Below are 56,327 nucleotides of genomic sequence, written 5' to 3' on the forward strand. Positions count from 1 at the left end.
TCCGCAGCGCCGCCCTCGGTCTCACCGGCGCGTCGTGCCCAGAAAAGAACGTGCCCTTCCCATTCGCTTCCGCCGATGCTCAGTTCGAACCCGCGCTGATCGGAGTGGTCGGCAAGCGCCAGACCTCTGACAATCTCGTTCGTAAGTCGCGGCTCCAGATCGCTCGGGAGGGCCCAATGCGCAGTTCGCACGTGCGACAGCGTGCCGGACCTCAGCGCCTCCCACACCTCGTCCGCGCCGGCATCCAACGGCTCGCCGCTGAACTGCCGGGCCAGCAGTACGTCGCCCCGGTCTGTTCCCCGCTGGCGACCGATGATCGTGAGTTCGGCGTAACCTGGCGCGACCTTCGGAAACTGAGGAGTTTCCTCAGAGGGCGCGAGCTTCCGACAGATGTCCACGAACGGCCTGCCAGCGCCTATGGGCGGGAGCTGGCGAGGATCGCCAACCAGGATCAAACGATCAACGCCCTCGATCGCATCGATCAGCGCCGAAAGCTGATCCTCGGTGAGCATCGAACATTCGTCGACGATAACCGACCGATATCCCTTCTCTCGCGGCGCTTCGGGATTCCGGAAGTAGCGCCCACTCGCGCCGTTGTACCGCTCATAGCGTTGGAGAAATTGAGCCAGTGTCTGACCCTCCCCAAGACGTTCCGTCGCTTCCTCCAAGCGGACGCGCGCTTTGCCGGTCGGGGCCAGAAGAAGAATCCCGCCCGAGCTTATCTCTGGAAGGTCACACAACACTTTCAGAAGCGTGGTCTTGCCCGACCCTGCCGGACCGATGAGGACGGAGAAACGTCCACATGCGAGCTGCTCAAGCGCTCCCGATTTTTCCCTTCGTGCCAGTTCTTCGACCTCCGCCTCCGGTGCGGCTCCTATCGGAGGCAGCACCGCATCGACGAGCGCGCGCCATTTGTGGACAATCGAGTGGCGCTTGCCACCGACGCGTTTCCGGACCGCGTTTGTGATTACGGTCCGCGAGGTGCCATACCGCCTGAGCTTCAGCGCGAGTTCGTCATCTGAGGTTCGCGCTCTCTCCAAGGTGAGTGCGAGGTAGTCCGCGACCATGTCGATGACGTCCTCGTCGACCACGCAGAGAGGATCGAGGGGCGCTTCGATTGCTCGACTCACAATCCAGCTCCGAGGAAGAAGCGTGTGCCCCTCGTTCTGAACGGCATGCTCCAACATGTCGGTGATCAGCGCGCGGACACGACGTTTGTCGATCCCGTCGGTCATCATCGATTGAGCTGGCAGCGGTGCAACCTCGCGAATGACCTCCGCCGGGAATACGCCACGATCGACGACACCAAAGGCAATCCGTTGAGCCGCTGACTCATCCCGCTCGTAGAGCAGGTACGGATTGGCCAAGAGGTCCCCGTCGCTGGTCGCCTCAGTGAAGACGCCTCGCTGACTAGGCTGGTAAGCTCGCAGCGCCTGGTCGGCGGTCAGGCTGCAACGAGCGACAAGATCGAGCAATTGGCGGCGTGGCGATGCGAGGCTCTTCCATTTTTCGCGGTAAGTCGAGCCGAAGCCGAGCTTCTCGGCTTGCGGAAATGTAGATGGTTTCTTCACGATGCCGTCGATGAAGGCGAAGGCGTCGAACACCTCGCCTTCGCGGCTTCCGACACGCACGATCTCATGCGCGAGCAGCGATCCATGCTCCAGCCCGAAGGCGCTCAGAGCACTTCCGAGTCCCGGGTGAACGCCTCGCGCCGTCCAAAGGCGAGCAATCTCACGGTCGATCCACGCAAGCGAGCCGGAAACGTCGGTTTCGACAATCTTCGCGGTAGCTCGCAAAGCCGCGGCGCAGGAAAGCAGCGACGCTATCGCGCCATCGTGACCGAGATGCTCTGAGCCGTAGGAGAACGCGTCGAACTGGTCTTCCGGCGCGAAGGCCACGCAATCTTCGATGGGCACGCGCACGTCGGTCTGTGCAGCGGCTAACACGTCGTAATATGGCATCAGAAAGCCGTCGTCGCCCCCCGGCCGAAGGGAGTGCCTGACGCATCGCTCCCAGAGAACGCCCTTGAGGTCACCGGCCGATTCGTAGGCGTATTCAGTATGCCCTCCGACGCCGATCACCCTCGCGACGCCGACGATGACGCGGTTTGCGCTTTCCGAGAGCGGCGTCTTCTTCGCATAGAAAAAACAGAGTGATGTCTTTGGCTGGAGGGCACCGAAGAAAGTGTCCAGCATGATGAGCTGGTTCGTCTTGTCCTGAACCCAGCCCGTTTCGAACGACAGGTCCGGCTCGCGCTCGGGATCGTAGGCTAGCCGCAACGCTGTTGCCTTGCCGAGCTCACACTCGCTCTCGTCGCCCTCGACGTTTGCTTTCAACATCCATCCGAAGGGGATGCATGCTGCGGAATAGGCTTCGATCCGCAGCTTCGTCTCGCCAAAATGGCCGTGCGTCGTAGGGCTCGAAAGTTTGTAGGGGTGCTGCTTGGTCAGAACGAGGTCGTGATCGCACATGAAGCTGACGCGCTCATCGACACATGGCGGTAGCTCCGACGGCGCGAGCTCATCGAACAGCTTTCCCGCCACAGCATCCTGATTGTCGCGTTTTGCCGACGCGATGCGTCCGAGGACCAGACATGAGGTGTTCGCTGACGGGGCAGTGCAGACACGCCCATTCCAGCCACCATCATGCCAAGGCACACGTATCGTTATGTGCTGCCACGGCAGCTGTCCGGAACCTGCGATCATCTCTCCCCCTCAATAAACGTCGCCAAACCACCTTGCGGAAGCTTCTATCGATAATAGCCATTTTATCCCTCGCAAGATCCCGAGAACTATAACTCCGAATTATCTAATCAACAGGAGGAACTTGAGGGTGCAGTGCTCTCGGAGAGAGATGGATATAAATTGCCAATCTACTGGCAGGGTGAAGGCAGTGCTCGCGCAGCCAGCTATCGAAGCGTTGCCTCCAGCGCTTCTTTTCGCTCCTCCCAATCCGGCATCACCGTTCTGAGCAACTCGCGCCATCCATCACCATGATCGGGGTAGAACGCATGCGCCAGTTCATGACAGATCACGTAATCGATCAGCCGTGGGCTCGCTCTCACCAATTCAATATTTAGTACGACACGTCCACTTGGAGTATAGCTGCCCCATCTCTTCGCCATCGGACGAATGACGAGTGAAGGCCGCGTCAATCCTCTACGAACAAACGGCTTCAAAACGATGTCGAACCGTTGCCGGAACACCTCACGGGCTCTTAGACGATAAAACGCCTGAAGGAGACGCCTGCAATGTGGTGGGTCGTCCGGGGTTCTGGCCGCTATCACCATACGGCCGCCATCGATCCGCACATGAGGGTCGTCTGATTCCTCGACCGAAAGCCGATACTGCCGACCAAGCAGAAGATGGGTCTCACCCGAAATGTACCGACGTTCCGGCGTAACCTTGGGTCTTTGGGCAATGGTATCGATCTGAGCGAATATCCAACCGCCTTTCCGGTGCGCCCTGGTTCGAATCTCTTCAATGCCCTCGCCAACCGGGGCAAAGACAGTCACCTCTCCCGTCGGGCGAACATCGATGCGCAGTGCCCGCCTCACCGTGCGGATCAACTCCGCAGTGACCCTGCGCCCTCCCCAACATATCTCGATTTGCTCAGCTGTCGGCAAGGCCACGGCCATCCTCACTGTGCCAGGCGCACGCGTGCCGAAGCCAGAACATCGTCGACGATACCATCAAGAACACTGGGGTCGATCAGAACGCTCCGTTCTCCCCGCAACTCCTCGAAAAAGAAATCGTCGATATCGTTTCGAATGGAGTTCTCCACATCGCGGTCATATTGCCAGCCGACTTTGCGCCGACACTGGATGATCTGACTGATCTGTAGAGCAATGTCGGCAGCCAAGTCTGGGTCATTCATGCCGACTTTTTCCAGGTTGCGCTTTGTCAATCCCCAGAACGTCTGGGCATGGCTGTCATCGCGAAGGCAGGCTGGTGTCGGATCGGCTTCATCCTGCCGCGTAAGTACGTTATCTCGCAACGCCTTTATCTTCGAGAGATAGGTCAGGTCGCTGATCCGCCCTTTGTGGAAGTCTGCGATTGTGTCGCGCACAAGTTTTGAGAACTTCTCGAAGAAGATTGGATCTTCATCCCACTTCTCTTCAATCGAACGGGTCAATTGGTGGGCGATCGTATCCGCCACAGATGCATCGCTTTCGGTTTTTTCCTCCCGTCGCTCTTTAATCGCGAGGTCGTCGAATATATTCAGCGGCTCGACCAACCTTACGACGTCGCGTGCAATGACGTGGCGATCCAGCAACTGACGAATGCGCTTTTCATAATCACGCCAGTCAACACGCTCGGCGTAACGAAGGGTGACTGCGGCACGCAGGGAGACGAACCGCCCGAGATCATCCTTCCAGCGCTTCAGCAGTTCCGGCTTTGTCGTCTCAATAAAGGCCGGAGAGGCAAGCGCCACCGTGAAAGCCCGCGAAAACGCCGATAGCCGCTCATAGAACGTGGCTCTGATTTCCTCATCCGCCAGAAGACGCGCATAGGCTTCTGCATCAAAAGTGTTCGAAACGGATTTGAACACGTCGAGCAAAGCGGCGTGCGCACCTGGCACCTTGTTTGCCTCTTCCCGAATAGCCACGACACTCCTGGCTATGTCCTCCGCGCTGAAGCCTTGCAAGGCATCGTAGCTTGAAAGCGCATCTCCGAGGTCTTTCAGGACGCCGGTGTAGTCGATGATGAAGCCAAAGGGCTTGTCCGGCGCGCCGTCTTCGTCGAATACCCGATTGACGCGGGCGATGGCCTGCAAAAGTCCATGCTCCCGCAGCCGTCGGGCCACATAGAGCACCGTGTTGCGTGGCGCGTCGAAGCCCGTCAGGAGCTTATCGACAACAATGATGATATCTGGGTCGCCGGGGCCTTTGAATTGCTCGACGATGGTTCTGTTATAGGCTTCCTCGCCCCCATGCCGCTCCATCATCTTGCGCCAGAAGGTACGCACAAGATCGTCATCAGCTTCATCGACCTCGTCTTCGCTTTCGCGCATTTCCGGCGCAGAGATCACGACTTCCGTGGTGACAACCCCAAACTCGTCGAGGAGCTTCTTGAGCTGGATGGCGGCTCGCTTCGAGGGAGCCGCAAGCTGCCCCTTTAGCCCTGTCCCCTTGAAGTTGGTGGAAAAATGCTGGCCGATATCGAAGGCGATCGACTGAAGCCTGGAATCCACGCCTTCGATCTCACGGGCGCGGCTCATCTTGCGCTTCAGATCGGCGCGTTGATCGTCGGAAAGACCGCGCGTGTGGACCTCGAACCAACGGTCGATCTGCGCGTCATCGACGTCGGTGACGACTTCCCGCCCTTCATAAAGAAGCGGAACGACGGCCTTGTCATCGACGGCATCTCGCATCGAATAGGCAGGCTGAACCAGCTCACCAAATTTGGCGAACGTGCTCTTCTCCTTCTTGGCGATCGGCGTGCCTGTGAAGGCGATGAAGCAGGCATTGGGCAGCACCTCGCGCATGCGGGCGTGCAAGCTGTCGAGATTGCCGTACTGGCTACGATGGCTCTCATCGACCAGTACAAAAATGTCGGATGACGAATCGACGATCCGCCGCTTGTTGAGTCCCGCGCGAAATTTGTGAATGAGCGTGGTGACAACCGGGGTCTTGTCTTCGATCAGAGATAGCAGGTTCTCGCCCGTCGCCGCTCTCTTCGGCTCCTGACCGGTGGCGCGGAACGTCTTGGTGATTTGGTCGTCAAGATCGGTGCGATCCGTGACGATGACGATGCGCGCCGTCGCATGTGCCATCGCGATGGACTTCGCCAGCATCACCATCGTCAGGCTCTTGCCCGACCCTTGCGTGTGCCACACGACACCACCCTGGCGGCGGCCTGCGGCGTCACGCTCCTCGATGCGTTTCATCAACGTCTCGATGGTCGCCACCTGCTGATAACGCGCCACCTTCTTGTGGGGGCCGTCGAACAGCATATAGCGGCGTATCAGCCGCATGAAGCGCTCCGGCCGGCAGAGGCCGACGATCGTCTCATCCAAAGGCGTGACGAACCGATGCTCCTCCATCAGGCCGTCATGACGCTTCATATATTGGGGCGAAATCCAGGGCCACACGCTTACCCTCGACGGTGTCGAGCGGCCGATTGACCACGTCCACCGCGAAGCCGGGCGGGTCCTCTCGTTCCTTCCACACGCTCCAGAGCTTGCGCGGCGTTCCCATGGTGCCATAGCGAGGATCATAGCTGTTGGCCGACAGCAGCAGTTGGGCGGAATAGAACAGCGCCGGCACACCTTCGCCAGCCTTCTGATTGCGGATTTGCTGGCTGACGCCCTGGTCGGCGGAAACGTGTGAGGCCTTGACCTCGATCATCCCCAAAGGAATGCCATTCACGAAAAGAACGAGATCGACACGGATGGTCGGCCCGCCCGCTTCACTGACGGTGTACTCGCTTGCCACCTGAAATGTGTTGGCGCGCCAGTCGTTCCAGTCGATAAACTTGAAGGGCCACTCACGAGACGTGGCGCCGATGGATTGTGTAAGGGCAATGCCGAGCAGCAGGTCGTCGGTCATCCGTTCGTTGGCGCGCACGACGCCCTCGGGGATGCGCTCGGCGAGTCGACGAACCGCAGCATCGATATTCGCTTCGGAGAATGGATAAGCCCGTCCATCGACATGAATGCGGTTGATCCGCGCCAGATCATCCCGGATCTGGGTTTCGAGGAACGGCAGCGTGCGCCGGCCGTCGCGCCATTGATCGGTCTCCGCCCGGGTCACGTAGCGCCAGCCGCAATTGATCAGCGTGTGCAGCGCCTGAAGCTGCGCGCTACCCGCCTCTGACGTGGTGAACTCAGGCGGTCGAGTCAATTTTATCGCCCTCCAGCGGCAAGATTGGGAGTGTGAATTGTTCCGTTTTTTCAACGCTATGAGGCGCAGAGAGCGGAAAGCATGCCGCGAAAATAGGTGTGACCCATTCAACAAAATGTTGACTTTTGGCGATTAGAGTGCATATGAACACTACGAGTTCACTGCCCATCGGCTTTGAACCTATCGAGGCTTCGGGCGCTGAGCCAGCGTAGCAAATCAGCGCCCGCAAATCTTTTTTAGAGCGCATTCAGGCAATCCTCCTTGTTCCACAAAGGGGACTGCCGGATTTTGCCAATGCTGTTGTCTGCCTCGTAGCACGTCACGAAGTTGGCCTTCAGCGTACCGTCGGCCTTCTTGCTCAGGCGGATAGCCGACTGCTGGCTGCGCCGAGCAACAAGTCGCAGAGCTGGAGAAGCGCCACTTCCGGCGATGGCAGCGACTGAACATCAGCGATGGTCGCCGACTTATTGGCATAGTCGAGGCAGCGCTTTAATACCCTGAGCCGGGTGCGGTCGCGGTTGCTCTTTAGATCGCAGAAGACGCGGTATTCGTTGAAGTCGAGAATCCAGTGGTGCAGGAGCTGGTAATAGAACTTGTAGAAGCCAAGCTCGCCATCGCCATCATGGAGCGCCAGATTGACCTGGGTTCGATCCACAGCGATGCAGCGGAAGCGCATGTCCATGCCGTAGCTCATGAACAGATCGACAAGCTCGTGATAGAAATCGGCTTTGGCCGGCGAAATCTTGGTCCACTTCGCCTCACCCCATACGCCGTGGCGTTCGCGCAGGCGCCCGATCTTCTCCTTGGCATCCTCGCGCAGCTCCGCCGGCAGCCAAAGGCTGCCGATCATCAGATAGCGGGCGCGGGGCTTGGCTGACGTGAAAAGATCGGGTTGGGCTTCGTCGCAATAGACCTCGAACTTCATGAGCGCCCTCCGACATTCAGCGGGCGCGGGCTCAAGGCTTCAGCATCGAAGCGCTCGTCTAGGCGCCACTCACCCGTCAGCAGTTTTTGCATCAGGCCGCGTTTTTGATTCTCTAGCAGCGCCCGATAAGCTTCTGTTTTGCGAAGTTCGAATGCCACAGCGTTCAGGATGGTCGCGCGCTTTTCCTGCTCAGCTAGCGGCGGCACAGGGATTTCGCTTTCAAGAAAAAGCTCACGATTGAAATTCTTTCTTACAACGCTGGCTCGCTCAGTAGAGCATGAACTTAAAATCTCTCGAAAACCCGCGGTGCGAACAAGGTGCCTAAAGTACTCTGCGGAAGCAGTTGGCTTAAATCGAAAGACTTTGTAGTCTGGAGAAATGCATACATCGTGCTTCAAATGGCTTACTGCCACTGAGCCAAGCCAGAAATTCAAGCCACTAAGAGCGAATTCGTTCGGCTTGAGCAGTATAGAGAGGCAACGCCAATGCTGAGTATCGACTGGCGTTCTCCGGCGGCATATAAATTTGCCAAGAGCATTTCCGCCGCCGGTTTCGCTTGGGAGTATCTTCGCCGCGACGACGAGTATCGTGGCGAGTTTCAGGCCATCATCGCGTCGCCTGAGCCAGACCCGGAGCGGCTGGAAGCTTTTGCGCTGCGGTGGGGGCTGCGATTTTCCGACCGATCCTGAAACCCCATCGGATCGGCAGACTCTATTCTGGAGCCCACACCTCCAGCCGCAGGCCATACGGCTCATGCCGCTGGAGCACCATGATGGTGAAACCGAACCCATCGTCACGCTTGCGCATCTCGACGGTCTCGACCTCCGCCAGGCTGAGGATGGCTGGCACGGCATCTGGCAGGCTGACGGCGTCGCGCATCAATTCTGGCTGCCCCAGGCCGCTCCCGATGCGGCGGCCTTCTATGGCACGGTCTTGCCGGCGGACGCCTTCTACGATCTCCGCTCTCATGCGGCGCGTCGATTGGTTAAAGCAGTTCAGGGCCACGGGCCGGGGCGCGATTTCCGCGCATTGCCCGCGCAACTCAGGCAATGGCACATCCTATCTCTCCGGGCCCTCGACGCTCGGCTTCGCGGCGAAAGCTATCGTACTGTCGCCGAAGTTCTGCTAGGCTTTCGCGGCAATAAGGAGGATTTTGAGCTCGATCCGCGCAAGAACAAGGCCCGCCGTCTGATCGCGCACGGCATCAAAATGATGCGCGGCGGCTATCGACTGCTACTGCACTATCCCATCAAGCTCCCCAGTCGGAGATGGCGATAGAACATCACCTCTCCACGTCTTTGCCGCAACGTTTGCACTCTCTGCCGCAGGCAACGCCCGCCGGTTATTGTTGACTCGTTTGTGGTGCGTCAGCCTCGGACTTCGCCAGTGCCACTGCAGTGTCCTGCGTGTCCTCAAGTGTTGATTGAACGTCAGGGCGTACGCCGACACCCTCCCAGTTGCTTCGCGTGACTGGATTTTCAGCCCTGCCAGTCGGCACAACGACAAAGAGATCCGATCCGAGTTCATTAAGCCCGCCCGGATTCGCACCTCCGCGGGTGGCCGTGCCGACTACGATCGCCCGCCGAAGGGCTTGCAAGTCATATGCGAATTCCTCGCCAGCCGAATAGGTCTTCGGACCGACCAGAACGTAGACCGGTTTGCCGACGTAGCGCACTGGCGTCGGCGAACTCCAGAACGATTCCGTTCTGAACGTCAACGTCCCGCGATTGCGCCAGATGAGGTCGTTGATATGGACGCGCGCACCCTGGTCGAGGAAGAAGCTCACGAGGTAGGCAACGGATGCCGGATGCCCGCCGCCATTCTCCCGCATGTCAATGATCAGCGCGGCGGTGTCTGACAAGCTGCGCATGGCCTGGTCGGCGGCCGGATTGAAAACTTCAGGCGGAACGAACCGCGTCAAATGAATATAGCCGATATTGCCGTCTAGCCGCTTCACCTCGAAACCGGCATCCTGCGGGCTCGCTGGCGTAGGCTGATTGCCGAAGGGCGAACCGAATATCACCCGCACATGACCGTCCTTCGTGATCGCCCGGAGTTGCTCCGTTAGCTGCATCGCAAACTGCGCTGGATCGGTGACGCTGCCATAGGCGTTTTCCGCCAGTGCCTTCTCCAGCGCCTCCGCCGCCTGCGCGCCCCTTTCCGGGAACACGTAGCCCTCCCGCAACTCGGCGGCGATACCACCGATCGTTTTGGCGACCGTTGCCCGATCCAAGGTTACGCTTTGCGCGGAGGCGGGAGGCACATCGGCTCGCGCCGCAAGAGTGCTTGCCGACAGTGAAATCGCCACGAGGGAGACAGTAAGGAACGATGAGTAGTTATGGGACATTCAAACTCTACCTCACGAAAAGAGCGCATGACGCGGATTAGATCAAAATAAGACCACGAATACGATTCGTGTATCGCTACTGGCAACCCTCAAGCCAAACATCCGAAAAGCCCGCAGGCACACACGCTCCGGCTGCCAGACGCTGGATACGGGCAGCGCGTTCGTCGAGCTTGGTGTCGCTTCGAACGAGATCATAAGAGGCCGGCGCTATCAGCACCGCCGCCAACCGGACAAACTCGGTTTCGGTCAGCTCGGCTGGAGGCCGCCCGTAGATCGCTGAGCTTGCCGAATGGAAGCCGACCATCCAGCCATTTGGCCCCCTGCCCATTTCCAGCGTCTCCAGCCACAGGGCAAGGATCTGCTCCTTGGAAGACGCCTCTCCAGCCCTAACGCATAACCGGTCTGGCGGATCTTGCCGATGCCGGGATGAAATTCCTCAAAGGCGAGCCGCTTGGCAGCCGATTGAGTGATGGTGGTCAGTCCAGCGCCCGGGGTGGAGAAATCAACACCGGAATGCGTTGAGAAATTCGGGTCTTCGACCGCGAGCAGAATAGCCCTATGGGCTGCCCCCAGAGAGTCGCCGCCGCGGCCTTGAGCAATCACCGCGTCGGCACGAGCGCGCAAGCCCTCGGCATCGGATAGCGCATCCCAGTATCCCTTAGCGCCATAACCGAAAAGGCCGACCAGCAAGAGAGCAAATGCAACGCCCGCATATTTAAGTATCCGCATCATTCGATCTGCATGTCCCTCAGATTGGTCTTACGTTGATTCACTCATCGAGGCTTCAGCGATTTAGATGAGTGTTTTCGCTGCTACTCGGTATTCAGAGGCTGACGCCAAAATATGAGAGACCCGGCTGCTACCGCCGCCAAGAGCCATGCCAGTAGTGTGGCGAAACCCGTGATGCCGTTCGACCCTTCGGCACCCGCAAAAAGCCATGCTCGCGCGGCATCGGCAGCAAAGGACGGCATGGGAACGCTGGCTATGGCAGCGCCAAAATAAGCTTGCAGGATCGAGCACGTTATCCCTACCAGAAATACTGGAACGACTGCCGCGATCATGCTCCGGAATATAATCGTGAGCGTCGCGGTAACTGCAGCAAGGGTCGCCAGTTCGAGAAAGGCGATTACAAACGCCGCACAGAGCACGAGGATACTGCCCGCTTGGACTGGGGTTCTATTGCTGGTGCCGCCGCCGAGAAAGCTAAGCGCAGTGTTGAGGATCATGTCTCCGACGACTGTCAGAACAAGACCGATGACCATGCACAGGAGGCAAACAGCGAGTTTTGCGGCGGGGAGAGGAATGCGCCCTGTCCGTGGCACGAGGTTACGCCAAGCCGAGAAGCGGTATTCGACGTAGAAGACAGAGGAAACACCGATCGCATAGAGAAGCTGTGCAATCGGATTGCCTGCGATGCCCAATGATTGCGCGGCTGACAGAAGCGCATCGGCTTGTACTTGCGGGAGGTTTCCTGATCGTAGGACGAAAAAACTCTCCAGCGCGATCTTAAGGCCGAGTGCGGCGGCAGGAACCGACAGGAACCCCCAGAATAGAATGCCCGGCTGTCGTAGAAGCTTCAGAAGCTCGGCCGAGAGTAGAGCGCTCATTGTGGCTCTCTCCGCGTTTCCGACAGGAAGACCGACTCCAGATCGGGAGTGATCCATTTTGCTTCGAATATCCGGATGTTCGCGTTTACAAGCGCGCGTATGAGTTCAGGTGCATCGTCGCGCCCAATTCGAACATAAACTCCACCGTCACCTGCATCGGCCCGCGATGCCAAACGCTCCAGCACGGTTTGCGGTGAATCAACGTTTATCCAAAAGCGAGCTTGGCTGTCGAGCAGGTCAGCGACTTTCCCATGCGCCGCCATTCTCCCGCTCCGCAAGATCGCGACGCGCTCGCACACGCGCTCCACCTCGTCGAGGAGATGGCTCGAAAGCAGCACGGTGATGCCGTCCCTCTGGGCTAGATCAACGATCAGCGAACGCATTTCAAGGATGCCGTCCGGATCGAGACCGTTCGTCGGCTCATCGAGAACGATAGCGTCTGGCCGGCCGACGAGCGCGCAGCCGATCCCCAGGCGTTGTTTCATCCCCAACGAGAATGCAGCTACCTTTTTGTCCGCGGCGTAGCCGATGCCAACGCGCCGCAGAATAGGCTCTACCATTGTGGCGGACTCGTTCATCCGAGCGAACATTTCCAAGTGCTCGCGTGCGGTCAGGAATGGATAGAACGCCGGGGCCTCGATCAACATGCCAAGGCGGCGTCGCGATTCCCTGCCAGCATTTTCTCCAAATATGGAAACCGAGCCGCGATCAGGGCGCACGAGGCCAGCTATGATCCGTAGCAACGTGCTCTTGCCGGCACCGTTCGGACCCAGCAGGCCGTATACGCAGCCTTGCGGAACACCAAGAGAAAGCCCATCGAGCGCCCTAAAGGCACGGCCTCCCCATCCAAATCTTTTCTCGACGCCCGAGACTGTAATGGCGTCTTCCTTATCTCCAATGCTCAATAAATGATCCCGCCTCAAGCATCTCAATCCTCGTGCCGTCAATGGCGTACGGCACGAACTCATCTTCCGGTTAGCCTATAAGTGATTGTTGGCAATCTCTTGTTCGAGAATGCGTCGATAGCCTTTGTTTGCGATCCACCGGGCGCGTTCGAGGTGGCTTTCCCAGCATCGCCTCGTCTCTGCTTCATTACGGAGGGGATCGCGGTGCAGAACGATGCGCGCGACCTCCTGCCAGTCCGCGCCGTTTCGGCTGGCATCTAACAGCCGCAAATAAGTTACGTAGTGCTGTTCGTCATAGGTCGTGATATCGGGCCCCCTGGGGGCCTCATTTTCAACATCTGGATCAAGCAGAGGCCGTTCACGCATGAATTCTGCCCTTTTTTATCGAGAACGCGGACATAATGAAGCACTTCAGGACAACCCGATGAATAGCATGGCCTGATACGAATGGGAATGATCGTTCCTAGAAGGATCGTTCCTATGCTGGTTCCTCTTTTGTCATGGATCTCAAGGAGGTCATGGCGAGGAATCTGCGTCGGATCCGCCATGATCAAAATTTGACGCAGGAAGAGCTCGCCGACCGGGCAGGCTTGAGTATGCGTTACATCGGAGCCATCGAACGTGGCGACGTGTCCGCCAGTGTCACGGTTCTTGGCCAGATCGCCGAGGCACTTGGGATCGAGCCGGGCGAATTGCTGAAGAATACCAGCGCGCCAAAGTAGTCATCTAGTCATAACATGTAGCCAGACGCCCGCCGCTTCTGCCTCCTAACAGGGATTCCAGCCTGCATGCCCCGGGGTGCCGCCTGCGCATAAGTGCAAATGCGGCACGCTACCCGCCGCCGATCCCTCGCCATGGTTCGCCGTAGCCCGCTGCCACGAAGGCAGCGCGCATCACGACGAACCAGAGGTGTCTCCATGGCCAATCCATTGGCGGGCCTGCCGCCGCGTCTCCTGCGCACGCAGGAAGCCGCCCGCTTCCTCGGCATTTCCATCCGTACCCTTGAGAAGCACCGGACCTACGGTACCCGCCCGACCTATCGAAAAATCGGCGGCCGCGTCCTCTACACGGTCCACGATCTCGAAGCCTGGACTGAAATCGGCTCCCGCAAATCTACCCGCGACATCACCGGCAGCACGGTCTTCCCCGCGCGTCCGCTGACGCCCGAAGAGCGGGGTAAGTGCTGAATGCTGCACGACGATCACAGCCCAGCGCAGCCGGCCGACACGAGCGAGCGCAATCACCTGCCCCCGTTCGTGGTCGCGACGGGTGACGCTAGACGTTGTGCGGCTTGGAGCGCTTCATCCGCTCCTTCGGGATCGACCACACCGCATTCTCGAAGTCGACCTCATCCCACACCGCGTCCTGCAACTCGCTCTTGCGGACCATCGTAAGCAGGATCAGCTTCAAGCCGAGCCGGATGGTCGGCAGCGTCGCCACATGCTCTAGCTGGCCGAGCATCACCCGAATTTCGGCGGGCGAGAGCGAGCGGTCCTTGGGAACGAACGTCGCGATCGACGCCGGACCGACCTCTTCGGCGGGGTTCGACACCTTTTCCCCGTGCAGCTTCGCGAAGGCGAAAACCAGCTTCACGATGTCGCGGACATGGACCGCCGTGGCCGGCGCTCCTCGCTTCTTCACCTTGTCGCACATTGCCCGGAGATCTTCGGGTGTGATTTCCGTCAGCAGCCGATTGCGGAACGTCGGCAGGATGTCCCGCTCGTAGATCGAGCGGCGCATCGCGCGGGTGCTTTCGGCCATCCGGTGCTCTTGCAGCCAGCGTTCGCCAAACTCGCCAAAGCTCTTTGCTTCCTTGATGCGGCGCTTCTCGCGCTGCTTCTCCTGGGCGGGTGACCGCCCTTCCTGAATCGAACGCTGTGCGTCGATCAGCTTCTCCCGCGCACGGGCCAGAGAGAGGCCCGCCGGTCCGTATCGGCCGAGGGTCAAAGTCTCGCGTCGACCGTGCATACGGTAGTCATAGCGGAACACGACGGCACCCGACGGGGTCACGACGACATACATACCGTCACGGTCAGAGACCTTATATAATTTGTCCTTTGGTTTCAGTGCCTTGATTGCCGCATCAGTAAGCATCGGACCCTCCTAGATCGTTCAAAAAACGCCAGAGAGCCTTTGAAAATACCGTCAGGCCAAAATCGACCAATCGTGATGGCAAATTATCCTTTATTCTCAATGGAATAAGGTCGAAAAAAATACCGTCACAAGCTCTCTAAGCCATGACGGTATATGCAATTCTGCGATGTCACAAGACGGCCCATACCGTCAGCTCCGCCGTCGATCGCGAGGCTTGCCCGGCGATTGACGGCGAAAGATGGCGGAGAGAAAATTGTTTATTTTCAGCGTGTTATTGAGGGAAATCGGCGGCTATCGGCGGCGTCTGGGTAGGTCCGAATTATTCCCATTCGATCGTACCCGGTGGCTTAGACGTCACGTCGTAAACCACGCGGTTGATGCCCTTGACCTCGTTGATGATGCGGGTCGCCGCACGTCCGAGGAAATTCATGTCGTAGGGATAGAAATCGGCCGTCATGCCGTCGACGGACGTGACGGCGCGCAACGCGCAGACAAAGTCATAGGTGCGGTAATCGCCCATGACACCCACGGTTTGGACCGGAAGCAACACGGCGAAGGCTTGCCAGATCGTATCGTAAAGACCGGCCTTGCGAATTTCGTCCAGATAGATCGCATCTGCCTTGCGCAGGATATCCAGCTTCTCGCGCGTCACAGCGCCAGGGCAGCGGATCGCCAGGCCCGGACCGGGGAAGGGGTGGCGGCCGATGAAGCTCTCCGGCAGGCCAAGCTCACGACCGAGCGCGCGAACTTCATCCTTGAACAATTCGCGAAGCGGCTCAACCAGCTTCATGTTCATGCGCTCTGGAAGACCGCCGACATTGTGGTGGCTCTTGATGGTAACCGAAGGGCCTCCGGAGAAGGACACGCTTTCGATAACGTCTGGGTAAAGCGTACCCTGTGCGAGGAACGAAGGAGCGCCCTTTCCGTCTGCCGCGATTTTAGCGGCTTCCGCTTCGAAAGTCTCGATGAAGAGGCGACCGATGGTCTTGCGCTTCACTTCCGGGTCAGACACGCCAGCCAGTTCCGTCAGGAACAGATCGGAGGCATCCACATGGACGAGCGGAATGTTGTAATGATCGCGGAACATGCCGACGACCTGTTCGCTCTCGGCCTGACGCATCAGGCCGTGATCGACGTAGATACACGTAAGCTGATCGCCGATTGCCTCGTGAATAAGAACGGCCGCAACCGAAGAGTCCACGCCGCCGGACAGACCGCATATAACGCGCTCAGAGCCGACCTGCTCACGAATTTTACGGATCATTTCGGCGCGATACGCGGCCATCGTCCAGTCGGACTTGAGGCCAACGATCTTGTGGACGAAGTTGGAAAGCAGCTTCGCGCCGTCTGGCGTATGCACCACTTCAGGATGGAACATGGTGGTGTAATAACGGCGCTCTTCGTTGATTGCGATGGCGAAAGGCGCGTTCTCGGAAGTCGCGGCCACTTCGAAGCCTGCTGGAAGCTGTGTCACGCGGTCGCCGTGGCTCATCCAGACGGGGTAACGTCCGCCGAGTTCCCAGAACCCGTCGAACAGAGGGCTAGCCTTTTTGATCTCGATATCGGCGCGGCCGAACTCCGCCGCATGGCCACCTTCCACCGTGCCGCCGAGCTGCGTGCAAAGGGTCTGCTGGCCATAGCAGATGCCGAGGATCGGAATACCTGTATCAAATACTGCCTGAGGCGCGCGTGGGCTGCCTTCCGCCGTTACCGATGCCGGGCCGCCGGAGAAGATCACGCCCTTCGGCTGTAATTTCTCAAAGGCTTCCGCTGCGCTCTGGAACGGGTGGATTTCGCAATAGACTCCAGCTTCACGCACACGACGCGCAATGAGCTGCGTCACCTGGCTGCCGAAATCGATGATGAGGATGCTGTCGGGATGGGCTATCTGGGTCATGGCGAGCCTTTAAAGAAATCCTGGGCTTTAGGCAACCGGGTATATGGCCTGAAAAGCCAGAAAACGGGCTCCTTTGCAAGCCTTTACACCGCAATTGCTCCATCCTTCAAAGCGTCGCACAGCCTGTCCACCGCATCTGCCAACTTCTCATCGATCACATGCAGGTACTCCGTCCAATCACCAATGTGGTGAACATCCGCTTTGCCATCGGAAATTCCTCGAAGGCCGATTACCGGTACGTCGAAACGCTGGCTCGCGCGAAGGATCGCAAATGTTTCCATCTCGACCATGTCTGCGTTGATCAAATCATACATCGCGCCGGAGACAACATTCGCGCCCGTCGAGACCCGAGCTCCGGTAACACCGGGGATGAAAAAGGGAAGGGGTATTTCCGCAGGTAGATCGAGGAACGGCGTGCGGCCTTTCTCGAAGCCGAACGCGGAAGCATCCATGTCGCGGTAGGATACGGAGATCGCCTGATAGACTTCTGCCTGTTCCAGCGTGCGAGACCCGGCGGAACCGAGCGAAACGACGAGGTTGGGCAAGCGATCAGCCGCTTTGAGTTCGCTTAACGTTACCGCAAGCGACACGGCAGCCTCAACGGGGCCAACACCTGTCATCAATGGGTTGAACCGCGCTTTCAGATGCGGTCCATACTCCGCATCCGCCGCCATTACGAAGAGAAGGCGTTTGCTTGCGACGGTTAGAATTTCAAAGCTCATTTTCGTCGAAACCTTCGCGGCCTTTGAGCACCATCATCGTGCCTGTCATCGAGGCGATCAATTTGGCGGGGCCATCGGAAATTGCATAGGCGCGGCCATCGGCAACGATGATGTTGCTGCCCGGCTTGGTAATCTCCCCACGAAACAGGAAGCGGTCGCCGCGTCCCGGCGACATAAGGTTGACCTTAAATTCTATGGTCAACAAGGAGGCTTCCGGCTCGATGATCGTGTAGGCGGCATAGGTGCAAGCGGTATCGAGGGCTGCCGCAATGACGCCAGCGTGCAATATGCCATGCTGCTGTGTGAGCTTGGGATGAAACGGCAGCTCGATTTCCACTAGACGATGTTCAATTCGTGAAATCTCAGCCTTGATCGCCTGAACGACGCCCTGACGAGAGAAGCTCTTTTCTATGCGCTGGCGATAATCGCCAGGATCGGTAAATTCCATTCCCCTGCCTTTCATTTTTATTGAAAATGACATGGGGGTTAAGAGGCCGCAAGACAAGAAGGTTTCATCAGTTGAGGTAGGCGATGCTCCCGTTCAGGAGCGTAGCGAAGGAGACCCATGCTGCATAAGGAACGAATAGCCACATCGAGACACGATCCCGCCTCGAGGTTATGACGATAAAGGCGATGATGCAAATCAGCATCGGTATGATGACGATCAATGCCGCCTCCGGGCTCTGCATTCCAAAAAAGAGCGGTGACCAGAGAAAATTCAACAGCATCTGGCTAGCCCAAAGCTGCATGCGCCCGCCCATGCGACTGCTCAGCCATGTCCGGGCACCGGCGATGGCGATCATCACATAGAGAGTTGTCCAGACAGGGCCAAAAATCCAGTTCGGCGGATTGAAAAACGGCTTGTTAAGCGATTGATACCATTCACCAGGCACAGCGTTAACGCCAATCAGAGCACCGATGGCAACGACGGCAACGATGAAAACGATATAGACGGGGGCGCGCTTCATGCCTGAACAATGCGTTGCCCGGGCGTTGGTTCCCACGCTATTTCAATAATTTAGAGGTTCAAACGAACAATATGCTGGTCCCAGCTGACGTCGCTTGTTTCTGTACCGAAATGGCCGTCGTAGGAGGAGGCCACGATGCCCTTTCTTGCGGGCGCCACGCCTGCGGCTTCGTGTAATGTCACCTCTGACAGAACCCTTCCACTGTTCTCGTCTAGCGTCACAAGCGCATTGCCATTGGGCGATGTCAAACCCACTACGCCATCACGACGGTTGACTGCAATTGCGCCGACATAGTTTGCAAGTCGCATCGTTGTTTCCTGCGCCAGATCGATGAAGCGCAAGTCTTCGCCCCTGGAGAAACTGCCGACCAGCGGCGGAAGATCGTTGCGTGGTCCTTCATACTGACAGGCGAACCAGATACGTCCGTCGCGACCGAGGTCGACGTGGCGGGTAGAAAGCTGACGCAGCTTTTCTGGAAGGCCGTGCTTCTGGAGGAGCGAGCCGGTCGTGGCATCGAGCAGGACCAGCGATGGCTCCATAGCGTCTATGTTGAGCTTGGTGCGACCGAAATCAGGATGAGTCTCTATGCCGCCATTGGCAATCACGATCAGTTGCCCGTCTTCGCTGACAGTCATGTCGTGGGTGCCGATGCCGTGTGCATCGTATTCTCCAATGCGGCGAAAGCCGTTGCGGGCATCATAAAGACCGATGACGCCGCGATTTCCATCGAAGTCGTTTTCACTGGCATAGAGTATAGAGCCATCCAAGGAAAACTGCCCGTGGCCGTAAAAGTGCCGGTTCTCCGGTGTGTGCATGACGATGGGGTGCCGCCTGTTGTGCGGATGGAAAGCCATGAAGAAGGTGCCGGGCCTGCGGGCAAAGGCAACCGTCATTCCCGTCACACTGCTCGTCGTCATGCCGTGTGCCCGCTCAGGCAACGCCAGCCGGTGGATGATCTCGCCTTCTTCGCTCACCGTGGCCACGCCGTATGAGCCATCTCGAGCGCGGAAACCGGAAGCGAAAACTGCATCCGTTCTTTCCAGCGCATGGAGTGAGCGTGGCGCAAGCGAAGCCAGAAACGGCAAGCCCGCCGCCTTTATAAAGGTGCGACGATCGATCAGAAGCCGTTTATCGCGCACCACAGATCAGTCTCCATCCGCAAAGGAAAAGCCGGAACTGAGGCCAATCGCGCCGCCATACTGATCGTTGATGCGGTAGATCAGGTCCTTGCCGTTCAGGAGAAGGTAGTCGACCTTGGCACGCTCCTTTTCGTTGGATAGCGTTTTTTCGATGTCAGGGTCGATCGTAGTCGACACACGCACCATGGATTTGGCGATGAAGTCGATAGAGCCGATAATGGAGCGCTGATCCGGCGGCAGAAGCTCGGACATATTTGCAGTGTGCAGCAGCGTTTGGATCGCAGTAACATTGGCGCCGATGCTCGTCCACGTCAGGCCGGAGCGCCAGTAGATCGCCGTGCGGGGAAATTTCGCGTTGTCCGGGCCTTTATAGAAGGTTTCGATCCGCTGGTCGCGGATCGCTTCGGAGCCATGAACGAAAATGCCGAGGAGCGCTACCAGCGCTTCGCGCTCGTCACGAAAAACAGGGTTGTTTGGCCCGGGTTCCTTCCAGTTTTTTGCCGTCCCATCCGGTGCGTTCCAGATTGTTGCGAGTTCAGTGCCGAGATTGGCGACGTTGCCCGCAATCGCAGCACCGTATCGGCAACGGAAACTGTTCTTGTCCTTCAAAACGTCTTCAGAGTCGGTGCCGTAAAGCACATATTCCAAGGCACCTAACCCTTGCGCTGCAACGCTCTTGCCCTTCAGCCCATCTGCGGTCGCCACGCTCCCGTCCTTTTCGGCGAGATAGCGCTGCACCTGTTTAAGTCCGAGGCTCTTTTTATCTGGATAGTAGAGAATTCGTTCGAAGCGGCCTTGCTCGATCACCGGTCCGGTGCGCACGATCTCGATGCGTGACCATGCGTCGACCGTCTTCTCAAAGCTCGACTTCACCGCGTTTAGGCGTTCATTCGTCGGTTCAGCGCATAGCGCCTCCATGGTGTTCTCAAGTCCCCTGGCATTATCGCGAAACGCGTCATAACCGGGGCGGATAAAGCCATCGACCGCCTTTTGCAGCACGGCTCGCACCTTGACTGGATCGAGCGGGGGCGGGGGCATCAGCTCGACATCCTGCGCGAAAGCATTACTGAGGCTCAGCAGGAATGCCAACGGCACGAGGTTTTTGAGTTTTCGCATCGCGTTTTCCATCAAAGAGACTCCAGAAATGCCAGCAAAGCCTGACGGTCGGACTTTTGCAAGGTAGCGAAGGCGTCGCGTGCTTTCTGCGATTCTCCACCATGCCAGAGAATCGCTTCAGTCAGGCTGCGTGCCCGGCCATCATGCAGATAAAAGCCGTTGCCATTCACTGCCTCGGTTAGACCAATGCCCCAGAGCGGCTGTGTACGCCATTCCTGCCCGCTTGCCTCACCCACCTGTTGCCCATCCGCCAATCCTTCACCCATGTCATGCAATAGGAAATCCGAATAGGGCCAGATCAACTGGAAAGAATGCGAGGGGTCTTTTGCATCTCGCCGCGTCACGAATTTCGGTGTGTGACAGTCGGCGCAGCCGTTCTCGTAAAATATCTTCTTGCCGCGCAGGACGGCTGGATTGCCAACGTTTCGACGTACGGGAACTGCCAGGTTTTCCGTGTAGAAGGTAACGAGATCGAGAACCGTTGAGGGAGCTTCCGTATCGCCCAGCCGTTTCTGTACGCCGTTCGGTATGGCAAGACAGTGCGGTTGTTTTTTCGTGCAGTCGCCGGAGGCGTTCGGTAACTCCGGCGTCGAAATGCCGATATCCTGTGAGAAGGCGGCGGCGGCTTGATCCCGCACGGTGGCATTTTGCGCCTTCCAGCCGAACCGGCCAAGCAAAACGCTTTCAGTCTTGTGGCCGCGCACCCAGCCAGGTTTTCCGGAAATGCCATCGCCATTGCTGTCATCAGGGTCTGCAAGCGCAAGAATGTCTTCGGCGGCAATGGCTTGTATCAGCCCGAGGCCGAGCGTTGGTTGAGCGATACGGGCGGAGAGGACGGTGTCGTGCTCCAGTGGACCGTGGTTCAGGCCGTCGATGCCGTAAGTCGGCTTGCGCAGGGTCACGACTTCTCCGTCCGAAAGCGTCACCTTCTGTTCCTGATAGGAGACCGCCAGCTTTCCCTCTGCGTCCAGCCCTGCCACTGCGAGGTTCTGAAGCTGCTGGCCGTATGTCGCATCTGGAAAATTGACGATCTTGTGCTTCCGGATCGCGGCTTCTTCATTGGATGTGCGTGCCGGGCGCGCTAGCCGCAGCACCATGGAAACCGCATCCTCTCCAGTGAGCGGTGGTCGTCCGCGCCCATCCTTGATGTGACAGGTCTGGCAGGAGCGCGCATTGTAGAATGGCCCCAGACCGTCTGATGCTTGCGTCGAGGAAGGCGATGATACCCAAAGCTTCTGGAACAGAGCGTTGCCGAGTTTGAAATCCTGCTCACGCTCGAATGACATGTTGGCGGAGGGTTGGGAGAACGGGTCCGTTGCAGACCGCGTCGTCAAGGTTCCGGCGGGCATGGCCTCGGATGGTTCCGGCTTCGTGAAATCGGTGGCGTGTTTGACAACTTCCAGAACGCGCTTGTGGTCGCTGGCAGAGAGATCGGAGCGCGTGCCGAATTCTGCGGCAGATAGATGGGTGCTGCAGGCGGCAGCTAATGACGTGATGAGGAGCAAACGCCAGCGTCTCATGAAACCTCACCGGTCCGAGCTGGCCGAGCGAACAACTCTCCTCGATCGTACCGGCCTTGAGCGGGGATCAAGCAGAAACGCGTCTGCGTGGCGGGAAAGACCTCCGCGATCAAGGGCTTCGTCACACTTGACCCCGGCTCAAGGCCTGGGTGGCGGGGTGGGTGGCGCTTCGGTGCACAATAGCTCTACCTATTCATCTGAAATCAGTTATGGGCCGCGCGTTCCACGCAGCCCAACCTCATCTCACTTGAAAACCGCATTCGGGCTATCGAGGCTGTCGGAACCCTCCAGCTGAATCTTGCCGAGGTTGAGAGCGGCAATGACGCGTTCGATTGTCTTTGTCTGGTCCAGAAGTCCATCGATGGCGGCCTGCACGGTGGCGTTGCCTTCCTTGTTGCCCTCACCGATCATCTGGTCGTAAGCCTCAACCGTCTGGGCGCGCTTTTCCATGGCGTGCATGGCATCCAGCGTCTTGTTCAGCTTGCCCTGCATTTCCGTGTCCAGCGCCTTGTCGCTCTCGGCGACCAGCTGTGAAAGGGAAGGGCCGGTCATCTTGGTGCCGTCCGCGCGGGTATATTCACCGGTATAGGCAGAGGCGATGCCGATCGCGTCGTTGAGATGCGAGTTGTAGGTGTTGTCGGAGAAGCAATCATGCTCTTCTTCGGGATCGTGCAGCAGAAGGCCGAGCTTCATGCGCTCGCCTGCAAGTTCGCCATAGGAAAGAGACCCCATGCCGGTGAGGATCGCTGTCAGACCCTTCTTCGGATCGGCTTCAACCGTGGTCGCCGCTTCTCCATCCGGTGCCCAGTTCGCGACCATCTCCTTGAGGTCCGCGACCAGCAGCGTGGACGCAGATTTCAGGTAGTCGGCGCGACGGTCGCAATTGCCGCCACTGCAGTTCTTGATGTCGTAGTCCGTGTAGGGCCGGTTTCCGGCACCCAGACCGGTGCCGTTCAGATCCTGTCCCCACAGAAGGAATTCGATGGCGTGATAGCCCGTGGTGACGTTAGCCTCCACTTCGCCTGCCTCCGCCAGACTGCGGATCAGCTCCGGCGTGATCTTGGAAGCGTCTATGTCTTCGTCGCCGACCTTGATCTTTTTGTTGGCGATAATGTTGGCGGTGTAAAGCTCGTTCTCGTCGCTTTCCGTGCCGTAAGAGCCGTCGACGTAATCAATCAGCCCCTCGTCCAGCGGCCACGCGTTAACGCCGCCTTCCCATTCATCGACGATGGGGTTGCCGAAGCGATAGACTTCGGACTGCTGGTAGGGAACACGCGCCTTGATCCATGCCTCACGCGCAGCTTTCAGGTTTGCCTCGCTGGGTGCGGCGATCAGGGCGTCGATGGCTCTGTCTAAGGCTTCCGCAGTCGTCAGCGAGTCCTGATATTTCGCGTAAGCCAGTTCAGCATAATGTTTCACCACGGCTGCCGGATCGGTCGCAGCAGCAACGGGAAGGGCGGTGAAAGCGACTGATGCGGCAAGAAGCGCGCTACTGATGCCAATGGCGGTTTTGCGAAACATGAACTCTCCTCTGCGGCCTTCCAGTAACGAGGCCGTGAAGCAGAGTTCTGAACCTTTCACAAACTTGTGTCAAACATTCTAGTTTAGAAGCTTTCCAAGTGGAATGCTTCGTTATGCGCCACGCTTCATCACGCAAAAGAAGAAACCATCCGTATCGGTTGTAGCGGGCGTCAAAGTCACCGTCTCACCGTCGCCTGAGTGCGGTTTTGCAACTTGCGCGCCGAAAATGCCGTTCCAGCGGTCCAGCGCGGAGTGGATCGAAAATTCGGGATTTTCTGCGCAGAAGCGGCGTACCTGACGCTCGTTTTCTTCCGGCAGTACGGAGCAGGTGACATAAAGCAACTCGCCGCCGGGCCGAACGAAGGTCTTTGCCTGATCCAGCGCTTCCGCCTGCTGCCCCACGCGTTCTTCGAGATTGCGCTGCGTCAGCCGCCACTTGGTGTCCGGCCGGCGGCGCCATGTGCCGGTGCCGGTGCAGGGGGCATCTACCAGCACTCGGTCGAATTTTTCGCGGAATGGATTTAGGCCCGATGCGCGGTCATGAACCTGCACATTGCGGGTGCCTGCACGTTTCAACCGTTCGATGATCGGGGCCAACCGTTTGCGGTCGGCGTCGAAGGCGTGGACCTGCCCCTTGTTGTTCATGGTCGCAGACATGGCCAGCGTCTTGCCACCGCCGCCTGCGCAATAATCGAGGATTTGCTCGCCTTCCTGCGCACCAACCAAATCGGCCACGATTTGCGAGCCTTCATCCTGCACCTCGAACCAGCCCTTCTGAAAGGAAAGCTCGGCGGTGACATTCGGCAGACGCGATGGGCCTGCACCTGCGGGAATACGAACGCCCTGACGAGCAATGCGCGTGGCTTCGGCGCCAGCGTCGTCTAATGCCCTGAGCACCTTTTCGCGGCTTGCCTTCAGCGTGTTGGCGCGAAGGTCCAGCGTCGGGCGCTCGTTGAGAGCCTGCGCCTGGGCGAGCCAGCCCTCGCCAAAAGCAGCTTCGAACGATGCCTGAACCCAGTCGGGAATGTCGCCCTGCACATGTAGAGGCGCGTTTGAAATGTCGCGGGAGGAAAAAGCCTCGATAGCGCTTTCGGAAAGAGGTGCAGGCGCAAACTTGTCGCCGTCGAATTCGGCGGTCAACTGGTCGAGGGATTTTCCCCACTGACGTAGCATCACGGCGTATCCGAGAGCGTCGGCGCTGTCGTTATCCATCATCCAGGCGTGAGAAAGTTTCATGCGAAGGGCATCGTATACGATGTTGCCGATGGCGGCCCTGTCGCCGGAACCAGCGAAACGATGCGCCAGTCCCCAGTCTTTCAGTGCATCGGCAACCGGGCGTCGACGCGCCTCGATATCTGCCAACACTTCGATTGCCCCGGCCAAACGCCCGCCTAAACGCATTGTCTACCTCATTTTCTTGGTGCCCGGTTGGTAGACGCGAATGGCGGCGAGGGCAAGGCTTTGAGAAGAATTCCCGAATAGCCTGTTAGTTGGAGGCGAGAACCTCGTAGCAGACTTTTGCAGTGCCGGAGCTGATCATTCCGACTTCCCGGGCTGCTGCCTTGGACAAATCGAGCACGCGACCCTTGATGAAAGGACCACGGTCATTGATGCGAACCACGACGGCTTTGCCTGTGCGGGAGTTCGTAACCTTGACCTTGGTGCCAAAGCGCAAGGAACGGTGCGCAGCGGTAAGTTTCGAAGGATTCATGCGCTCGCCCGAAGCAGTCTTCGAGGTCAACGCATACCATGATGCGCCGCCACAGCCATTAGCGGCATTGGCGTTAAGTGGAGCCATGAGACAACAGACGGCAATAGTTGCAGCCGCGAAAGTCTTGCGTCGGATATTCGTCAAACTGTGCTTCCCTGATACTCGGCCAAACCCCGTTTTGAATTGCAGGCCGATTAATATGCTGAGTGTAGGGCGAGCGAAAAATGGCAAAAAATGGCCAAGAGCCAATCACGAAGTGTTACATTCTGTAATATTTGTGATCAGTCTTGGGAGACCAAATTTAGATAGCCTTCGATGTATGTCGAAAAAATTTCTTTAGAATCAATCGGCAAGAAGAAATTCGTTGCGGATGGCGTCCAGATTGAATCACTTCACAAAAGCACAGTGAAATAATTTTCCAATTGCTGAAAAAAATCGCTCAATTTGCACATTAACGAAAGGTTAAAAGCGAAAAAGGCGATGAGAAACTTTCTAAAAAGGCGTCTTGGATGAATTTTTCATTTTGGCAAGATGAACATCTATTCATCTTGCCAAGCATTATCCTGCCACAGCTGGCACATCGACTTTCGGTAATCTGGAAAGCGAAAATCGAAGCCGAGATCGCGAAGTTTACGGTTCGATACGCGCTTGTTCTCCCCGTAGAAGGAGCGCGCCATGGGCGAAAGCTCGGCGGTTTCGAACGTCTGTTCCGGTGGCGCTTCATTGCCCATGATATCTGCGGCGAAAGCGACGACATCCTGCGGTGGGGCGGGTTCGTTATCGGTCACGTTGAAAATGCCACCTGCATTCCTGCTAATCAGGAAAGTCGTTGCAGCACCAATATCCTCGACGCGAATGCGGTTGAAGACCTGGTCTTTCTTGACCAGTCGCCGCGCCGTGCCTTTTTGCAGATTGATGAAGCCGTTGCGACCGGGGCCGTAAATGCCGGAAAGTCTCAGGATGCAAAGGGGAATGTCAGCTCTCGTTGCCGCTGCCATCCAGGCATTCTCGGCGTCGACCCTTTCCAGGGAGCGGTCGGAAACCGGCTTGCATGGCGTCTCCTCGTCTACCCATTGTCCATCGTGGTTGCCGTAAACGCCGACGGTGGACAGGTAGGCGGCCCATTTCAGGTTCGGCATCAGTGATGTGATATCACCCTCGCAAAGCCGCAATAGCGGATCGCCAGAAGCGCCGGGTGCGATGGATTGTACGAGATGGGTGACGGTTACCAACTCGTCCCGCAGTTCCGCAGTGAGCATCGTACCGTCGAAAATGAACGGCTGAATATCGAGTGCCTGCAGCTTCGAAACATGGTCCGCGCTGCGGGTCGTTCCGCCGATCCGCGCCATGCTGCCCTGAAGATTTTTCGCGATTGCCTTGCCGGAATAACCAGCCCCGAAAATCATCAGATGCGACATTTTATCGTCCCGCCATTTTCCATTCATCCAGCACATCCGAATCGTCTTCGGGCGCGCGAGCGGCAGCGTAAGCATTGAAGCTGGCACTGTCCATCAATCTCGATAGCGCCCATATGGCCATGCCGCGCACGTCCGGCGACGCATCTTGCGCGAGCGCCCTGCATTGATCGACAAAGCTGCTATCGCCGGAATTTCCCGCCGCAATCAAGACGTTACGGACAAACCGGTTGCGCCCGATACGTTTGACCGGAGAGCCGCTAAAGAAGCTCCGAAACGCCGCATCGTCCAAAGTCAGCAGAAAACCAATCGACGGTTCCTTTAGATCATCCCGTGCCTGAAGCTTTATTTCCGAAGCGCTTGCTGCGAACTTGTTCCAGGGGCAGGCCGCCAGACAATCGTCACATCCATAGATCCGATTGCCGATCATTGGCCGGAATTCGCGCGGGATTGGCCCCTTGTGCTCGATGGTGAGATAGGAAATGCAACGGCGCGCATCGATCTTGTAAGGCGAGGGAAACGCGCCGGTAGGGCAGGCGTCGAGACACGCCCTGCAGGAGCCGCAATTGTCGCGCTCCGCTTTGTCCAGCAGCAATTCCGCCGTGGTGAACATGCTGCCCAGAAACAGCCATGAACCATGGCTGCGGCTGACGAGATTGGTGTGCTTGCCCTGCCAACCAAGACCAGCCGCCGCCGCCAGCGGCTTTTCCATCACCGGCGCGGTATCCACGAAGACCTTGACTTCCTCGCCAGCCCGCGCGGCAAAGCGCGTTGCGATTTCTTTCAAGCGTCCTTTTATGATGTCATGATAATCGCGGTTGCGGGCATAGACGGAAATAGCTGCCTTGTCTGGCTTTTCCAGAATGCCTCGCGGGTCTTCATCCGGACCATAGTTCAGCCCGAACATGACGACGGAGCGCACATCGCTCCATAAGGTCTTCGGACTTGCACGTCGCTCCTCTGTCTCTTCCATCCAGCCCATGGTGCCATGGAAGCCATGGTCGAGGAACTCCCGCAGACGTTCGGGGGCCAGCGGAATGGCGTCGGGCGAAGTGATGCGACATAGATCGAAGCCGAGCGCGGCCGCTTCCGAGCGGACGAAGTCCGTCAGTTTGGAAAGGCGCTTCTCTTGCTTCTCCAAAGTCGTGTAGATGGTGCTTCTCCGATACGGTTAGCCGCATCGCATATATAATGACGAAACGTCGGGATCAAAAATCGAGATCGGCGTAGTGAGACGAAGGCGCAAGGCGCGGCACGCGTTCCGCAAGAAGCGGCCGGAAAGACGGACGGGACTTGACGCGCTGGTACCATTCCTTGGCGATAGGCGCTTCCAACCAGTTGATCTCACCAAGGTAATCCAGAATGGAAACGGAAGCAGCCGCGGCAAGATCGGCGTAGCTCAGACGATCGCCGGCAAGCCATGTGCGAGAACCGGCCAACCATTCAAGGTACTTCATGTGTTGGCGAATATTTGCGCGGGCCGTACGCAGCAGCTTGGAGTCGGGTGGGCCGCCGCCCTGTGCCGTCGTCATTTGCAGTTTGTAGGCGCGCTCTCGCACCAGCGGGCGGGTAATATCGGTTTCCATTTTCTGGAGAAACCACTCCGTCAGGCGGCGTATTTCAGCACGCTGGAATGGTTCTTCCGCCAGTAGCCGCCTGTCGCGTTTCAGCACACCGTGGGTTTCGTCCAGAAATTCTGCCAGCACGTAGGGCCCACACAGAGACCGCATGTTGTCATCGACATAGACGGGCAGGGTACCCGCCGGATTTAGCGCCAGAAATTCACGCCGTTTCTCCCAAGGCTGCTCCTCAACCAGATCGGCCTGAAAACCGTATTCAGCGAGGATTAGCCGAACGAAACGAGAAGCAGTCGACATGGAGGAATGGTAGAGAGTTGGCATCGGCACTCTAAATTTTATGAAATGGGGGTGGGCTGTCTACTTGTGGCTAAAAAAAGCTCAAAATGCGGCGACGCCAATATTATTAGCTATGCGGGTTTAAGACAGCTTTAACATCAGGCGTAAAACGCTTGCGGAGTGTAACTCAATAAAAAAGCGCCGTTGCAAAAGCCGACGGCGCTCTGTGAAATAGTTTCAGCGCTAGAGCGCGGTGATCCGCTCAGTTGAGGCTGATCGAGCTGGTCGCGCAAGGATCGACGCCGTAAGCTGGAGAGCAACCCGTCTTGCCAGCTGCAACCGTACCTGGAGCCATGAACGAACCTGCCAGAACAACCAAAGCCGCACACGCAAAAAAGAGTGCGATAGACCTGCCCATTTTATACTTGCCTCTCAGACGATTAGACGGAGCGATCAACGTCGCCACGCGATGATTGTTAGGTTCGGAATATGTGACGGATGTGGCGTTTACCAATAAAGCAGCTTGCTGAACACGGGGTTAATGCGAACTCTTGTCCACAGTTGCCCTTGTGCCACGCTTTCGTTGGTTGACGACGCCATGCCCCTCAATGCCCCGGCGAAACGAATAGGGCAGCGAACATTGTCGCTGCCCTATATTGGCATAACTCATCAAAATGATTTTGGTTGCATGCCCAGTCTTTAGGCAGCTTTACCCGTATGGCTGAACTGTCCATTCGTTCTATAACTGACCATGTAGGACGGCAGCACGGAGGCAACGCGCACGGGCATAATACCGATTCCCGCCAAAGTCAGGCCGGATTTTTCTGCCTCGGAAGACACGATATTGTCGTGCCTCAGCATCGAAACCTGATCCACGGTCAACGGCGGGCTGATCAGCGGAATGAGCGAGGCGATCTTGCCGATCAGCGATGCGATGCCGAATGGCAGAGTAACCAAGGGGCGCTGGCGATAGGTGGCCGTCAATACAGCCTCGAGACAGTCGCGGAAGGTCATGACGTCCTGGCCACCAAGCTCATAAGTCGCTCCCGGCTTCAGCTTGCCATCGACGCTGCGGGCGACGGCTTCGGCAACGTCTTCGACATAAACCGGCTGGAACTTCGTCTGACCGCCGCCGATCAATGGCAGAAAAGGCATGCGCTGCGCCATGCCGGCAAATTTGTTGAAGAAATCGTCTTCGGGTCCAAACACGATGGAGGGCCGCAGAATGACGGCTTCGGGCAGAACCGAGCGGATCGCCGCTTCGGCGCGACCCTTGGTTTTGATGTAGCCAATGGAAGAATTTGCATCGGCACCGATGGCGGAAATATGCGTCAACGTGGCACCGGCATTCTTTGCTGCTTCCGCAACTGCGCGCGCGCCGAATTCCTGCACGGCGTCGAAGGTGTTTCGACCGCTTTCGAACAGGATACCGACGCAGTTAACGACGTGGTCGGCATCTTCGACGGCCTTGACGATCGAGTCCTTGTAACGAAGGTTTGCCTGCGCGAAGGATATCTGCCCGACATTGCCCAATGGCTGGAGGAATCCCGCGAGATCAGGACGTCTAACGGCGACGCGGATTCGATAGCCGCGCTTTGCAAGCGTGCGTACGATATGCCGCCCGACAAAACCCGAGCCGCCGAAAACCGTGACGAGAGGGGGAAGGTTGGCCAAGGGCATGGGAGGCTCCTGCGAAGCGTTGACTATTATGTTTTTTGTCTCTTAGCTCAAAGCCGCGGGGACGGGAAGAGAGAAGAGGGGCGCTTGCCAGCAAAGGTGCTTGCAAGAGTAAAAGAAGCTTTGACGCGGATCAGACGCCCTCGACGATAACAATCTCCGAATCGGCGACTTCCTGGCGGATTTTCTCCGCGGCCTGATATTCTGACGAGTTGTAGCAATCGACCGCGTGCTGCACCGACGGAAATTCGATGACGACGTTGCGCGCCCGCGCCTTGCCCTCAAGCTCAGTCATCGCGCCGCCACGCGCGAGAAAGTTCGCTTCGAAACGTTCGAAAGCGGGCTTTGCGGTGGACACGTAGTCCTTGTAGCGTTCCGCGTCATGTACATCGACACGCGCGATCCAGTACCCTTTAGCCATCATAAACCTCCTGATTATTGGTTTGCCGGAAAACTTGCCCGGAGCATTTCCTCCAGAATGGCGCGCGCTGCGGCCTTCGGGTCGTTGGCTTTGACGATCGGGCGGGCAACGACGAGGTGGCTGGAGCCGGATTTGATGGCGTCGAATGGCGTCACGACGCGCTTCTGGTCGCCAGCATCCGCGCCGGAAGGGCGAATGCCAGGTGTGACGACAGCCATTTCCGATCCGACAATCTCACGCGCGGCGGCAGACTCTTCAGCCGAACAGACGATACCACCCATCCCGGCTGCGCGTGCCTGCTCCGCCCGTTTCAAAACCAGTGAGCGCGCATCGCCCTGATAGCCCGCGTCAATGAGGTCGGCATCGTCCATGGAGGTCAGAACAGTTACGCCCAGCAACGTCAGGCCAGAACCTTCAGCGGCTTTCACGGCAGCGCGCATCGCTTTTGGATAGGCGTGCAGGGTAAGCATCGACATGCCCATCTTGGCGATGTTTTCGACACCGGAAGCAATCGTGTTATCGATGTCGAGCAGCTTCATGTCGAGGAAGATTTTCTTACCGCTCTCCGCAAGCTCTTTCGCAAAACCGAGCCCACCCGCAAAGGCAAGCTGATAGCCTATCTTGTAGAAAAGAACATCGTCGCCCAGCGTCTGGACGATTGTGTCCGCTTCCTTAACGGTTGGAACGTCCAGCCCTACGATCAGGCGCTCGCGTGCGGTCATGGTTTCACCCCTGCCAAGTTTCCATCGGCGTCCAGTCGCATGTCACCTTCATATCCGCAAGATTAAAACGGAAAAGATTGCCGCCACCGGGCGGTTGATCGCTGGAGCGTTTAATGGTGTCGCGGGTCAGGTGGGATTTCAAAAGCGTGCCGACGGCTCCATGACCGACAAAGGCAATCGGCTGTGAAGGGTCGTGATTGGCAAGAACAGTCGTTACGGCTTTGACGATTCGTGCCTGCGCGTCTACCGCCGGTTCCCACCCCTTATAGCTGGCGTGGGGGTGAGCAAAAAACCAGTCGGCTGCCCGTTCGAACTGGTCTGGCGGTAAAAAATCGGTGGCACTGCGGTCATTCTCGTGCATGTCTTCGGCTGTTTCGACCGCGATGCCGCCAACGGATGCAAGAATGCGGGCTGTTTCCAGCGCCTTGTTCTCAGTGCTGGAAACAACACGGCGTAACTGCTTCGGCCAGCTTCGCGAAGTGGCCAGCCGTGTCCGCTGGATGCCGATATCGGACAGTCCCCATTCCGGAACAGGAATGGTGGGGTCGATGCGAACCTGCGGGTGAGTGATATAGAGCGCATACATGCGCGAAGGCTAACTCAGCTGCGGGTATAGGTCCACAGCTGCGCGGGCGGAATATTGCGCACGATGAAGTCGTAATGGCGGATATGATAAAGGTGCGGCTGCGCGACGATGGGTGAGACGGCGCCGTATGAAATCTGCATTACCGGACGTCCATGCGGAACGCGCTTCAAAAGGTCATCAAGCAGCTTGATGCGGGCGGCCATTGGAAAATTCAGCATCGGTACGGCTGAAATGACGCAGTCGAACATCTGGTCTTTCTGCTCGCCGAGCGTCTTGTCAAGATCGAAGGCATCACCATTGATGAAATTGACGCCGGGATAATTGTTCTGGAGTTGCAAGTAAAAATCGGTGGAATATTCGATGGCGGTGACATCATGAGGTTTCAGGCCGCGAGCCAGAATGGCTTTGGTAATGACGCCGGTACCAGGCCCAAGCTCCAGAACCGGGAGGCCGGAGTGCGGATTGACGATGCTGGCCATCCGTCTCGCGGTTATGCCAGAAGTGGGGACGATTGCGCCAACTTTCTTCGGCTGGCTGACCATTCCCTTGAAGAAACGTATCTCCTCATCGAACTTCTTGCCGAAGCGCTGTTTCAAACTCAATCCCATCCGATTCCCCTCTTCTCCGTTTCGTGAACATTTGTGGAAACTGTGGCGATATCTTGTCTTGATGTGACGCAAACACAAAGGAAAATGTCGCAATAGGGAAATTAAATGGGTGAAGTTGTTCCTGAAACGAAAAAAGCCAGAGACGGTGGCGTCTCTGGCTCCTCATGCGGAATATGCTATTATTCTGCTATACTCTCATTGGCATCAGCACATAGAGCGCGTCATCGCCTGCCGTGTCGCGTACCAGCGTCGGGGAGCCGGCGTCAGCGAGAAGGAAGATCGCGTCTTCTCCGGACAGTTGGGCTGTGATGTCGAGCAGATACTTGGCGTTGAAGCCGATTTCCATCGCATCGTTTTCATAGCCGACCGCGACTTCTTCCGTCGCGCTACCGGAATCCGGGTTGTTGACTGTCAGCGTCAACTGGCCATCGGTCAGCGCGAGCTTGACGGCGCGGCCGCGCTCCGAAGAAATGGTCGATACGCGGTCCACGGCCTTTGCGAAGCTCTGGCAATCGACGCGCATTTCCTTGTCGTTGCCGGTCGGGATAACGCGCTGATAATCCGGGAACGTGCCATCGATCAGCTTTGAGGTCATGACGATGTCGCCAATGGTGAGGCGAATCTTGGCGTCCGAGACTTCGATGGACACTTCCAGTTCCGGGTTGTCGACCAGCTTCTGCAACTCGCCAACGGTCTTGCGCGGAATGATGATACCGGGCATTCCTTCAGAACCGGACGGCGCGTCCACATCGGCGCGGGCCAGACGGTGACCGTCTGTGGCAACCGCACGCAGCTTGAGGTCGCCGCCGCTTTCGATGGTGTGGAAGAAAATGCCGTTGAGATAATAACGGGTTTCCTCTGTGGAAATCGCAAACTGCGTGCGGTCGATCAGCATCTTGAGATCGGTCGCCTTCAGTTTGAAGCTGTGGCTGAAGGTGCCAGCTGTCAGATCCGGAAAGTCTGTTTCCGGCAGGCACTGCAGCGAGAATTTTGAACGACCAGATGCAACGGTCATCGAGGAACCGTCCGGGTTTGTCGCCAACAGGACCTCTGAGCCATCCGGCAGCTTCCGGACGATTTCATAAAGCAGATGTGCGGGCACAGTAGTTGCACCAGCTTGCTCTACCATGGCCGGTGTTGCTTCGGTGATTTCCAGATCGAGGTCGGTCGCCTTCATGTCCAGATTGGCGCCGGATGCGCGCAGCAGGACGTTGGAAAGGATCGGAATCGTGTTGCGCCGTTCCACCACGCGATGAACGTGGTTCAGCGATTTCAGAAGGTTGGACCGCTCAAGAGTAATACGCATGGACACTACCGCTTTCAACCGTTGCAATCCGGGGGAGGCCGGATCGGCAAGATAGTTTCCCGGCAACTGCCGGATAATGGGACAGGCAAAATGGCAGAGTTATAAGGACAAATGCAAGAGGCGAGCAGCCGGTAGTTTCTCGAATCCGACCCAATACAGCTTGATCCACAGATAAGAATAAGAATGCGACCTTGTTCAGCCGGGCTGGATTGCCCATAAAGACGCGAACAAAATGACGGAAATGATGGGACCAGTCGTTGACCGATGAAATGTTGAATAGTGCAGAACAGGCCGCCACGGGCAAGACCTTTCGCGTCGCAGGCGTTGCGGTGCCTGCAAGGCCGCTGGAAAACTCGCTCTATCTGGTGGCAACGCCTATCGGTAATCTCGGCGATATCACTTTGCGCGCACTGGATACGCTCGCCGCCGCCGATGTCCTGGCATGCGAGGATACCCGCGTCACACGTATTTTGCTGGAGCGTTACGGCATTCGTAACCGCCCTTTCGCCTATCACGAACACAATGCGCAGGAAGCAGGGCCAAAGCTGATCGCAGCATTGGAGGCAGGTAAATCCGTCGCCCTTGTTTCCGATGCCGGAACGCCGCTCGTCTCCGATCCGGGTTATCGCTTAGGGCAGATGGCGCTCGAGGCAGGGTACCGGGTGGTGCCGATTCCGGGCGCATCCGCGCCACTGGCAGCGCTGGTGGGCTCCGGCATGCCGAGTGATTCTTTTCTCTTCGCAGGTTTTCTCCCCGTGAAGGATCGCGGCAAAAGGGATCGGTTGTCCGAACTCGCCAAGATTCCTGCAACGCTCATTTTTTTTGAATCTCCGCATCGCATTGGGGCATCTGTGCGGGTGGCGGCGGAAGTGCTGGGCCATGAGCGCCGTGCCGTCGTTTGCCGCGAGCTGACCAAGACGTTCGAGGAATTCCGTCGGGGCACGCTGGGCGAGTTGGCCGCTTACTACGATGAGGATCGTGTCGTCAAAGGTGAGATCGTGCTTCTGATCGAGCCGCCATCCTATGACGAAATTCCGGATATCGAAGATGTAGAGAAGCTGTTGAAGGATTTGGTTTCGACCATGCCCGCAGCGAAGGCGGCGGCGGAAGCGTCCAAATTGACCGGTTTGCCACGAAAAGAGCTTTACCAGCGGCTGCTGGATATAAAGAACGCCGATGGTGGCTGAGCGGCCGGGTAAAAGCAGGCGTCGTGCAGAAAGACGTGGCCATGCCGCCGAATATTGGGCGGCACTTTATCTCATGGTCAAAGGCTACCGGATTTTGGCGCTACGCTACCGCACGCCGTTAGGCGAAATCGATCTGATCGCCCGGCGAAAAGACGTTATTGTTTTCATCGAAGTGAAGGCTCGTCGCACTGAAACCGGTGCCGTCGATGCCGTTACCTTCGCTTCCCAGCAGCGAATTCGTGCTTCTGCCGATATGTGGTTGTCGCGACGCAGGGACGCGTCGAGATTATCTTTGCGCTTCGATATTGTGGCCGTCGTGCCCCGACGCATACCGAAACATTTCATCGACGCTTTTTGAGCAAACAGCTGAGCGCACGCATTTCGCGTGGATAATTTCTTTGATGCTCTTTATGAGATCAGACTGTAACAAATCTGACATCAAACTGTAAAAGCCGCGTCACGGAACGCGCCTATTCGCATCCTCACCCAAACACAGGGCGGTAAAGGATCGAAAAGATGATCAAGAAAATTTCCATGGCCGTGATGGCCGTCAGCGTTTCCGCAACATCTTCCATGGCGGCGACCAACATCACCTGGTGGCATGGCATGGGTGGCCGTAACGGCGAAGTCATCAACGAAGTTTCGCAGAAGTTCAACGCAGCGCAGACCAATTGCGCGCTGACACCTGTTTCCAAGGGCTCCTACGAAGAAGCGCTTGCCAGCGGTATTGCTGCTTTCCGCTCCGGCGAACAGCCGAACATTCTTCAGGTATTTGATGCCGGTGCCGCTACCATCATCAATGCCAAGGGCGCTGTCATTCCCGCTGAAGACATCATCACTAAGGCTGGTTACAAGTTCGACCGCGAAGCCTTCATTCCCGGCGTGCGCTATTTCTACGCCGCTGCCGATGGCAAGTTCGTCGGCATGCCGTTCAACTCTTCCGCCCCGATCATGTATTTCAATACGGAAGCCTTGAAGAAGGCCGGTGTTGAAGCGCCGAAGACATGGGAAGAGTTTGAAGCCGCTGCTCCGAAGCTGAAAGAAGCCGGCTTCATTCCGCTCGTTCAGTCGCAGTTGACATGGCAGTTCACCGAAAACTTCTTCTCGCGCAACAACATCCAGTTCGCCACCAACAATAACGGTTACGACAGCGTTGTTGATACGCAGTTGAAGGTCACCGACCCGAACCTCGTCATGATGTTCGAAAAGCTGAAGTCCTGGAAGGATCAGGGCTATTTCGCTTACTACGGTGCTGGCTGGAACGATAACCAGAAGCCGTTCGAAGAAAACAAGGTTGCTTTGTGGATCGGTTCTTCCGGTTCCTTCGGCGGTCTGCAAAAGACGGCGCAGATGCCTTTCTCGGCAACTTTCCTGCCATACTGGGGCTCGATCAAGGGCGCTGGCACCAACTCCTTTATCGGTGGCGCGGCTCTCTTCGCAATGTCCGGCAAGTCCGAAGCCGAAAACAAGTGCGTGGCTGACTTCTTCCAGTTCCTGACCTCACCGGAAATTCAGAAGTTCTACCACGAAGCGACCGGTTACGTTGCCATCACGCAGGCCGCTTACGAACTGGCCAAGAAGGAAGGCTTCTACGAAAAGCAGCCTGTTGCCGAAGTGGGAATCCAGCAGCTTTCGCTTCAGAGCGGCGAATGGTCCAAGGGTTATCGCCTCGGCTTCTACCCGCAGATCCGCTCCATCATGGAACGCGAGTACGGTCGCATTTTCTCCGGTGAAGTCTCCGTCAAGGATGCTTTCGACATCATCGAGAAGGAAGGCAACGAGTTGCTTGCCCGCTTCGCCAAGACCGCTGGTTGATTGATCGGCATCTGAAAAGTGGACCTCCCTTCTGACGAGGGGAGGCTTTCTCTCCTTCAGTCATTAAGGCTCTAGGCCGAAATGACGGTGAGTAGAAGCAGTGCCGTCATGCTCGCGCTTGTCCTGAGCATCTACCTACGTTGCGGCTGTTGCAACGGGCGTGGATCCTCGGGTCAAGCCCGAGGATGACGTCGAGAATGGGCGGGAGTTCCTGCCTCAATCCGAAGGCCCCTTCCTCTACGAAGGCAAGTCTACAACAAAAAAAGGTTAGCGAGCGTGGCCTATACGTCTTCACAACCGCGTCCCGTCCGCTTCCTGCCGGGCTTCATCACCAGGGCGAAAAAGCCTGTGGCAACATCAGAACCCGCCAAGCGCGTGCAGTTTTCATCGTCCCTGCTGCCCTATCTGTTCCTCGCCCCGCAGCTTCTGGTGATTTTCGTGTTTTTCTACTGGCCGTCCGTGCAGGCGGTTCAGTCGTCCTTCTATCTGGAAGACCCGTTCGGCTTTGGCTCCACCTTCGTCGGCATGTCGAATTATTCTGATGCACTGTTTAGCTCGGAATATCTCAGCATCGCCAAGTTCACCGCTGTCTTCACGGTGCTCGTCACCGTATTTTCGCTGGGTATAGGTCTTCTTCTTGCCGTGAAAGCAGATGCGATCATTCGGGGAGCGTCGGCCTACAAGACATTGCTGATCTCGGTCTACGCCATTGCTCCGCCCGTTGCGGGCCTCATCGGCATGATGTTTTTCGATCAGCACATCGGACCCTTCGTGAAGATCGCGTCCTTCTTGGGCTGGCACATGCAGGTCGGCGTCAACTATTTCGACACGGCCTTCGCGATGGTCTTTGTGTCGGTGTGGAAGCAAATTCCCTACAACTTCATCTTCTTCCTCTCCGGTCTGCAAAGCGTGCCGGTTTCGGTGCGCGAGGCTGCCTATCTCGACTGTCGCTCTGGCCTGCGCCGGTTTTGGACGGTCATCATGCCGCTGCTGGCGCCAACAGCGTTCTTTCTACTCATCATCAACATCACCTACGCCCTCTTCGATACCTTCGGAATCATCGACGTGATGGTGAAGGACAAGGCCGCCAACAACCCGATCACCCTTGTTTACAAGGTGTTTCTGGACGGTTTTCGCGGCAACGATATTGGCGGGTCTTCGGCACAGTCGGTCATTCTCATGGTCGTGGTTTTCGTGCTGACGATCATCCAGTTCCGCTTCCTCGAAAAACGCATCCATTACGGTTGAGGGATTTTCAATGTACAAAACCAAACCCCTCGACCATCTGGTGCTCATCCTTGGATCGCTGTTTCTAATGCTGCCGGTCGTCGTCGCTTTCATGACGTCAACGCACACGGCTGCCGAAATCCACATGAACGGCCTGGCCCTCGTTCCCGGCAACAATTTCGTCGGCACCTATGAGAAAGTGCTCACTCAGAAGGGTGGATTTACGGGCCAGGTCACCGGCCTCAACATGGTCATGAACTCGCTCATCCTTGGCATCGGATTTGCGGTGGGCAAGATCGTACTGTCGATGATGGCGGCCTACGCCATCGTCTATTTCCGCTTTCGCTTCGCCACGCTTGCGTTCTGGATCATCTTCACAACACTGCTTCTGCCGCTCGAAGTGCGTATCATGCCGTCCTATGAGGTTATGAGCAAACTGGGGCTCTTGAATTCTTATACCGGTCTTATCGTACCGCTTCTGGCATCAGCCACGGGCACATTCTACTTTCGGCAGTTTTTCAAATCTATCCCCGATGAGCTGCTGGAAGCAGCCCGCATCGATGGGGCAGGGCCTATCAAGTTCTTTATAGACGTCATTATTCCGCTATCGCGGACCATGATGGCCGCTATCTTCATCATCATGTTCGTCTATGGCTGGAACCAGTATCTCTGGCCCATGCTGATGACGACCGATGAGAGTTTCTTCACGTTGATGCGCGGCATCAAACAGATCCTGCAGGTCTGGGTCGGTTCGCAAATTCCCGATTACAACGAAGCTCTCGCGCTTGCAGTGCTCGCCATGCTGCCGCCGGTGATGATCGTCGTCATCTTCCAGCGCTGGTTCATCAAGGGCCTCACCGAAAGCGATAAGTAAGGACAACGACAATGGCCGAGATCGAAATCAGTCAGGTTTGCAAGGATTACACGAACGGCATCCGCGCCGTGCACGATGTGGACATCTCCATCAGGGACGGCGAATTCATCGTGCTCGTCGGCCCGTCCGGCTGTGGCAAGTCCACGCTGCTGCGCATGGTGGCGGGCTTAGAGGAAATTTCAGATGGAAAGGTCAGGATAGGTAACCGCGTCGTCAATGACGTAGAACCCGCTGACCGCGACATCGCTATGGTGTTCCAGAACTATGCCCTCTATCCACATATGTCGGTGCGCGAAAATCTGGAATACGGCCTGAAAAACCGCAAGACGCCGAAAGCGGAAATCGATGCGCGTGTGGCCGAAGCTGCCCGCATGTTGCAGCTCGAACCCTATCTGGAGCGAAAGCCGCGTGCCTTGTCCGGTGGGCAGCGCCAGCGTGTCGCTATGGGGCGTGCCATCGTGCGCAAGCCCGCTGCCTTCCTCTTTGACGAGCCGTTGTCGAACCTGGATGCCAAGCTCCGCGTCTCCATGCGTGGCGAAATCAAGCGACTGCAACGCCGTCTCGGTACGACATCGATCTATGTCACGCATGACCAGCTAGAGGCCATGACGCTGGCGGACAGGCTGGTTGTGCTGAATGCCGGCCGGATCGAGCAGATCGGCGCGCCGCTCGAGGTTTATCACAAGCCAGCCTCGACCTTTGTTGCCAGCTTCATAGGCTCTCCAGCCATGAACCTGCTGGCTGGAGAGTTGCACGTAGATCGCCTCGCCGTCGGTCCAGCGATCCTTTCTCTGAACGGCGTTGCTCCTGCATCCGGACAGGTCACGGTCGGCATGCGTCCCGAGGATTTGCGCATAGCGAAGGCGGATGAACAGAGCATCGATTTCCGGGTCGATTACATCGAAGAGCTCGGCTCCCAGCGCCTGGTGCATGGAATGATTGGCGATCAAATGCTGACCGTTTCCCTTTCTGCGGAAATTGAGGTTTCGCAGAAGCTTTCGCTCGCCATTTCGCCGGAGAAGCTGCATTTTTTCGAAAGCGACAGTGGAAAGCGTATCGAAGGTGCGGCTGGTTCTGTTCCCGTGCAGGCCGCTCAGCCGAAGGCCATGGCTCACTAAAAGGTACAAGCAAGCCATTCCATTAAAATTGATCCAATTTATGGAAGAGCTTTCTTACTCCGTTTGTGGTATGGCGTTCCCATTGCAAGGTTGGGGACGCAATATGGTTCTGAAGATGATGATCGCGAGTGCAGCCGCCATGGCCGCTCGCTCCGTGCCGCTAATGCCGCTATCGTCGAGTGGTGGAAAAACGGATGCCGTGGTGTCCGCAGCTTCTCATGCGCTGGATATGCAGTCCTCGCCAATTAACCCGGACTGGATACTTGAAGGCGATCCGCAAGCGCGCATGGCAAATCATTCCCGCAGCAATGACCGTGCTTCCTATACGGCCCTGTGGGATTGCACGGCAGGCAAGTTTCGCTGGTTCTTCGGTTGGGACGAAACTGTTCACATTCTCGAAGGCGAAGTCCATGTTACGGCTGAGGACGGCTCTATACATGTCTTGCGCGCAGGCGATGTTGCCTATTTCAAGGCGGGGACATGGGCTACCTGGCGAGTGGACCACTACGTACGAAAGGTCGCCTTCCTGCGCCGTCCATTCCCTTGGCCTATTGCCATTGCCTATCGCATCAAGAACAAACTCATCCCAGCAAAATCACCTTCTTTCTAGGTGGTGTTGACGCCTAAGGTTTTTGAGCTTGTTAAGTTTGCTGCGAGTTTGACCGGGCCCGTTAAGTCAGCCAGTGGCGCTTCATATCGACACACGAAACGCTAAAACTGTTATGTTTGTCGAAGAAACGCTCGACATCGTTACGCTCCTGTAAAGTTCGATGTTTTGGGAGCGTTGGGGGATGCTACGTTAAGTTTCTTCGGAATGACCACGTATGTTCCGGCATAGGAAACAAATGTCGCACAGATGATCAGCACCGTAGCCTCGTCGGTGCGAGCGGACCCCGGCTTTCTGGCATATACACGGCGCTTTTCATCGACATTTTAAAGACTGACAAAGTCTCCGCTAAACTCTCTATAAGATTTAACGATTCTTCGCCGGTTGAAGGTTTGGGCGAGTTGACAGTTGCTGCCTCATACCCAAACAGTAGCTTGCAACCAAGGTTCGTGCTTTTCAAACTACTCCGTTTTTACCCTGCACGATGCCTGCATTCTGCTCCCGGTAGGACCGCAGACAACCGACGACTTTATGTGGAATTCAAAAGATTTGAGGGGGAACGGCGGGGGCGAGTTCAATATGGCGGAGAGGGTGGGATTCGAACCCACGATACCCTTGCAGGTATGCCGCATTTCGAGTGCGGTGCATTCGACCACTCTGCCACCTCTCCGGCACGCTTTGCAGCGCGGGCCGTTCTTATCGGTGCGGCCCTGTTCGCGCAAGTGCAAAAATCATTTAAAGTGCAGATTGATGAGCAGTGCGCAGGGGGCTGGCAGAAATAGAGTTTTTGAAAACAGATATGTTTTGCGTTTTGGCCGGGTTCTTTGGGGAAAATGTGAATTCTAGTGCGCGGCAGGTGCGTTGCGGAAACCGATGCCTTGCACTTTTTTTCACTGGCGACGTTACTTACCGAAGCGATGTCATATAAAGCGCAGGAAATGAGTTTCGAGTGTGGGGTCAAAATTTCATTTATCAGCGATAATTATGTCAATCAGTCTCTCAGACCGAAAAGCGCTATTAAGAAAGGTATTAGAAGCGCTGCCAGTTGCGAGATAACGTCTAACTGGATTGATACACTTGAAAACTGGAGCGGGCGAAGGGATTTGAACCCTCGACCCCAACCTTGGCAAGGTTGTGCTCTACCCCTGAGCTACACCCGCTCATAATCCGCTGGTTCGGGGTAGATCGCTGAACCGCGGGTCGCTGCGTTGCGGCGACGGGCGCTATATCGCTCAACACGCCGCTAAATGCAAGAGGGGAAATGCAGTTGTTCAACATATCTTTGCAAGGGAACAATGGCTGGCTGAGGGTGTGACAGATCAACGCAGACCACCACGTTGACGGCGTTCTCAGTAATAAAATTATGGAGGTTTTTGTGCTTTGTTAAATTGGAGCGGGCGAAGGGATTTGAACCCTCGACCCCAACCTTGGCAAGGTTGTGCTCTACCCCTGAGCTACACCCGCTCATAATCCGCTGGTTCGGGGTAGATCGCTGAACCGCGGGTCGCTGCGTTGCGGCGACGGGCGCTATATCGCTCAATGGGTTTTCAAATGCAACAAGGAAATGACGAAAAACCGAAGAAAAATTTGCAGATCGCGACAAGTCTAGGAAAAGACTAGCTTTTTATGCTCTTGTATTCTGGTTTGGATTGCGAATCCCGCGCACTTTGCCTATGCAGGATAGCGAAGAAATTGAATACGGCAAAGGCGAGATATGACGACAGCAGAGCGCGCGCCCAAGACAGCGGATGATCTTTTTGCGTTTCTCGATGGCTTGGCCATAGAGCACAAGACCACCTTGCATGAGCCAGTGTTTACCGTTGCCGAGTCGGAATCGCTGCGCGACCACATTCCCGGTGGCCACACGAAGAACCTCTTCGTCAAGGACAAGAAGGATCAGTATTTCGTCCTTACAGTCGAGGAGAATGCGGTTGTCGACCTTAAGGTAGTTCACAAGGTGGTAGGAGCGACCAGCAAGTTTTCGTTCGGAAAGCCTGAAAAAATGCTCGAATATCTCGGCGTCATTCCCGGTTCAGTCACAGTTTTCGGCGCGATAAATGATCAGGATCGGCAGGTCACCTTCGTGCTCGACAGTGAGTTGATGGAGCACGATCTCATCAACGGACACCCCCTGACCAATGATGCGACCACGACGATTGGCCGTGGCGATCTCGTTCGCTTTCTGCAGGCAACCGGTCACGAACCGCTCATCTTGAAAGTCACCGAATAAACCACGATCTTTGCGTCACGGCACAAACCTGAAATTTCGATGTTGGAGAGCTAGAAAATGAGCGGCACGGACAATCCATACGGTGGCTCGATGGGCGGACAGATGACCGCTACGGCAAATTTCGGAGCCGCTGCGGCGGGCTCGGACTCTTCCCATATCAAAGACACGACCACCGCAAATTTTTCCAAAGACGTAATGGACGAATCCCGTCGTCAGCCAGTGTTGGTCGATTTTTGGGCTCCATGGTGTGGTCCTTGCAAGCAATTGACGCCTGCTCTTGAAAAAGTTGTCAACGAGGCGGGGGGGCGTGTGAAGCTGGTCAAGCTGAACATCGACGATCATCCTTCCATTCCCGGCCAGTTGGGTATTCAGTCGATTCCGGCCATCGTCGCCTTCGTGGATGGCAGGCCCGTTGATGGCTTCATGGGTGCTGTGCCTGAAAGACAGATTCGCGAGTTCATCGAAAAGGTTGCCGGACCCGCAGTCGACAACCAGCAAGCGGAAATCGAGGCGGCGATGGCGGAGGCGAAGCAGCTGTTCGAAGCCGGCGACTATCAGAATGCCGCGCAACTCTTCGATGCCGTTCTGCACGCCGATCCGCACAATGCTGCGGCAATTGCAGGTATTGCAGAATGCATGGTTGCCGTTGGTCAATATGAAGGCGCGCACGAACTCATCTCGTCGCAGCCGGAAGATGTGACGTCGGATGCAGCCGTTCAGGCGGTTTCGAAAAAACTGACTCAGTATGAGGAAGCACGGAAGCTTGGCGATCCCGCCAGCTTGCAACAGGCGCTCGCGGCCAACCCGGACGATCATGCGTCACGTCTTAATCTTGCGAAAATCCTGAATGCTCAGGGCAATCGCGATGAGGCTGCCGAACAGTTGTTGACGATCATGCGCAAGGACCGCACATTCGAAGACGATGGCGCGCGAAAACAGCTCGTCGAGTTTTTCGAAACGTGGGGCTTCAAGGATCCAGCCACGATTTCTGCGCGTAGGAAGCTCTCGTCCATATTGTTTTCCTGATGTCGTTGCCGAGTGCGCGCCAGCACCACAATTAAAGTTTATAATGGGAGCTTAAAAAGGATATCGTGGTTTGTCGCGGTGACATGCCATCAAAAGCCAGAAGCGTAATGCGCATCAGAGCGGGTGAGGAATCGATCCCATGCATATCGGAAATGCAAGATATGTGAAGAACAGCGACCTTCCAGACGCGGTACCCGTTTTTCCGCTGCCCGGTGTCCTTCTTCTTCCTGAAGGACACCTTCCCCTGAATATTTTTGAACCGCGTTACCTCGCCATGTTCGATGTAGCGCTTGCATCGCATCGGTTGATCGGAATGGTTCAACCGGCTTTGCATGCGCCGGATGCCGGCAGCGATGGCGGGCCACTCAGCCCCGTCGGCTGCATTGGTCGCATTACGTCTTTTTCCGAAACAGGAGACGGGCGTTACGTCGTGTCCTTGACTGGCGTCTGTCGATTCCGGTTGCTTGAAGAGGTTGCGGGCGGGAAGCCTTTCAGGACGTTTAAACAGGCCCCATTCATGTCTGACCTGACCGGCGAAGATGATGACGGATCCATTGATCGCGACAAACTGCTGCGTGTCTTCCGGGGGTTCCTCGACGCCAATCAACTGGAGGCGGATTGGGAAAGTGTGGAACGTGCCGGAAACAGGCTTCTGGTCAATTCTCTTTCCATGATGTCGCCGTTTGGTTCTGCCGAAAAACAAGCATTGCTGGAAGCTCCGGATCTCAAAGCGCGCGCCGACGCGCTGATCGCCATCATGGAAATCGTTCTTGCCCAAGGTGGCTCCGACAACGGAACCCTGTTGCAATGAGGCTGGCATGGACGAAAAGCTGAGCAATGTCGATCCGAAGCTCCTTGATCTTCTGGTCTGCCCCCTGACCAAAGGCCGTCTCTCTTATGACCGCGCTAATCACGAACTGATCTCGGAAGGCGCGAAACTTGCCTATCCAATCCGCGATGGCGTGCCAATTATGCTGATTTCCGAGGCTCGCAAGATCAAGACTTGATGAAGTCTGGCAAAGACCCTTCAACGCAAAAAGGGAGGCCCTCTGCAAAGAAGGCCTCCCTTTCATGATTTCAAGATTGTGCTGACTTACAGGAACTCCGGCCTGTGTGGTGTGAAGGTGTCGATGAGACGGCCCTTTTCCAGCGCCTTGACCCCGTGGACCAAGTCCGGCTTGACGATGAACGTACCGCCCTGCGCCAACTCCTGCTTCACGCCATCGATCGTCACCTCGAAACGGCCTTCGGCAACATAGCTTGCCTGAATGTGAGGGTGCGAATGGAGGGAGCCGACGGCCCCCGCTTCGAATGCGACCTCAACCATCATCAGTTCAGGCAGGTAGGCCATGATCCGGCGCGAAACGCCCGGCTCGGTCGGCGTCCAGTTGCCATCTTCGGCACCCACAAAAGCTCCGCTCTCGCTCATCTTCAACTCCTTACTTCAGGTCGTCCATGGTGACAGGGTCGACATCGGTATAATCGACATTGTCACCGGCCATGGCCCAGATGAAGGAATAGTTCGCAGTGCCTGCACCGGAATGGATCGACCAACCAGGGGAAAGAGCGGCCTCTTCGTTCTTCATGACCAGATGGCGGGTTTCGCTTGGCTCTCCGAGAAAGTGGAAGACGCGTGCGCTCTCGGGCAGATCGAAATAAAGATAGGCTTCCATTCGACGGTCATGGATGTGGCACGGCATGGTGTTCCATACAGATCCCGGTGCAAGGCTCGTCATGCCTACAACCAGCTGGCAGGTCTTTACGCCTTCCGGATGAATGAACTGGAAGATGGAGCGCTCGTTGCTGGTGGCCTGCGATCCAAGGTCGACACGCTTGGCATCGTTGATGCTGATGTGTTTTGCAGGATAGGCGGCATGCGCGGGGGCGCTGAGCAGGTAGAATTTAGCCGGAGCTTCGGAAGATGCGGACGCAAAGGATACCTTCGATCCCATTCCGGCATAAACCATGTCGCGCGTGCCAGCTTCAAACGCCGTCCCATCGACAGTGACAGTGCCTGCACCGCCAATGTTGACGACGATCAGTTCGCGGCGGTCCAGGAACGACTTGGTGCCCGTAGGCTTGATCGCTTCGAGTTCCAGCGAGCCCGAAACCGGCACGGCACCACCGACAATCATGCGGTCGTAGTTGGTGTAGTGCAGTTGAACCGTGTCGTTTACGAACAATGGAGGCAGCAGGAAGTTTTCTCTCAACTCGTCCGTACCGAATTTCGCTGCGGTTTTCGGATCGATGGCGAAGCGGTTCGTGTAGTGTGTCTGGCTCATTTCCTGCCCAATCATATTTGTATCGAAGTCATCATACATATATGACGTGACAGAAAGGTGTCAATCGACTGGTAAGGGCGATTTATGGAGTGGCCAACTGAGGTCATCCCCGCAAATTCGATAATATACTATTCACAACCTTGTCTCGGTCGTCGAATTAGGGCGAGCTTCCTTAACTTATAAGATGACTTGAGCCAGGTGCATCTCGGCGTTGACAATGACTGCAGAATAAGACCAGAGTTGCGCCGATCATTGCGTTTTGGGGGAGAGCCGATGTCCATACGCGCTGTTGTGAAAGCCTCGATTTTCATTCTTGCAGCGCTAAACGGTTCTCCGCTGGCGGCACAGGATGCTGCCCGAAAGGTCGTGACGACCCAGAACGGTGATTATTTCGGCTTTGATCTCCGCACGGAACAGAATGTTTCTCTGCAGCAATGCGAAACGATATGCATCGATGACAAGAACTGTAAGGCATTTACCTATAATCCGAAGGTGAAATGGTGTTTTCTGAAGTCCGATTACAACCAACTCAATGCTTTCCCCGGTGCTGTCGCGGGCAAGGTTGTCGAGGCGGAAGTGGAGCAGGACATTGGGGCACCCCAGCGCCTCGCCTTTGTGGACGACAGTCTCTACCAGCAGGCGCGAAGGTTGAAGTCCGCTCTTCCTGAGCCCGATGAAACGCAAGACATTCAGGTTCTTCTCTCGGCAGCACGGCGGCAGGCGGTGTCGGATATTCCGCAGGCGGTCGAAAGTTATAAGGCCGCCCTTGCTTTGAGCCCGGATGATGGAGCGCTCTGGGCGGAACTTTCATCCGTCGAGGCCCGCGTCGAAAACAATTACGAAATTCTGGGTGAATCTCCTGCCGCAGCCATCAATGCCTATCAGATGAGCCGCACCGTTAGCGCCAGAACAGAAGCCTTGAACCGGTTGGCGGAGGCTTTCTCCAAGGGGCAAAATTATCGTGCGGCGCTTAATGCCTATAAGGCCAGTCTTGCCCTTTCGGACGTAGCGGCGACCAGAGCCATTTACGAAGACCTGAAAACACGGCAAGGCTTCCGTGTCGTCAATAACACCGTCGATACCGACAGCTTGACACCCCGCGCCTGCGTTCAGTTTTCCGAACCACTGGTCAAGAATGGTGTCGATTATTCGTCCTTCATCACGCTGGATGGCGCAGCACCCAAGGCGATCGAGGCCAAAGGCAGCGAGATTTGTGTCGAAGGTCTGACGCATGGCCAGAGATACAAGATCGCTCTGCGCGCCGGCTTACCGTCTTCGGTCGAAGAACCTTTGGCGAAGCAGGTCGATCTCGATATCTATGTGCGTGACAGATCCGGCTCCGTTCGGTTCACCGGTGACAATTTTGTACTTCCGGGTACTGCACGCCGCGGCATTCCGCTCGTTTCCGTCAACATAGAGCGCGCCGATCTCAAGCTTTATCGCGTCGGCGATCGCAACATAACTTCGCTTCTGGCAAATTCGCAGTTCCTAACGCAAATGGATGGGTACAATGCTGAGCGGATCGAAAACGAGATCGGCGAACTCGTCTGGCAGGGCGGCATCGATATCCAGACCGAACTGAACAAGGATGTCGTTACCAGCTTCCCAGTGGATGAAGCACTTCCGGATCGCAAACCCGGCATCTACATGCTGACCGCAGTTCCGCCCGGCACGCCGCTGGAAAACTGGGGTTCACGAGCGACCCAATGGTTTCTCGTTTCCGACACCGGCATCACGACTTATGCCGGGACCGATGGCCTGAATGTGTTCGTACGGGCGCTGAGCAATGCCAGACCATTAAAAGGCGTTGCGTTGCAACTCCTTGCCAAGAACAATGAAGTCCTTGGCACCGCTACGACGGATGGAGATGGGCGTGCAACTTTTTCCGCAGGCCTGATGCGAGGCTCTGCGGGCCAGTCTCCCGCCATCATAACCGCCCGTAACGGCGATAGCGACTATGTCTTCCTTGATATGACGAGGGCCGGTTTCGATCTTTCCGACCGTGGCGTGACCGGTCGCCCCGCGCCGGGCGCCATCGACGTGTTCAGCTGGACCGAACGCGGCATTTATCGCGCTGGTGAAACCGTTCACACTGCGGCACTTGCGCGCAATATCGAGGGCAACGCCATCGAAAACCTGCCGCTTACCTTCATCTTCTCCCGGCCTGATGGCGTCGAAGATCGCCGTTTTGTCAGTGACGGCAAGGCGCTTGGCGGCCACGCAATCGATCTTGTGCTTCAGGAGAACGCAATGCGCGGGACCTGGACAATGCGGGTTTACACAGACCTCAAAGCCAGTGCGATCAGCGAAAAGTCTTTCCTTGTTGATGATTTCGTGCCTGACCGAACCGAGTTCGATCTCGCTAGCGACGAAAAGGAAATAGACCCGGCAGCGGAAACTGCGATCAAAGTCGATGGTCGTTATCTCTATGGCGCACCGGCGGCTGGGTTGGAGCTCGAGGGCGAGGTTGCGCTGAAGCCAACTCGGACAAATGCAGGATTTGACGGCTACTTTTTCGGGTTGGCCGATGAAGAGACCGAAGAAGAAAGCCGCACGACGCTCGATAACCTCCCTGCGCTGGACGAAAACGGTAAAGCGACTTTCGATGTCGAGCTTGGAGATTTGCCATCCACTACGCAATTCCTTTCCGCCAACATCACCGTTCGGATGCGGGAAGCAGGCGGACGCGCCGTGGAGCGCACATTGTCACTCCCCGTCAAATCGCAAGGCAGTATGATTGGAATAAAGCCGGAATTTTCCGGCGATCTCGCGGAAAACTCTGTTGGACGTTTCCACGTCATCGGCCTTGCATCTGATGGATCGCGACAGGCAATGAGTGGCCTGAACTGGAAGCTGATCAAGGTGGAGCGGAATTACCAGTGGTATCGCCAGGGAAATTCCTGGCGTTACGAGCCGATCGTCTACACGAAACAGGTGGAAACCGGCAGTCTCTCCGTCAATACCAGCGGCGGCGAAATTTCTGCTCCCGTTAGCTGGGGTCGTTACCGCCTGGAAGTCGAGTCTGCAGGCAATGGCGGTGCGATTTCCAGTGTTGAGTTCGATGCTGGCTGGTTTGTTTCGGCAAGCTCCACTGAAACTCCGGATGCACTGGAAATTGCGCTCGACAAGCAAAGCTACAAAATCGGCGAAACCGCAAAACTACAGATTACCTCCCGCTTTGCGGGGCAATTGATGGTAGCGGCAGGTTCGGAAAAGCTGATTTCGGTTCAGAACGTCGACATTGGTGAGAATGGCGGCGAGGTCGATATTGCAGTGACGGAAGAGTGGGGCGCCGGTTCCTATGTCACCGCTACTCTCTTTCGCCCCGGAGACGCACAGGAAAGCCGAATGCCGATGCGCGCCATCGGCGTAAAGTGGCTGGCCGTCGATCCCGGCGAACGTAAGCTTTCCGTTGCCCTCGATCTGCCGAAACAGACGTTGCCGCGTCAGAAGATAAATATTCCGGTGCAGGTTACGGGGGCAAGTGCCGGTGAGAAAGCCTATGTCACCGTCGCTGCCGTCGATGTCGGCATTCTCAATCTTACACGCTACGAACCTCCAAAGCCGGATGAATGGTACTTTGGCCAGCGAAGGCTGGGACTTGAAATTCGGGATATCTATGGCCGCCTGATCGATGGCTCACTGGGCACGACCGGACGTCTCAGAACGGGTGGGGACGGTGGGCAGGTTGCCCTTCAGGGAAGTCCGCCGAAGGAAAAACTGGTGGCTTTTTTTGCTGGACCGGTCGAACTGGACGCACAAGGAAAGGCGACCGTCAGTTTCGATATTCCGCAGTTCAACGGAACTGCGCGTGTCATGGCAGTGGCATGGACGAAGACGGGCGTCGGTCATGCTGTCTCTGATGTCGTCATCCGTGACCCTCTGGTGGTCACTGCCAGCGCTCCGAAATTCCTCAGCCCTTCCGATGTTTCACAGTTGCGTCTCGATATCGTCAATACGGACGGCGAGACAGGAGATTATAAGATCGACGTGACCAGCAACATGGCGGTGACGGTTGATCAGGGTGAGTTCTCGCGGACCGAAGCGCTCCAAGTCGGCGGCAAAGCTTCCTTTGCCGTTCCGCTTACCGGCGAATATCCGGGCGACGGGCTGGTCACCATTCGGTTGAGTAATGCCAGCGGATTGTCGCTGGAACAGGTGCTGACCATACCCGTGCGCCCCTCGGTTCTGCCCGTCACGACCCGGCGCAATATCAGGATCGCGCCAAACAGCAGCCTGACCATCGACGGAAATCTTCTGGCGGAAAGCATGTTGGTGGGCTCCTCCGTCGCAGTCAACGTCACCCGCTCTCCGGCCTTTGATATTCCGGCACTCGTGATGATGCTCGACAAGTACCCTTACGGCTGCGCCGAGCAGACGACCAGCCGAGCACTGCCTTTGCTTTACACATCCGAGTTGATGAAGGAAGGCGGTGGCGCGGATGATCCCGATATCCGCAAGCGTGTTCAAGACGCAATCTACCGTGTCCTGTCATTTCAATCCACCGCTGGTAGCTTTGGCCTTTGGTCTCCGGGCGAAGGCGATCTGTGGCTGGATGCCTATATCACCGATTTCTTGACGCGGGCGCGCGAACAGTCCTTCGATGTACCAGAAGCCGCCATGGTACAGGCTCTGACCAATCTGCAAAATGGTCTGGCCTACGACAGCAATGTCAAGGATCGCGGCAACGAGATCGCCTATTCGCTTTATGTGCTGGCGCGTAACAGAAAGGCCGCGATCAACGATCTGCGCTATTATGCCGATACTGCGTTGAACGATTTCCCCACACCACTTGCCAAGGCGCAGGTTGCCGCTGCCCTATCGCTTTATGGCGATGCGGCACGGTCGAAATCGGCCTTCGCCGCATCGCTCAGCATGGCGGTATCATCTTCTTCCGCCACGCTTGCCCGCGCAGATTATGGTTCGGCGCTGCGTGACGGCGCAGCCTCTCTGGCACTTGCCGCAGAAAGCCGCCCGGCCCCGGCTGTTGTGCCTCAGCTTATCGGCACCGTCGCCAAGGCATGGGAGGCCAAGCCTTACACAAGCACGCAGGAACAGGCCTGGATGCTTCTGGCAGCGCGCGCCGTCAAAGGCGAGGATAATGACATCCGATTGGATGTAAACGGCGAGTTGCAACAGGGTGGTTTCAGCAAAGGCATGAGTGGCGATGAACTTCTCCAGTCGCCAGTTAAAATCACCAATGCCTCAAGCGATGCCGTCACGGCGGTCGTGACCACCGTAGCACCTCCGTCGAAACCTTTGCCTGCAGGTGGCGAAGGCTTCACCATCGAAAAGACCTATTATTCGCTGGAAGGCGAGGAAGTGAATATCTCTGATGTGGAGCAGAACCAGCGCTATGTCGTGGTCATCACCGCCACGCCGCAAAACGACTGGCAAGCGCGTATCCTGCTGACAGACCTGCTGCCTGCCGGTTTCGAGATCGACAATCCGAGCCTCGTCAACAGCGCTGAACTCGCCAATTTCGACTGGCTGCCGGAGACCGAAACGGCACACACCGAATTTCGTTACGACCGCTTTGTTGCCGCCTTCGATCGTACCGCAGGCGATAGTTCGGAAATAACGCTGGCCTATGTCGTTCGCGCCGTCACCCTCGGCACCTACGACAATCCCGCGGCAACGGTAGAGGACATGTATCGTCCACAATTTTCGGCCCGCACGGCGGCAAGCCGCATGGAGGTGCGCCCGGCGCAGAAATGAGTGGTTGGCGCAGCTTTTCACTTGGTTTTCTGCTGGCGGCATCGCTAACCGGTGCGGGCGTCTACTGCATCGATTATCTGGATCGTGCCTATCCGCCGCCACTTGGAAACGCGAGGATCGTTTCACAGGAACTGGTCGATGTGGATGGTAATCTCCTGCGCGCCTTTGCTACGCCGGACGGCCGATGGCGGTTGAAGGTGACAGCGGATGGGGTTGATCCTCGATTTATCCAAATGCTTATCGCCTACGAAGATCAGCGATGCTACGACCATCATGGCGTCGATGCTTGGGCCTTGGGGCGTTCAGCATGGCAGTTGATGACTAACGGTCGCATCGTCTCCGGTGCGTCAACGCTTTCCATGCAGGTGGCGCGGCTAATCGAGCCGCGCGCGGACAGATCGTTCTCCGCAAAATTCCTGCAAATGCTGCGCGCCCTGCAGATTGAACGACGATTGAGCAAGACCGAAATTCTTGATCTTTATCTCAATATTGCGCCCTATGGCGGCAATATCGAAGGCGTTCGGGCCGCAAGTCTCGCCTGGTTCGGCAAGGAGCCCCGGCGACTTGAAACGGCCGAAGCCGCTCTTCTCGTTTCTCTGCCGCAGCTGCCCGAAAAACGTCGCCCGGATCGCTTTCCGCAAGCAGCCAAACAGGCCCGCGAACGGGTGCTGACCCGTCTTGCGGTCTCCAGTGTGGTTGGTGATGGAGAAGCAGAGCGAGCGTCGGTTGCTGCAATTCCACAAAGACGACTGGAGCTTCCGGCCTACGCTCCGCATCTGGCCGAGGCAGCCCGCGCCAAATTTCCCCGTCAGGTGACAGTTGCCTCGACACTTCGTCGCGGCATCCAGAGCGAACTCGAAGCGTTGGCGCATAGCGCTGCTGATCAGATCGGGGACAAGGTTTCTGTGGCTGTCGTCATGGCCGATAGCCACACGGGAGACATTCTCGCCGATGTCGGCTCCTCCGACTTTCTCGATACGTCCCGGCGCGGCTGGGTGGAAATGAGCCACGCCATACGTTCGCCGGGCTCCACTCTGAAGCCGTTCATTTATGGGCTCGCCTTCGAAAACGGTCTGGTCTCGCAGGAAACCATCATCGAGGATCGTCCGGCGGATTTTTCCGGCTACAGACCACGAAATTTCGATATGCAGTATCAGGGCGATGTTAGCATTCGGCAGGCCTTGCAACTATCCCTGAATGTGCCTGCCGTAAAACTGCTCGATGCTGTCAGCCCTGCTGCTCTCATGGTGCGCTTCAGACGCGCTGGCGTACATATGACGCTACCGAAGGCAGAGCCGCCGGGCCTTGCCATCGCGCTCGGCGGAGCAGGTTTTTCGCTGGTCGATCTCGTTCAGCTTTATGCGAGCCTAGCTAATCAGGGGCAACCGGTGAGGCTGGGCGACGGCATACGTAACGTTCCCGCAATGCTGGATGTCGATCCTCTGCTGTCCAAATCCGCTATCTGGAATGTCAGGGATATATTGTCAGGCGTTCTGCCTCCTCTGGGCATGAAGCAACGCGGCATCGCCTACAAGACCGGCACGAGTTACGGCTATCGCGACGCATGGTCGGTCGGGTTCGATGGCAGATACGTCATCGGGGTATGGGTGGGACGTGCGGATAACGGTGCTGTGCCGGGTATTGCGGGCTACGCGACAGCGGCACCCATTTTATTCGACGCCTTTGCGAAATCGGGCGTTCCCATCACACCGCTTCCGTCTGCACCAAGCGGAACCGTGCGCTTGGCCTATAACGACCTGCCAGCAAACCAGCGCCGTTTCAGTACCACCTCCACCGGTCTCCTATCGGCATCCCGGCGAGAAACTTCACCGTTGATCGTCTATCCACCAGAGGGCGCGCGGGTGGAACTTTCCGACCGCAACGGATCGATTTCGCCGCTCGTATTGAAATTGCAGGGAGGTCGCGCGCCGTTTCGCTGGCTTGCGAATGGAAAGCCATTGTCGGATTTGTCTCGTCGCCGTAGCAATGAGTGGACGCCAGACGGTCAGGGGTTTTCAACGCTGACCGTCATCGATGCCGATGGCAGGGCATCCAGCGTGCGGATTTTCGTGCAGTGAAAAATGTGCCGAAGCACGGCGAGCAAACGGGCGAAGCGGCTTTGCGTTCGTGCTTCCATTCATTGGTACAGAAATCGAAATCGATTTTGTAGAGCGAGACATGAAATCGGAAAGCCGGGACCGCACCTGCGGGGCGATCCCGATTATTAAGACAAGGCGGGATCGGAGACGTCAGGCTCACCTCCCCAATCCGGCTCCTAGCTTAAGAAAACGCTTCCACGCACATGGCGACACCCATGCCGCCACCTATGCAGAGTGTGGCCAGACCCTTGCTCGCGTTGCGGCGCTTGAGCTCGAACAAAAGCGTGTTGAGAATGCGCGCGCCCGATGCGCCGATGGGATGGCCGATCGCAATCGCGCCGCCGTTGACGTTGACGATCTCGGGATCGAGCCCCAGATCTCGGACGACAGCGCAGGATTGGGCTGCAAACGCTTCGTTGGCTTCCACCAGATCGAGTTCGTTGATAGACCAGCCCGCCTTGGTAAGCGCTCTACGTGATGCGGGGATGGGGCCTGTGCCCATGATTTGCGGATCGACGCCAGCCGTTGCCCAAGAGGCAATCCGTGCCAGCGGCTCGATACCGCGTCTTGCCGCTTCCTCTTCGGTCATCAAAAGCACGGCTGCGGCACCATCGTTAAGACCAGAGGCGTTGCCGGCCGTCACGCTGCCCTCCTTGTCGAAGGCAGGCCGCAGTCTGGACATGCTTTCGAGGGTGGCACCAGTGCGAATATATTCATCCATATCCACCGTGAGGTCACCCTTGCGACCATTGATGACAAAGGGGACGATCTCATCCCGGAAGCGCCCCTCGACTTGTGCGGCTTCGGCGCGGTTTTGCGAGCGCACGGCATATTGATCCTGCTCTTCGCGTGTCAAATGCCATTGCCGGACGATGTTTTCCGCAGTGATGCCCATGGGGTAGCCATAAAAGGCATCGGTCAGGCCATCCGTTACCATGGTGTCGACCATTTTCAAGTCGCCCATTTTCACACCCCCGCGAAGATGAGCGCAGTGCGGTGCCATGGACATGGATTCCTGCCCACCCGCAACCACGATCTCTGCGTCACCTGTTGCGATCTGCTGCATGCCCAGCGCCACTGCTCGAAGCCCCGAACCGCAAAGCTGGTTGATGCCGAAGGCGGTAGCTTCCTGAGGGATGCCGGCTTTCATCGCTGCTTGCCGCGCCGGGTTCTGCCCCTGCCCAGCAGTCAGTACCTGTCCGAGAATGACTTCATCTACTTCCGATGCACCGATACCGGCCCGCTCTAGAACAGACTTGATAACGGTTGCTCCAAGCTCATGGGCAGGCGTATTGGCAAAACTGCCGTTGAACGAGCCGACAGCAGTACGCGCGGCGGATGCAATGACGATCGATGGTCGTTTTGTCACGATAGTTTTCCTCCGGTGCCGGAAATCCGCACCTCGTATTGCGCCGCGGTTTTGGCGGCGACTTCGTCTAAAGAAACCTTGTCGGCAAGCTCAATCAGGGTCATCTTCGCCGGACCTTGGCGCGCAACGTCGAAAACAGCGAGGTCCGTTATTACGAGATCGGCGACCCGTTTACCCGTCAACGGGAGGGTGCACTCGGAAAGAAGTTTCGACTCGCCTTTCGCTTCATGCTCCATCACGACGACGACACGCTTCACACCCACCACGAGATCCATGGCTCCTCCCATGCCCTTGACCATCTTGCCCGGGATCATCCAGTTGGCCAGATCGCCGCTTTCGGAAACCTGCATAGCACCCAGGATCGACAGATCGATGTGGCCGCCACGGATCATGCCAAAGCTGTCGGCGGAGGAGAAATAGCTCGTTTTTCGCAGTTGAGTGATCGTCTGTTTGCCTGCGTTGATAAGGTCCGCATCCTCTTCGCCTTCGAAAGGGAAGGGGCCCATTCCCAACATTCCATTTTCGCTCTGAAGCGTAACCTCGATACCCTCGGGGATGTAATTTGCGACAAGTGTCGGGATGCCGATTCCGAGGTTAACGTAATAGCCATCTTGCAACTCTCGGGCAGCCCGTGCGGCCATCTGTTCGCGCGTCCAAGCCATCAGGCAACCTCCCGCTTTCTCACCGTGCGCTGCTCGATCCTTTTTTCCGTGTTTGGTACATGTACGATTTTTTGCACGAATATCCCCGGCGTATGGATCGCGTCAGGGTCAATTTCTCCAGCTGGAACAAGGTGTTCAACTTCGGCAACGGTCAGTCTGGCCGCTGTCGCCATCATCGGATTGAAGTTCCGCGCAGTTTTGCGATA

The 56,327-nt window shown here is 56.9% G+C and carries 55 protein-coding genes, 3 tRNA genes and 1 pseudogene (2 of these 59 cut by a window edge); 17 read left to right on the forward strand and 42 right to left on the reverse strand.

The features are described 5' to 3' along the window. The 7 genes from G6L28_RS16720 to G6L28_RS16745 all read right to left on the reverse strand — a co-directional run. Positions 1-2,705 carry the 5' portion of an ATP-dependent DNA helicase gene (locus G6L28_RS16720; protein ID WP_174064958.1) on the reverse strand. Its footprint begins 1,057 nt before the window's first position, so only the first 2,705 of its 3,762 coding nucleotides appear in the window; its start codon is at positions 2,703-2,705; its stop codon lies beyond the left edge, outside the window. Between the two features lie 203 nt (positions 2,706-2,908). Further along, positions 2,909-3,631, reverse strand: coding sequence for a YgjP-like metallopeptidase domain-containing protein (locus G6L28_RS16725; protein WP_174064959.1), 723 nt, complete (start codon positions 3,629-3,631; stop codon positions 2,909-2,911). 8 nt (positions 3,632-3,639) lie between these two features. Then, complete coding sequence (locus G6L28_RS16730; protein ID WP_234902611.1) at positions 3,640-6,066, reverse strand: type I restriction endonuclease subunit R; 2,427 nt, start codon at positions 6,064-6,066, stop codon at positions 3,640-3,642. Further along, entirely contained in the window at positions 6,053-6,844 is a 792-nt protein-coding gene (locus G6L28_RS22910; protein WP_234902612.1) for a type I restriction endonuclease, read from the reverse strand. The genes G6L28_RS16730 and G6L28_RS22910 overlap by 14 nt, the downstream gene beginning before the upstream one ends. Beyond that, positions 6,828-7,091: a hypothetical protein gene (locus G6L28_RS16735; protein WP_174064960.1), complete on the reverse strand. Its 264-nt coding sequence runs from the start codon at positions 7,089-7,091 to the stop codon at positions 6,828-6,830. Before G6L28_RS16735 ends, G6L28_RS22910 begins: the two co-directional genes overlap by 17 nt. Before the next feature lie 111 nt (positions 7,092-7,202). Further along, positions 7,203-7,769 carry a DUF3800 domain-containing protein gene (locus G6L28_RS16740; RefSeq protein ID WP_174064961.1) on the reverse strand — a complete coding sequence of 189 codons (567 nt, stop codon included), beginning with the start codon at positions 7,767-7,769 and terminating at the stop codon, positions 7,203-7,205. Next, positions 7,766-8,167 (reverse strand): restriction endonuclease subunit S, encoded by a 402-nt coding sequence (locus tag G6L28_RS16745; protein WP_174064962.1) that lies wholly within the window; start codon positions 8,165-8,167, stop codon positions 7,766-7,768. The genes G6L28_RS16740 and G6L28_RS16745 overlap by 4 nt, the downstream gene beginning before the upstream one ends. 87 nt (positions 8,168-8,254) lie before the next feature. Between G6L28_RS16745 and G6L28_RS16750 the strand changes: the two genes are divergently transcribed. After that, complete coding sequence (locus G6L28_RS16750) at positions 8,255-8,458, forward strand: transcriptional regulator domain-containing protein (RefSeq protein ID WP_174064963.1); 204 nt, start codon at positions 8,255-8,257, stop codon at positions 8,456-8,458. Positions 8,459-8,522: 64 nt separating this feature from the next. Then, positions 8,523-9,047 (forward strand): DUF2285 domain-containing protein, encoded by a 525-nt coding sequence (locus G6L28_RS16755; RefSeq protein ID WP_174064964.1) that lies wholly within the window; start codon positions 8,523-8,525, stop codon positions 9,045-9,047. 64 nt (positions 9,048-9,111) lie between these two features. Here G6L28_RS16755 and G6L28_RS16760 read toward each other — a convergent pair whose 3' ends face one another. From G6L28_RS16760 to G6L28_RS16780, 6 genes are all read right to left on the reverse strand, one after another. After that, complete coding sequence (locus G6L28_RS16760; protein ID WP_174064965.1) at positions 9,112-10,116, reverse strand: S41 family peptidase; 1,005 nt, start codon at positions 10,114-10,116, stop codon at positions 9,112-9,114. 76 nt (positions 10,117-10,192) lie between these two features. After that, positions 10,193-10,444 carry a transglycosylase domain-containing protein gene (locus tag G6L28_RS22915; protein ID WP_234902613.1) on the reverse strand — a complete coding sequence of 84 codons (252 nt, stop codon included), beginning with the start codon at positions 10,442-10,444 and terminating at the stop codon, positions 10,193-10,195. Then, the gene (locus tag G6L28_RS22920) at positions 10,363-10,848 is read right to left on the reverse strand and encodes a transglycosylase domain-containing protein (RefSeq protein WP_234902631.1); all 486 of its coding nucleotides are present in this window, start codon (positions 10,846-10,848) and stop codon (positions 10,363-10,365) included. The genes G6L28_RS22915 and G6L28_RS22920 overlap by 82 nt, the downstream gene beginning before the upstream one ends. Before the next feature lie 80 nt (positions 10,849-10,928). After that, positions 10,929-11,723, reverse strand: coding sequence for a hypothetical protein (locus G6L28_RS16770; protein WP_174064966.1), 795 nt, complete (start codon positions 11,721-11,723; stop codon positions 10,929-10,931). Further along, positions 11,720-12,628, reverse strand: coding sequence for an ABC transporter ATP-binding protein (locus G6L28_RS16775; RefSeq protein ID WP_234902614.1), 909 nt, complete (start codon positions 12,626-12,628; stop codon positions 11,720-11,722). The genes G6L28_RS16770 and G6L28_RS16775 overlap by 4 nt, the downstream gene beginning before the upstream one ends. A gap of 75 nt (positions 12,629-12,703) precedes the next feature. Then, positions 12,704-12,994: a DNA -binding domain-containing protein gene (locus G6L28_RS16780; RefSeq protein ID WP_174064968.1), complete on the reverse strand. Its 291-nt coding sequence runs from the start codon at positions 12,992-12,994 to the stop codon at positions 12,704-12,706. 134 nt (positions 12,995-13,128) lie between these two features. Here G6L28_RS16780 and G6L28_RS16785 point away from each other — a divergent pair, with 134 nt between their 5' ends. Both G6L28_RS16785 and G6L28_RS16790 read left to right on the forward strand, forming a co-directional pair. Then, positions 13,129-13,350, forward strand: coding sequence for a helix-turn-helix domain-containing protein (locus G6L28_RS16785; RefSeq protein ID WP_174064969.1), 222 nt, complete (start codon positions 13,129-13,131; stop codon positions 13,348-13,350). A gap of 195 nt (positions 13,351-13,545) precedes the next feature. Further along, entirely contained in the window at positions 13,546-13,815 is a 270-nt protein-coding gene (locus G6L28_RS16790) for a helix-turn-helix transcriptional regulator (RefSeq protein ID WP_174064970.1), read from the forward strand. A 91-nt stretch (positions 13,816-13,906) separates the two neighbouring features. On the opposite strand, the pseudogene G6L28_RS16795 reads toward G6L28_RS16790, so the two are convergent. The 21 genes and pseudogenes from G6L28_RS16795 to dnaN all read right to left on the reverse strand — a co-directional run. Beyond that, positions 13,907-14,722 (reverse strand): annotated as a pseudogene (locus tag G6L28_RS16795) (tyrosine-type recombinase/integrase); the annotation flags it as partial. Positions 14,723-15,041: 319 nt separating this feature from the next. Continuing rightward, positions 15,042-16,619, reverse strand: a complete 1,578-nt coding sequence (gene guaA, locus G6L28_RS16800) for a glutamine-hydrolyzing GMP synthase (protein ID WP_174064971.1) — start codon at positions 16,617-16,619, stop codon at positions 15,042-15,044. A gap of 83 nt (positions 16,620-16,702) precedes the next feature. Beyond that, positions 16,703-17,341 carry a 5'-methylthioadenosine/S-adenosylhomocysteine nucleosidase gene (locus G6L28_RS16805; protein WP_174064972.1) on the reverse strand — a complete coding sequence of 213 codons (639 nt, stop codon included), beginning with the start codon at positions 17,339-17,341 and terminating at the stop codon, positions 16,703-16,705. Continuing rightward, positions 17,331-17,789 carry a PaaI family thioesterase gene (locus tag G6L28_RS16810; RefSeq protein WP_174064973.1) on the reverse strand — a complete coding sequence of 153 codons (459 nt, stop codon included), beginning with the start codon at positions 17,787-17,789 and terminating at the stop codon, positions 17,331-17,333. The genes G6L28_RS16805 and G6L28_RS16810 overlap by 11 nt, the downstream gene beginning before the upstream one ends. Before the next feature lie 67 nt (positions 17,790-17,856). Next, positions 17,857-18,309, reverse strand: a complete 453-nt coding sequence (locus G6L28_RS16815; protein WP_174064974.1) for a TspO/MBR family protein — start codon at positions 18,307-18,309, stop codon at positions 17,857-17,859. A gap of 50 nt (positions 18,310-18,359) precedes the next feature. Continuing rightward, on the reverse strand, positions 18,360-19,451 hold the full coding sequence (locus tag G6L28_RS16820; protein WP_174064975.1) for a DUF1513 domain-containing protein: 1,092 nt from the start codon (positions 19,449-19,451) through the stop codon (positions 18,360-18,362). A gap of 3 nt (positions 19,452-19,454) precedes the next feature. After that, positions 19,455-20,576 carry an imelysin family protein gene (locus G6L28_RS16825; RefSeq protein WP_174064976.1) on the reverse strand — a complete coding sequence of 374 codons (1,122 nt, stop codon included), beginning with the start codon at positions 20,574-20,576 and terminating at the stop codon, positions 19,455-19,457. Then, positions 20,576-22,084: a di-heme oxidoredictase family protein gene (locus G6L28_RS16830; RefSeq protein WP_174064977.1), complete on the reverse strand. Its 1,509-nt coding sequence runs from the start codon at positions 22,082-22,084 to the stop codon at positions 20,576-20,578. The genes G6L28_RS16825 and G6L28_RS16830 overlap by 1 nt, the downstream gene beginning before the upstream one ends. A gap of 243 nt (positions 22,085-22,327) precedes the next feature. Further along, positions 22,328-23,605, reverse strand: coding sequence for an imelysin family protein (locus tag G6L28_RS16835; RefSeq protein ID WP_174064978.1), 1,278 nt, complete (start codon positions 23,603-23,605; stop codon positions 22,328-22,330). Between the two features lie 111 nt (positions 23,606-23,716). Next, on the reverse strand, positions 23,717-25,006 hold the full coding sequence (locus G6L28_RS16840) for an RsmB/NOP family class I SAM-dependent RNA methyltransferase (protein ID WP_174064979.1): 1,290 nt from the start codon (positions 25,004-25,006) through the stop codon (positions 23,717-23,719). 85 nt (positions 25,007-25,091) lie between these two features. Then, on the reverse strand, positions 25,092-25,460 hold the full coding sequence (locus G6L28_RS16845) for a septal ring lytic transglycosylase RlpA family protein (RefSeq protein ID WP_234902615.1): 369 nt from the start codon (positions 25,458-25,460) through the stop codon (positions 25,092-25,094). Positions 25,461-25,855: 395 nt separating this feature from the next. After that, positions 25,856-26,734, reverse strand: a complete 879-nt coding sequence (locus G6L28_RS16850) for an SDR family oxidoreductase (RefSeq protein WP_174064980.1) — start codon at positions 26,732-26,734, stop codon at positions 25,856-25,858. A 1-nt stretch (position 26,735) separates the two neighbouring features. Continuing rightward, positions 26,736-27,872 (reverse strand): tRNA epoxyqueuosine(34) reductase QueG, encoded by a 1,137-nt coding sequence (gene queG, locus G6L28_RS16855; protein WP_202033687.1) that lies wholly within the window; start codon positions 27,870-27,872, stop codon positions 26,736-26,738. 67 nt (positions 27,873-27,939) lie between these two features. Continuing rightward, entirely contained in the window at positions 27,940-28,632 is a 693-nt protein-coding gene (locus G6L28_RS16860) for a glutathione S-transferase family protein (RefSeq protein ID WP_174064981.1), read from the reverse strand. A gap of 217 nt (positions 28,633-28,849) precedes the next feature. Then, positions 28,850-29,005, reverse strand: a complete 156-nt coding sequence (locus tag G6L28_RS16865; RefSeq protein WP_174064982.1) for a hypothetical protein — start codon at positions 29,003-29,005, stop codon at positions 28,850-28,852. Between the two features lie 281 nt (positions 29,006-29,286). Then, a complete protein-coding gene (locus G6L28_RS16870) occupies positions 29,287-30,267 on the reverse strand; it encodes a complex I NDUFA9 subunit family protein (RefSeq protein WP_174064983.1) in 981 nt (326 codons plus the stop codon). Between the two features lie 130 nt (positions 30,268-30,397). After that, complete coding sequence (locus tag G6L28_RS16875) at positions 30,398-30,685, reverse strand: DUF1330 domain-containing protein (protein ID WP_174064984.1); 288 nt, start codon at positions 30,683-30,685, stop codon at positions 30,398-30,400. A 14-nt stretch (positions 30,686-30,699) separates the two neighbouring features. Continuing rightward, complete coding sequence (gene pyrF / locus G6L28_RS16880; RefSeq protein ID WP_174064985.1) at positions 30,700-31,407, reverse strand: orotidine-5'-phosphate decarboxylase; 708 nt, start codon at positions 31,405-31,407, stop codon at positions 30,700-30,702. Between the two features lie 4 nt (positions 31,408-31,411). Beyond that, positions 31,412-31,993 carry a histidine phosphatase family protein gene (locus G6L28_RS16885; RefSeq protein WP_174064986.1) on the reverse strand — a complete coding sequence of 194 codons (582 nt, stop codon included), beginning with the start codon at positions 31,991-31,993 and terminating at the stop codon, positions 31,412-31,414. 14 nt (positions 31,994-32,007) lie between these two features. Next, complete coding sequence (gene pmtA, locus G6L28_RS16890) at positions 32,008-32,601, reverse strand: phospholipid N-methyltransferase PmtA (protein WP_174064987.1); 594 nt, start codon at positions 32,599-32,601, stop codon at positions 32,008-32,010. Between the two features lie 187 nt (positions 32,602-32,788). Beyond that, entirely contained in the window at positions 32,789-33,907 is a 1,119-nt protein-coding gene (dnaN, locus tag G6L28_RS16895; protein WP_174064988.1) for a DNA polymerase III subunit beta, read from the reverse strand. 269 nt (positions 33,908-34,176) lie between these two features. Between dnaN and rsmI the strand changes: the two genes are divergently transcribed. From rsmI to G6L28_RS16930, 7 genes are all read left to right on the forward strand, one after another. Further along, positions 34,177-35,094 (forward strand): 16S rRNA (cytidine(1402)-2'-O)-methyltransferase, encoded by a 918-nt coding sequence (rsmI, locus tag G6L28_RS16900; RefSeq protein WP_174065186.1) that lies wholly within the window; start codon positions 34,177-34,179, stop codon positions 35,092-35,094. Further along, positions 35,084-35,452: a YraN family protein gene (locus tag G6L28_RS16905; protein WP_174064989.1), complete on the forward strand. Its 369-nt coding sequence runs from the start codon at positions 35,084-35,086 to the stop codon at positions 35,450-35,452. Before rsmI ends, G6L28_RS16905 begins: the two co-directional genes overlap by 11 nt. Positions 35,453-35,610: 158 nt before the next feature. Next, a complete protein-coding gene (locus tag G6L28_RS16910) occupies positions 35,611-36,909 on the forward strand; it encodes an extracellular solute-binding protein (RefSeq protein WP_174064990.1) in 1,299 nt (432 codons plus the stop codon). Positions 36,910-37,185: 276 nt separating this feature from the next. Then, positions 37,186-38,157 (forward strand): ABC transporter permease subunit, encoded by a 972-nt coding sequence (locus G6L28_RS16915; protein ID WP_174064991.1) that lies wholly within the window; start codon positions 37,186-37,188, stop codon positions 38,155-38,157. 10 nt (positions 38,158-38,167) lie between these two features. Next, positions 38,168-39,010 carry a sn-glycerol-3-phosphate ABC transporter permease UgpE gene (ugpE, locus tag G6L28_RS16920; protein WP_174064992.1) on the forward strand — a complete coding sequence of 281 codons (843 nt, stop codon included), beginning with the start codon at positions 38,168-38,170 and terminating at the stop codon, positions 39,008-39,010. Positions 39,011-39,021: 11 nt separating this feature from the next. After that, a complete protein-coding gene (locus G6L28_RS16925) occupies positions 39,022-40,128 on the forward strand; it encodes a sn-glycerol-3-phosphate import ATP-binding protein UgpC (protein WP_174064993.1) in 1,107 nt (368 codons plus the stop codon). 103 nt (positions 40,129-40,231) lie between these two features. Continuing rightward, on the forward strand, positions 40,232-40,738 hold the full coding sequence (locus tag G6L28_RS16930; RefSeq protein ID WP_174064994.1) for a cupin domain-containing protein: 507 nt from the start codon (positions 40,232-40,234) through the stop codon (positions 40,736-40,738). 577 nt (positions 40,739-41,315) lie between these two features. Here the strand turns inward: G6L28_RS16930 and G6L28_RS16935 are convergent. The 3 genes from G6L28_RS16935 to G6L28_RS16945 form a co-directional block, all read right to left on the reverse strand. Continuing rightward, a tRNA-Ser gene (locus tag G6L28_RS16935) sits at positions 41,316-41,405 on the reverse strand. Between the two features lie 415 nt (positions 41,406-41,820). Beyond that, positions 41,821-41,895: transfer RNA gene (locus tag G6L28_RS16940), tRNA-Gly, on the reverse strand. 229 nt (positions 41,896-42,124) lie between these two features. Continuing rightward, positions 42,125-42,199: transfer RNA gene (locus G6L28_RS16945), tRNA-Gly, on the reverse strand. Positions 42,200-42,449: 250 nt separating this feature from the next. Between G6L28_RS16945 and G6L28_RS16950 the strand changes: the two genes are divergently transcribed. The 4 genes from G6L28_RS16950 (at position 42,450) to G6L28_RS16965 (ending at position 44,998) form a co-directional block, all read left to right on the forward strand. Continuing rightward, positions 42,450-42,965 (forward strand): prolyl-tRNA synthetase associated domain-containing protein, encoded by a 516-nt coding sequence (locus G6L28_RS16950; RefSeq protein WP_174064995.1) that lies wholly within the window; start codon positions 42,450-42,452, stop codon positions 42,963-42,965. A 57-nt stretch (positions 42,966-43,022) separates the two neighbouring features. Next, positions 43,023-43,991: a thioredoxin gene (gene trxA, locus G6L28_RS16955; RefSeq protein ID WP_174064996.1), complete on the forward strand. Its 969-nt coding sequence runs from the start codon at positions 43,023-43,025 to the stop codon at positions 43,989-43,991. 139 nt (positions 43,992-44,130) lie between these two features. Then, positions 44,131-44,802 carry an LON peptidase substrate-binding domain-containing protein gene (locus G6L28_RS16960; RefSeq protein WP_174064997.1) on the forward strand — a complete coding sequence of 224 codons (672 nt, stop codon included), beginning with the start codon at positions 44,131-44,133 and terminating at the stop codon, positions 44,800-44,802. 7 nt (positions 44,803-44,809) lie between these two features. Further along, positions 44,810-44,998, forward strand: coding sequence for a Trm112 family protein (locus G6L28_RS16965; RefSeq protein ID WP_174064998.1), 189 nt, complete (start codon positions 44,810-44,812; stop codon positions 44,996-44,998). A gap of 86 nt (positions 44,999-45,084) precedes the next feature. Here the strand turns inward: G6L28_RS16965 and G6L28_RS16970 are convergent, their stop codons facing one another. After that, positions 45,085-45,420, reverse strand: a complete 336-nt coding sequence (locus tag G6L28_RS16970; RefSeq protein ID WP_174064999.1) for a cupin domain-containing protein — start codon at positions 45,418-45,420, stop codon at positions 45,085-45,087. A gap of 10 nt (positions 45,421-45,430) precedes the next feature. Further along, the gene (gene kduI / locus G6L28_RS16975) at positions 45,431-46,273 is read right to left on the reverse strand and encodes a 5-dehydro-4-deoxy-D-glucuronate isomerase (RefSeq protein WP_174065000.1); all 843 of its coding nucleotides are present in this window, start codon (positions 46,271-46,273) and stop codon (positions 45,431-45,433) included. A 273-nt stretch (positions 46,274-46,546) separates the two neighbouring features. On the opposite strand from kduI, the gene G6L28_RS16980 reads away from it, so the two are divergent. Both G6L28_RS16980 and pbpC read left to right on the forward strand, forming a co-directional pair. After that, entirely contained in the window at positions 46,547-51,991 is a 5,445-nt protein-coding gene (locus tag G6L28_RS16980) for an alpha-2-macroglobulin family protein (protein ID WP_174065001.1), read from the forward strand. Next, positions 51,988-54,069, forward strand: a complete 2,082-nt coding sequence (gene pbpC, locus G6L28_RS16985; RefSeq protein ID WP_174065002.1) for a penicillin-binding protein 1C — start codon at positions 51,988-51,990, stop codon at positions 54,067-54,069. The genes G6L28_RS16980 and pbpC overlap by 4 nt, the downstream gene beginning before the upstream one ends. Before the next feature lie 202 nt (positions 54,070-54,271). Here pbpC and G6L28_RS16990 read toward each other — a convergent pair whose 3' ends face one another. The 3 genes in view from G6L28_RS16990 to G6L28_RS17000 are tightly spaced (each overlapping or abutting the next) and all read right to left on the reverse strand, a layout consistent with a single transcriptional unit that may run on beyond the window. Next, the gene (locus G6L28_RS16990; RefSeq protein WP_174065003.1) at positions 54,272-55,459 is read right to left on the reverse strand and encodes an acetyl-CoA C-acyltransferase; all 1,188 of its coding nucleotides are present in this window, start codon (positions 55,457-55,459) and stop codon (positions 54,272-54,274) included. Then, entirely contained in the window at positions 55,456-56,121 is a 666-nt protein-coding gene (locus G6L28_RS16995) for a 3-oxoacid CoA-transferase subunit B (protein WP_174065004.1), read from the reverse strand. Before G6L28_RS16995 ends, G6L28_RS16990 begins: the two co-directional genes overlap by 4 nt. Beyond that, positions 56,121-56,327, reverse strand: the end of a protein-coding gene (locus G6L28_RS17000) for a CoA transferase subunit A (protein ID WP_174065005.1). The gene runs 501 nt beyond the window's last position; the window shows 207 of its 708 coding nt (coding positions 502-708); its start codon lies off the right edge, out of view; it ends in the stop codon at positions 56,121-56,123. The genes G6L28_RS16995 and G6L28_RS17000 overlap by 1 nt, the downstream gene beginning before the upstream one ends.

Origin of the sequence: Agrobacterium larrymoorei (genome assembly GCF_013322225.1) — a bacterium.
Lineage (GTDB): Bacteria > Pseudomonadota > Alphaproteobacteria > Rhizobiales > Rhizobiaceae > Agrobacterium > Agrobacterium larrymoorei_A.

Bases quoted from the DNA above. Each gene is read 5' to 3' on its own strand.
- G6L28_RS16730 (WP_234902611.1), bottom strand. From the start codon at position 6,066: ATGAAGCGTCATGACGGCCTGATGGAGGAGCATCGGTTCGTCACGCCT.
- G6L28_RS16735 (WP_174064960.1), bottom strand. From the start codon at position 7,091: ATGCGCTCTAAAAAAGATTTGCGGGCGCTGATTTGCTACGCTGGCTCA.
- trxA (WP_174064996.1), top strand. From the start codon at position 43,023: ATGAGCGGCACGGACAATCCATACGGTGGCTCGATGGGCGGACAGATG.
- G6L28_RS16860 (WP_174064981.1), bottom strand. From the start codon at position 28,632: ATGCCAACTCTCTACCATTCCTCCATGTCGACTGCTTCTCGTTTCGTT.
- G6L28_RS16980 (WP_174065001.1), top strand. From the start codon at position 46,547: ATGTCCATACGCGCTGTTGTGAAAGCCTCGATTTTCATTCTTGCAGCG.
- pbpC (WP_174065002.1), top strand. From the start codon at position 51,988: ATGAGTGGTTGGCGCAGCTTTTCACTTGGTTTTCTGCTGGCGGCATCG.
- G6L28_RS16925 (WP_174064993.1), top strand. From the start codon at position 39,022: ATGGCCGAGATCGAAATCAGTCAGGTTTGCAAGGATTACACGAACGGC.
- G6L28_RS16995 (WP_174065004.1), bottom strand. From the start codon at position 56,121: ATGGCTTGGACGCGCGAACAGATGGCCGCACGGGCTGCCCGAGAGTTG.
- G6L28_RS22920 (WP_234902631.1), bottom strand. From the start codon at position 10,848: ATGATGCGGATACTTAAATATGCGGGCGTTGCATTTGCTCTCTTGCTG.
- G6L28_RS16960 (WP_174064997.1), top strand. From the start codon at position 44,131: ATGCATATCGGAAATGCAAGATATGTGAAGAACAGCGACCTTCCAGAC.
- pmtA (WP_174064987.1), bottom strand. From the start codon at position 32,601: ATGGGATTGAGTTTGAAACAGCGCTTCGGCAAGAAGTTCGATGAGGAG.
- dnaN (WP_174064988.1), bottom strand. From the start codon at position 33,907: ATGCGTATTACTCTTGAGCGGTCCAACCTTCTGAAATCGCTGAACCAC.
- G6L28_RS16770 (WP_174064966.1), bottom strand. From the start codon at position 11,723: ATGAGCGCTCTACTCTCGGCCGAGCTTCTGAAGCTTCTACGACAGCCG.
- G6L28_RS16805 (WP_174064972.1), bottom strand. From the start codon at position 17,341: ATGAGCTTTGAAATTCTAACCGTCGCAAGCAAACGCCTTCTCTTCGTA.
- G6L28_RS16885 (WP_174064986.1), bottom strand. From the start codon at position 31,993: ATGTATGCGCTCTATATCACTCACCCGCAGGTTCGCATCGACCCCACC.
- G6L28_RS16760 (WP_174064965.1), bottom strand. From the start codon at position 10,116: ATGTCCCATAACTACTCATCGTTCCTTACTGTCTCCCTCGTGGCGATT.
- G6L28_RS16810 (WP_174064973.1), bottom strand. From the start codon at position 17,789: ATGGAATTTACCGATCCTGGCGATTATCGCCAGCGCATAGAAAAGAGC.
- rsmI (WP_174065186.1), top strand. From the start codon at position 34,177: ATGTTGAATAGTGCAGAACAGGCCGCCACGGGCAAGACCTTTCGCGTC.
- G6L28_RS16780 (WP_174064968.1), bottom strand. From the start codon at position 12,994: ATGCGTGAACGGCCTCTGCTTGATCCAGATGTTGAAAATGAGGCCCCC.
- G6L28_RS16750 (WP_174064963.1), top strand. From the start codon at position 8,255: ATGCTGAGTATCGACTGGCGTTCTCCGGCGGCATATAAATTTGCCAAG.
- G6L28_RS16835 (WP_174064978.1), bottom strand. From the start codon at position 23,605: ATGTTTCGCAAAACCGCCATTGGCATCAGTAGCGCGCTTCTTGCCGCA.
- G6L28_RS16870 (WP_174064983.1), bottom strand. From the start codon at position 30,267: ATGCCCTTGGCCAACCTTCCCCCTCTCGTCACGGTTTTCGGCGGCTCG.
- G6L28_RS22915 (WP_234902613.1), bottom strand. From the start codon at position 10,444: ATGGGCAGGGGGCCAAATGGCTGGATGGTCGGCTTCCATTCGGCAAGC.
- G6L28_RS16830 (WP_174064977.1), bottom strand. From the start codon at position 22,084: ATGAGACGCTGGCGTTTGCTCCTCATCACGTCATTAGCTGCCGCCTGC.
- G6L28_RS16950 (WP_174064995.1), top strand. From the start codon at position 42,450: ATGACGACAGCAGAGCGCGCGCCCAAGACAGCGGATGATCTTTTTGCG.
- G6L28_RS16970 (WP_174064999.1), bottom strand. From the start codon at position 45,420: ATGAGCGAGAGCGGAGCTTTTGTGGGTGCCGAAGATGGCAACTGGACG.
- G6L28_RS16865 (WP_174064982.1), bottom strand. From the start codon at position 29,005: ATGGGCAGGTCTATCGCACTCTTTTTTGCGTGTGCGGCTTTGGTTGTT.
- G6L28_RS16825 (WP_174064976.1), bottom strand. From the start codon at position 20,576: ATGGAAAACGCGATGCGAAAACTCAAAAACCTCGTGCCGTTGGCATTC.
- G6L28_RS16785 (WP_174064969.1), top strand. From the start codon at position 13,129: ATGGATCTCAAGGAGGTCATGGCGAGGAATCTGCGTCGGATCCGCCAT.
- G6L28_RS16850 (WP_174064980.1), bottom strand. From the start codon at position 26,734: ATGTCGCATCTGATGATTTTCGGGGCTGGTTATTCCGGCAAGGCAATC.
- ugpE (WP_174064992.1), top strand. From the start codon at position 38,168: ATGTACAAAACCAAACCCCTCGACCATCTGGTGCTCATCCTTGGATCG.
- G6L28_RS16755 (WP_174064964.1), top strand. From the start codon at position 8,523: ATGCCGCTGGAGCACCATGATGGTGAAACCGAACCCATCGTCACGCTT.
- G6L28_RS16965 (WP_174064998.1), top strand. From the start codon at position 44,810: ATGGACGAAAAGCTGAGCAATGTCGATCCGAAGCTCCTTGATCTTCTG.
- G6L28_RS16740 (WP_174064961.1), bottom strand. From the start codon at position 7,769: ATGAAGTTCGAGGTCTATTGCGACGAAGCCCAACCCGATCTTTTCACG.
- G6L28_RS16905 (WP_174064989.1), top strand. From the start codon at position 35,084: ATGGTGGCTGAGCGGCCGGGTAAAAGCAGGCGTCGTGCAGAAAGACGT.
- kduI (WP_174065000.1), bottom strand. From the start codon at position 46,273: ATGAGCCAGACACACTACACGAACCGCTTCGCCATCGATCCGAAAACC.
- guaA (WP_174064971.1), bottom strand. From the start codon at position 16,619: ATGACCCAGATAGCCCATCCCGACAGCATCCTCATCATCGATTTCGGC.
- G6L28_RS16875 (WP_174064984.1), bottom strand. From the start codon at position 30,685: ATGGCTAAAGGGTACTGGATCGCGCGTGTCGATGTACATGACGCGGAA.
- pyrF (WP_174064985.1), bottom strand. From the start codon at position 31,407: ATGACCGCACGCGAGCGCCTGATCGTAGGGCTGGACGTTCCAACCGTT.
- G6L28_RS16840 (WP_174064979.1), bottom strand. From the start codon at position 25,006: ATGCGTTTAGGCGGGCGTTTGGCCGGGGCAATCGAAGTGTTGGCAGAT.
- G6L28_RS16790 (WP_174064970.1), top strand. From the start codon at position 13,546: ATGGCCAATCCATTGGCGGGCCTGCCGCCGCGTCTCCTGCGCACGCAG.
- G6L28_RS16930 (WP_174064994.1), top strand. From the start codon at position 40,232: ATGGTTCTGAAGATGATGATCGCGAGTGCAGCCGCCATGGCCGCTCGC.
- G6L28_RS16910 (WP_174064990.1), top strand. From the start codon at position 35,611: ATGATCAAGAAAATTTCCATGGCCGTGATGGCCGTCAGCGTTTCCGCA.
- G6L28_RS16815 (WP_174064974.1), bottom strand. From the start codon at position 18,309: ATGAAGCGCGCCCCCGTCTATATCGTTTTCATCGTTGCCGTCGTTGCC.